Source organism: Actinomadura chokoriensis (assembly GCF_039529475.1).
Lineage (GTDB): Bacteria > Actinomycetota > Actinomycetes > Streptosporangiales > Streptosporangiaceae > Spirillospora > Spirillospora bangladeshensis.
The window spans coordinates 55,473-111,015 of record NZ_BAAAMW010000016.1; the positions used below are offsets into that span (position 1 = coordinate 55,473).

At 71.7% G+C, this 55,543-nt stretch carries 54 protein-coding genes (1 of these 54 running past the window's edge); 24 read left to right on the forward strand and 30 right to left on the reverse strand.

Annotation, left to right across the window (positions count from 1 at the left end; genetic code table 11):
- Positions 1–10: 10 nt before the first annotated feature.
- From ABFX46_RS28985 to ABFX46_RS28995, 3 genes are all read left to right on the forward strand, one after another.
- Positions 11–643, forward strand: a complete 633-nt coding sequence (locus tag ABFX46_RS28985; protein WP_346046960.1) for a TetR/AcrR family transcriptional regulator — start codon at positions 11–13, stop codon at positions 641–643.
- Positions 644–651: 8 nt separating this feature from the next.
- Positions 652–1,278 (forward strand): TetR/AcrR family transcriptional regulator, encoded by a 627-nt coding sequence (locus ABFX46_RS28990; RefSeq protein WP_346046961.1) that lies wholly within the window; start codon positions 652–654, stop codon positions 1,276–1,278.
- Between the two features lie 85 nt (positions 1,279–1,363).
- The gene (locus ABFX46_RS28995) at positions 1,364–1,873 is read left to right on the forward strand and encodes a flavin reductase family protein (RefSeq protein ID WP_346046962.1); all 510 of its coding nucleotides are present in this window, start codon (positions 1,364–1,366) and stop codon (positions 1,871–1,873) included.
- A gap of 9 nt (positions 1,874–1,882) precedes the next feature.
- On the opposite strand, the gene ABFX46_RS29000 is transcribed toward ABFX46_RS28995, so the two are convergent.
- Both ABFX46_RS29000 and ABFX46_RS29005 read right to left on the reverse strand, forming a co-directional pair.
- Positions 1,883–2,221: a HEAT repeat domain-containing protein gene (locus ABFX46_RS29000; protein ID WP_346046963.1), complete on the reverse strand. Its 339-nt coding sequence runs from the start codon at positions 2,219–2,221 to the stop codon at positions 1,883–1,885.
- Positions 2,222–2,251: 30 nt separating this feature from the next.
- Complete coding sequence (locus ABFX46_RS29005; RefSeq protein ID WP_346046965.1) at positions 2,252–3,121, reverse strand: helix-turn-helix domain-containing protein; 870 nt, start codon at positions 3,119–3,121, stop codon at positions 2,252–2,254.
- A gap of 414 nt (positions 3,122–3,535) precedes the next feature.
- Between ABFX46_RS29005 and ABFX46_RS29010 the strand changes: the two genes are divergently transcribed.
- Together ABFX46_RS29010 and ABFX46_RS29015 are read left to right on the forward strand one after the other, a co-directional pair.
- Positions 3,536–4,192, forward strand: coding sequence for a hypothetical protein (locus ABFX46_RS29010; RefSeq protein ID WP_346046967.1), 657 nt, complete (start codon positions 3,536–3,538; stop codon positions 4,190–4,192).
- A 165-nt stretch (positions 4,193–4,357) separates the two neighbouring features.
- Positions 4,358–4,618, forward strand: coding sequence for a DUF397 domain-containing protein (locus ABFX46_RS29015; protein ID WP_346046969.1), 261 nt, complete (start codon positions 4,358–4,360; stop codon positions 4,616–4,618).
- A gap of 89 nt (positions 4,619–4,707) precedes the next feature.
- On the opposite strand, the gene ABFX46_RS29020 is transcribed toward ABFX46_RS29015, so the two are convergent.
- Complete coding sequence (locus tag ABFX46_RS29020) at positions 4,708–5,352, reverse strand: lytic polysaccharide monooxygenase auxiliary activity family 9 protein (protein WP_346046971.1); 645 nt, start codon at positions 5,350–5,352, stop codon at positions 4,708–4,710.
- A gap of 114 nt (positions 5,353–5,466) precedes the next feature.
- Positions 5,467–5,901 (reverse strand): MarR family winged helix-turn-helix transcriptional regulator, encoded by a 435-nt coding sequence (locus tag ABFX46_RS29025; protein ID WP_346046973.1) that lies wholly within the window; start codon positions 5,899–5,901, stop codon positions 5,467–5,469.
- A 50-nt stretch (positions 5,902–5,951) separates the two neighbouring features.
- Between ABFX46_RS29025 and ABFX46_RS29030 the strand changes: the two genes are divergently transcribed.
- The 3 genes from ABFX46_RS29030 (at position 5,952) to ABFX46_RS29040 (ending at position 9,582) form a co-directional block, all read left to right on the forward strand.
- A complete protein-coding gene (locus tag ABFX46_RS29030; protein WP_346046975.1) occupies positions 5,952–7,085 on the forward strand; it encodes an ABC transporter substrate-binding protein in 1,134 nt (377 codons plus the stop codon).
- 92 nt (positions 7,086–7,177) lie between these two features.
- On the forward strand, positions 7,178–8,584 hold the full coding sequence (locus ABFX46_RS29035) for an APC family permease (protein ID WP_346046977.1): 1,407 nt from the start codon (positions 7,178–7,180) through the stop codon (positions 8,582–8,584).
- The gene (locus tag ABFX46_RS29040; RefSeq protein ID WP_346046979.1) at positions 8,581–9,582 is read left to right on the forward strand and encodes an acetamidase/formamidase family protein; all 1,002 of its coding nucleotides are present in this window, start codon (positions 8,581–8,583) and stop codon (positions 9,580–9,582) included. The genes ABFX46_RS29035 and ABFX46_RS29040 overlap by 4 nt, the downstream gene beginning before the upstream one ends.
- 48 nt (positions 9,583–9,630) lie before the next feature.
- On the opposite strand, the gene ABFX46_RS29045 is transcribed toward ABFX46_RS29040, so the two are convergent.
- Both ABFX46_RS29045 and ABFX46_RS29050 read right to left on the reverse strand, forming a co-directional pair.
- Entirely contained in the window at positions 9,631–10,332 is a 702-nt protein-coding gene (locus tag ABFX46_RS29045; RefSeq protein ID WP_346046980.1) for an ABC transporter ATP-binding protein, read from the reverse strand.
- On the reverse strand, positions 10,329–11,363 hold the full coding sequence (locus tag ABFX46_RS29050; RefSeq protein WP_346046982.1) for an FtsX-like permease family protein: 1,035 nt from the start codon (positions 11,361–11,363) through the stop codon (positions 10,329–10,331). Before ABFX46_RS29050 ends, ABFX46_RS29045 begins: the two co-directional genes overlap by 4 nt.
- 144 nt (positions 11,364–11,507) lie before the next feature.
- Here ABFX46_RS29050 and ABFX46_RS29055 point away from each other — a divergent pair, with 144 nt between their 5' ends.
- Both ABFX46_RS29055 and ABFX46_RS29060 read left to right on the forward strand, forming a co-directional pair.
- On the forward strand, positions 11,508–12,683 hold the full coding sequence (locus ABFX46_RS29055; RefSeq protein ID WP_346046984.1) for a sensor histidine kinase: 1,176 nt from the start codon (positions 11,508–11,510) through the stop codon (positions 12,681–12,683).
- Positions 12,680–13,315 carry a response regulator gene (locus ABFX46_RS29060; protein WP_346046986.1) on the forward strand — a complete coding sequence of 212 codons (636 nt, stop codon included), beginning with the start codon at positions 12,680–12,682 and terminating at the stop codon, positions 13,313–13,315. Before ABFX46_RS29055 ends, ABFX46_RS29060 begins: the two co-directional genes overlap by 4 nt.
- Here ABFX46_RS29060 and ABFX46_RS29065 read toward each other — a convergent pair.
- Complete coding sequence (locus ABFX46_RS29065) at positions 13,312–15,474, reverse strand: MMPL family transporter (protein ID WP_346046987.1); 2,163 nt, start codon at positions 15,472–15,474, stop codon at positions 13,312–13,314. The genes ABFX46_RS29060 and ABFX46_RS29065 overlap by 4 nt on opposite strands.
- A gap of 105 nt (positions 15,475–15,579) precedes the next feature.
- Between ABFX46_RS29065 and ABFX46_RS29070 the strand changes: the two genes are divergently transcribed.
- Positions 15,580–16,155, forward strand: a complete 576-nt coding sequence (locus ABFX46_RS29070; RefSeq protein WP_346046989.1) for a TetR/AcrR family transcriptional regulator — start codon at positions 15,580–15,582, stop codon at positions 16,153–16,155.
- Here ABFX46_RS29070 and ABFX46_RS29075 read toward each other — a convergent pair.
- From ABFX46_RS29075 to ABFX46_RS29095, 5 genes are read right to left on the reverse strand one after another with little or no spacing between them, the layout of a single operon-like run.
- Entirely contained in the window at positions 16,152–16,850 is a 699-nt protein-coding gene (locus tag ABFX46_RS29075) for a response regulator (RefSeq protein WP_346046991.1), read from the reverse strand. The genes ABFX46_RS29070 and ABFX46_RS29075 overlap by 4 nt on opposite strands.
- Positions 16,843–17,994, reverse strand: a complete 1,152-nt coding sequence (locus ABFX46_RS29080; RefSeq protein ID WP_346046993.1) for a sensor histidine kinase — start codon at positions 17,992–17,994, stop codon at positions 16,843–16,845. Before ABFX46_RS29080 ends, ABFX46_RS29075 begins: the two co-directional genes overlap by 8 nt.
- A gap of 43 nt (positions 17,995–18,037) precedes the next feature.
- Complete coding sequence (locus ABFX46_RS29085; RefSeq protein WP_346046994.1) at positions 18,038–18,778, reverse strand: ABC transporter permease; 741 nt, start codon at positions 18,776–18,778, stop codon at positions 18,038–18,040.
- Position 18,779: 1 nt separating this feature from the next.
- Positions 18,780–19,685 carry an ABC transporter ATP-binding protein gene (locus ABFX46_RS29090; protein ID WP_346046996.1) on the reverse strand — a complete coding sequence of 302 codons (906 nt, stop codon included), beginning with the start codon at positions 19,683–19,685 and terminating at the stop codon, positions 18,780–18,782.
- 58 nt (positions 19,686–19,743) lie between these two features.
- Positions 19,744–20,793 (reverse strand): tellurite resistance/C4-dicarboxylate transporter family protein, encoded by a 1,050-nt coding sequence (locus ABFX46_RS29095; RefSeq protein ID WP_346046998.1) that lies wholly within the window; start codon positions 20,791–20,793, stop codon positions 19,744–19,746.
- Positions 20,794–20,971: 178 nt separating this feature from the next.
- Here ABFX46_RS29095 and ABFX46_RS29100 point away from each other — a divergent pair, with 178 nt between their 5' ends.
- Entirely contained in the window at positions 20,972–21,061 is a 90-nt protein-coding gene (locus ABFX46_RS29100) for a helix-turn-helix domain-containing protein (RefSeq protein ID WP_346047000.1), read from the forward strand.
- A gap of 68 nt (positions 21,062–21,129) precedes the next feature.
- Positions 21,130–21,960 carry an RNA-guided endonuclease InsQ/TnpB family protein gene (locus ABFX46_RS29105; protein ID WP_346047002.1) on the forward strand — a complete coding sequence of 277 codons (831 nt, stop codon included), beginning with the start codon at positions 21,130–21,132 and terminating at the stop codon, positions 21,958–21,960.
- A 32-nt stretch (positions 21,961–21,992) separates the two neighbouring features.
- Here ABFX46_RS29105 and narI read toward each other — a convergent pair whose 3' ends face one another.
- From narI to ABFX46_RS29125, 4 genes are read right to left on the reverse strand one after another with little or no spacing between them, the layout of a single operon-like run.
- Positions 21,993–22,736, reverse strand: a complete 744-nt coding sequence (gene narI / locus ABFX46_RS29110; protein ID WP_346047004.1) for a respiratory nitrate reductase subunit gamma — start codon at positions 22,734–22,736, stop codon at positions 21,993–21,995.
- Positions 22,733–23,368, reverse strand: coding sequence for a nitrate reductase molybdenum cofactor assembly chaperone (gene narJ, locus ABFX46_RS29115; protein ID WP_346047006.1), 636 nt, complete (start codon positions 23,366–23,368; stop codon positions 22,733–22,735). Before narJ ends, narI begins: the two co-directional genes overlap by 4 nt.
- A gap of 53 nt (positions 23,369–23,421) precedes the next feature.
- Positions 23,422–25,050 carry a nitrate reductase subunit beta gene (gene narH / locus ABFX46_RS29120; protein ID WP_346047008.1) on the reverse strand — a complete coding sequence of 543 codons (1,629 nt, stop codon included), beginning with the start codon at positions 25,048–25,050 and terminating at the stop codon, positions 23,422–23,424.
- Positions 25,050–28,730, reverse strand: a complete 3,681-nt coding sequence (locus ABFX46_RS29125) for a nitrate reductase subunit alpha (protein ID WP_346047167.1) — start codon at positions 28,728–28,730, stop codon at positions 25,050–25,052. The genes narH and ABFX46_RS29125 overlap by 1 nt, the downstream gene beginning before the upstream one ends.
- Before the next feature lie 843 nt (positions 28,731–29,573).
- Here ABFX46_RS29125 and ABFX46_RS29130 point away from each other — a divergent pair.
- The gene (locus ABFX46_RS29130) at positions 29,574–30,083 is read left to right on the forward strand and encodes a GNAT family N-acetyltransferase (protein WP_346047010.1); all 510 of its coding nucleotides are present in this window, start codon (positions 29,574–29,576) and stop codon (positions 30,081–30,083) included.
- Positions 30,084–30,086: 3 nt separating this feature from the next.
- Here the strand turns inward: ABFX46_RS29130 and ABFX46_RS29135 are convergent, their stop codons facing one another.
- The 3 genes from ABFX46_RS29135 to ABFX46_RS29145 all read right to left on the reverse strand — a co-directional run bounded on the left by ABFX46_RS29135 (position 30,087) and on the right by ABFX46_RS29145 (position 34,100).
- Entirely contained in the window at positions 30,087–32,141 is a 2,055-nt protein-coding gene (locus ABFX46_RS29135; RefSeq protein ID WP_346047012.1) for an MMPL family transporter, read from the reverse strand.
- A gap of 93 nt (positions 32,142–32,234) precedes the next feature.
- The gene (locus ABFX46_RS29140) at positions 32,235–32,648 is read right to left on the reverse strand and encodes a hypothetical protein (protein WP_346047014.1); all 414 of its coding nucleotides are present in this window, start codon (positions 32,646–32,648) and stop codon (positions 32,235–32,237) included.
- 231 nt (positions 32,649–32,879) lie between these two features.
- Positions 32,880–34,100, reverse strand: coding sequence for a hypothetical protein (locus ABFX46_RS29145; RefSeq protein WP_346047015.1), 1,221 nt, complete (start codon positions 34,098–34,100; stop codon positions 32,880–32,882).
- A 208-nt stretch (positions 34,101–34,308) separates the two neighbouring features.
- On the opposite strand from ABFX46_RS29145, the gene ABFX46_RS29150 reads away from it, so the two are divergent.
- Positions 34,309–34,881 (forward strand): hemerythrin domain-containing protein, encoded by a 573-nt coding sequence (locus ABFX46_RS29150; protein ID WP_346047017.1) that lies wholly within the window; start codon positions 34,309–34,311, stop codon positions 34,879–34,881.
- A gap of 40 nt (positions 34,882–34,921) precedes the next feature.
- On the opposite strand, the gene dacB is transcribed toward ABFX46_RS29150, so the two are convergent.
- From dacB to ABFX46_RS29185, 7 genes are all read right to left on the reverse strand, one after another.
- Entirely contained in the window at positions 34,922–36,469 is a 1,548-nt protein-coding gene (dacB, locus tag ABFX46_RS29155) for a D-alanyl-D-alanine carboxypeptidase/D-alanyl-D-alanine endopeptidase (protein ID WP_346047019.1), read from the reverse strand.
- 89 nt (positions 36,470–36,558) lie between these two features.
- The gene (locus ABFX46_RS29160; protein WP_346047021.1) at positions 36,559–37,587 is read right to left on the reverse strand and encodes a cyclase family protein; all 1,029 of its coding nucleotides are present in this window, start codon (positions 37,585–37,587) and stop codon (positions 36,559–36,561) included.
- Positions 37,587–38,579, reverse strand: coding sequence for an LLM class flavin-dependent oxidoreductase (locus tag ABFX46_RS29165; RefSeq protein ID WP_346047022.1), 993 nt, complete (start codon positions 38,577–38,579; stop codon positions 37,587–37,589). Before ABFX46_RS29165 ends, ABFX46_RS29160 begins: the two co-directional genes overlap by 1 nt.
- Position 38,580: 1 nt before the next feature.
- Positions 38,581–39,681, reverse strand: coding sequence for an ABC transporter substrate-binding protein (locus ABFX46_RS29170; RefSeq protein WP_346047024.1), 1,101 nt, complete (start codon positions 39,679–39,681; stop codon positions 38,581–38,583).
- A 64-nt stretch (positions 39,682–39,745) separates the two neighbouring features.
- Positions 39,746–40,837: an ABC transporter substrate-binding protein gene (locus ABFX46_RS29175; RefSeq protein ID WP_346047026.1), complete on the reverse strand. Its 1,092-nt coding sequence runs from the start codon at positions 40,835–40,837 to the stop codon at positions 39,746–39,748.
- Positions 40,834–41,724 carry a cupin domain-containing protein gene (locus tag ABFX46_RS29180; RefSeq protein ID WP_346047028.1) on the reverse strand — a complete coding sequence of 297 codons (891 nt, stop codon included), beginning with the start codon at positions 41,722–41,724 and terminating at the stop codon, positions 40,834–40,836. Before ABFX46_RS29180 ends, ABFX46_RS29175 begins: the two co-directional genes overlap by 4 nt.
- A 33-nt stretch (positions 41,725–41,757) precedes the next feature.
- Positions 41,758–42,663, reverse strand: a complete 906-nt coding sequence (locus ABFX46_RS29185; protein ID WP_346047029.1) for a DUF6282 family protein — start codon at positions 42,661–42,663, stop codon at positions 41,758–41,760.
- Positions 42,664–42,965: 302 nt separating this feature from the next.
- Here ABFX46_RS29185 and ABFX46_RS29190 point away from each other — a divergent pair, with 302 nt between their 5' ends.
- From ABFX46_RS29190 to ABFX46_RS29205, 4 genes are read left to right on the forward strand one after another with little or no spacing between them, the layout of a single operon-like run.
- A complete protein-coding gene (locus tag ABFX46_RS29190; protein WP_346047031.1) occupies positions 42,966–43,739 on the forward strand; it encodes an IclR family transcriptional regulator in 774 nt (257 codons plus the stop codon).
- A gap of 30 nt (positions 43,740–43,769) precedes the next feature.
- Positions 43,770–44,570: an ABC transporter ATP-binding protein gene (locus ABFX46_RS29195; protein WP_346047033.1), complete on the forward strand. Its 801-nt coding sequence runs from the start codon at positions 43,770–43,772 to the stop codon at positions 44,568–44,570.
- Positions 44,571–44,578: 8 nt separating this feature from the next.
- The gene (locus tag ABFX46_RS29200) at positions 44,579–45,475 is read left to right on the forward strand and encodes an ABC transporter permease (protein ID WP_346047035.1); all 897 of its coding nucleotides are present in this window, start codon (positions 44,579–44,581) and stop codon (positions 45,473–45,475) included.
- Complete coding sequence (locus tag ABFX46_RS29205) at positions 45,465–46,244, forward strand: HpcH/HpaI aldolase family protein (protein WP_346047036.1); 780 nt, start codon at positions 45,465–45,467, stop codon at positions 46,242–46,244. Before ABFX46_RS29200 ends, ABFX46_RS29205 begins: the two co-directional genes overlap by 11 nt.
- Here ABFX46_RS29205 and ABFX46_RS29210 read toward each other — a convergent pair.
- Genes ABFX46_RS29210 through ABFX46_RS29225 form a run of 4 tightly spaced genes read right to left on the reverse strand, consistent with a single transcriptional unit; the run spans position 46,241 to position 48,843 of the window.
- A complete protein-coding gene (locus ABFX46_RS29210) occupies positions 46,241–47,527 on the reverse strand; it encodes a cytochrome P450 (protein ID WP_346047038.1) in 1,287 nt (428 codons plus the stop codon). The two genes, ABFX46_RS29205 and ABFX46_RS29210, sit on opposite strands and share 4 nt — an antisense overlap.
- Before the next feature lies 1 nt (position 47,528).
- Positions 47,529–47,729: a ferredoxin gene (locus tag ABFX46_RS29215; protein WP_346047040.1), complete on the reverse strand. Its 201-nt coding sequence runs from the start codon at positions 47,727–47,729 to the stop codon at positions 47,529–47,531.
- On the reverse strand, positions 47,726–48,355 hold the full coding sequence (locus ABFX46_RS29220; protein WP_346047042.1) for a TetR/AcrR family transcriptional regulator: 630 nt from the start codon (positions 48,353–48,355) through the stop codon (positions 47,726–47,728). The genes ABFX46_RS29215 and ABFX46_RS29220 overlap by 4 nt, the downstream gene beginning before the upstream one ends.
- Before the next feature lie 53 nt (positions 48,356–48,408).
- A complete protein-coding gene (locus ABFX46_RS29225; protein WP_346047044.1) occupies positions 48,409–48,843 on the reverse strand; it encodes a hypothetical protein in 435 nt (144 codons plus the stop codon).
- 220 nt (positions 48,844–49,063) lie between these two features.
- Between ABFX46_RS29225 and ABFX46_RS29230 the strand changes: the two genes are divergently transcribed.
- The 5 genes from ABFX46_RS29230 to ABFX46_RS29250 form a co-directional block, all read left to right on the forward strand.
- On the forward strand, positions 49,064–50,164 hold the full coding sequence (locus ABFX46_RS29230) for an acyltransferase family protein (protein WP_346047046.1): 1,101 nt from the start codon (positions 49,064–49,066) through the stop codon (positions 50,162–50,164).
- Positions 50,165–50,405: 241 nt separating this feature from the next.
- Positions 50,406–51,821 (forward strand): SDR family NAD(P)-dependent oxidoreductase, encoded by a 1,416-nt coding sequence (locus tag ABFX46_RS29235; RefSeq protein ID WP_346047048.1) that lies wholly within the window; start codon positions 50,406–50,408, stop codon positions 51,819–51,821.
- 104 nt (positions 51,822–51,925) lie between these two features.
- Positions 51,926–53,734: a CDP-glycerol glycerophosphotransferase family protein gene (locus ABFX46_RS29240; RefSeq protein WP_346047050.1), complete on the forward strand. Its 1,809-nt coding sequence runs from the start codon at positions 51,926–51,928 to the stop codon at positions 53,732–53,734.
- 37 nt (positions 53,735–53,771) lie between these two features.
- Positions 53,772–54,968 (forward strand): glycosyltransferase family 2 protein, encoded by a 1,197-nt coding sequence (locus tag ABFX46_RS29245; protein WP_346047052.1) that lies wholly within the window; start codon positions 53,772–53,774, stop codon positions 54,966–54,968.
- A gap of 120 nt (positions 54,969–55,088) precedes the next feature.
- Positions 55,089–55,543 carry the 5' portion of an acyltransferase gene (locus ABFX46_RS29250; protein ID WP_346047054.1) on the forward strand. It continues 169 nt past the right edge of the window, so 455 of the gene's 624 nt are visible here — the first part of the coding sequence; the start codon lies at positions 55,089–55,091; the stop codon falls past the right edge of the window.

Consider the following 55,543-nt stretch of genomic DNA (forward strand, 5'->3'; position numbering starts at 1 on the left):
GCGAGAGCAGATGCGCAAGACCGCGCGGCGCCACCAGCAGGGCGAGGAGTCGAGGCTGCGGATCCTGGAGGCGACCCTCGCGATCGCCGCCGAGCGCGGCTACGACGGCACCTCGATCGCTCTGGTCACGGAGGCCACCGGGCTGCCGGCCAGCTCGGTCTACTGGCACTTCCGCAACAAGGACGAACTGCTCGCCGAGACCCTGGAGTTCAGCTACCGGCGCTGGCGGGAGACCGCCCCCACCTGGCAGGACCGCGTCGGGATCGCCGACCCGGCCGAGGAGATCCGCGACCGGCTGCACCGCGCCTCGCGGGCCATCACCGAGCGCCCGGAGTTCTGGCGCCTCGGCCTCATGCTCGGGCTCGCCAACCGTCCGAAGGAGCCCGCCGCGCGGCGCCGCTACATCGAGGTCCGCGCCGAGACCCGCACCGCGATCCGGGACTGGTGGGAGCAGGTGCTCCCCGCCGGCGCCCCCGGCGCGGACCGGGTCGCCGACCGCCTGTCCCGGTTCCACCTCGCCGTGATGGACGGGCTCTACATCGGCGTCCATTCGGGCCGCGACTGGGACCTGGACCGCCTCGTCGACCTGATCGCCGACGGCGTCCACGCCCAGGCCCTGGCGTGGCTCGCCGACGCGGCATGATGAGGGCCATGCCGACGACCCCCCGCCCCGCCGACGACCGGGAGATCTCCCGCGACCGCATCCTCAAGGCCGCCGCCGAGATCGCCTCGGAGTGCGGCTACGAGGGCACCACGATCTCGCGGGTGACCAAGCGGTCCGGCCTGCCGGCCAGCTCGGTCTACTGGTTCTTCCGGGACAAGGACCACCTCATGGCCGAGGTCGTCCGGCACAGCTTCGAGCAGTGGATCGCCGCCCAGCCGCGCTGGGAGCGCGACCCGCGCGACGAGCGCCCGCTGGCCGAGGGCCTGCGCGCGATCCTGTCCCGCTCGGTGCGCACCCTGCGCGACGCGCCCGACTTCCTGCGCATCGGCCACATGCTGCTGCTGGAGTCCCGCGAGGTGGAGGCGGAGGCGCGCCGCTACTTCCTCGCCACCCGCGACTCCGTCTCGAACACCATCGCGGCCTGGTTCACCTCCCACTTCGACGCCGAACTGCGGGCCCGCCGCCCCGAACTCGCGATGGACCTGGCCCGCATCGTCGTGGCCAGCACCGACGGGCTCTTCCTGGCCCACCAGATCAACGACGACGACTGGGATCCCGACGACTTCGTCACGGTCGTCGTGACCGTCGTCGAGCAGGCGATCGCCGCCGCCTGAGCACGGATCCGGACCACGAGACGGTTGCCAGGCCGGACTTCTGATGGCAATCTCTGTAGCGATCACTACAGGGAGGAGTTCCGGCATGAGCCTGACAGCCAACGGGACGGACGTCATCGAGCCCGCCCGCTTCCGCCAGGTCCTCGGCCACTACCCGACGGGCGTCGTCGTGGTCACCGCGCTCGACCCGGCCGGCACGGCCATCGGCATGACGGTCGGCTCGTTCACCTCGGTCTCGCTCGACCCGCCGCTCGTGGCCTTCCTGCCCGACAAGGGCTCCAGCTCATGGCGCGCGCTGCGCGAGTCGGGCGAGCGGTTCTGCGTGAACGTCCTGTCCGCCGCGCAGGAGGACGTCTGCCGCGCCGTCGCGATGCGCAAGACGGACAAGTTCCACGACATCGGCTGGCACCCGTCCCCGGCCGGCAACCCGGTCATCGACGGCGCGGTCGCCTGGATCGACTGCGTCACCGAGCAGCTCCACGACGCCGGCGACCACCACATCGTCGTAGGCCGCGTCCAGAACCTGCAGGTGACCGAAGGCGAACCCCCACTCCTGTTCCACCAGGGCGCCTACGGCACCTTCACCCCGCACTGACATTCCGGGCTAGGCGATCCACCCGTCGGCGCGTGCCTGGTCGAGCACCTGCTCGGCCTCACGGCTGTCGAGCATCTCCAACCCGCGCACGGCCCAGAACCGCAGCGACTCGTCCGGGCTCTCCAACTGGCCGCGGAACACGTCCAGCGCCTTCGGTGACCGGGCCTCGGCCACCAGTTCCAGGAGCCAGCACCGGAGTTCCCGGTCCTGCTCGGCGGTGAACTCCCCGATCAGCTCCTCGACATACGCATCCGCGTGCTCTCGAAGGAAGTCGAACGCGCTCTCCCGAACCCGCGGATCCTTCTCCCGCATGGACTGCATGGCCAGATCAAACCGCCGCCGCGACATACCGCCGACCCTACGACCCTCCTCCGACGGTCAGGAGGTCCAGGCCCGCTCGGCGGTGCGCCGGATGAGGCGCACCGAGTCCGCGGGTGTGAGGCTCCCCTGCGCGAGCCAGTCGAAGACCCGCCGGTGCTCGTAGGTGACGGTCTCGTCCTGGACGAGGCTCAACGGATGGCTTTCGCTGTGCACGACGGCCGGGAAGGTCACCTCGAAAGAGGGCGCGAACTCCAGGAGCGTGAACGCATGGAGGGCCGCGCTGTGATCGGCGTCCAAAGGCAGGATCCGCAATTTCATATTGGGCAGGTCCGCAAGCTCCACGAGCCGCCCCAGTTGCCGGCGCATGATCGCGGCGTCACCGACCCGGTGCAGGAGTACGGCCTCGTCCAGGATCACCGACAGGTGCAGTGAGCGCGGTGCCCGGAGGAGTTCCTGGCGTCTCATGCGCACCTGGAGATCGCGTTCGATGACCGTCGGAGGCGCGGGGACGATCTCCGCCCAACCCGTGATCATGCAGCGCGCGTAATCCGCCGTCTGCAGCAGGCCCGGCACCACCTGCGCCTCATAGGCGAGCGCGATGTCGGCCTCGTCCTCCAGCGCGCAGTAGGCGGCCTGGTCGTTCGGGAGACCCGGGTAGTGGGTCCACCAGCCGGGTTCGGCCGCCTCGCGCGCCAGGGCGAGCAGCTCGGTCAGCGCGCGCTCTTCGGCCTGGTAGAGCCGGAGCATGCGCTTGATGTCGGATTCCCGCACCCCGATCCGCGCCGTTTCGATACGGGAGACCTTGGACGCGGACCAGCGCAGCCGCCGCCCCACCGTCTCCGTGCTGAGCCCGCTGTCCTCGCGCATGCGCCGGAGTGCCACACCGAGGCGTCGCCGGCGCACGGACGGAGCTTGAGATGTCGGCACGGCCCACTCTTCCAAGGGCGGCCAGGAATGGCGGCGGCCACCTGGCGACGGGATCTTGAATTGCTCGGCAACCGATCAGCTTGTCCCAACATGCAACCAACAGTGCATGTTGCACCGCAGATATTACCTCAAAACTCGAACAAGTCGCGTGAGAATTCCAAAACGGCGTGTCACCGCAGGGATAGATTCCCATGAGAGACCGGGTGCATCAAGCCGTGCATGGTGCACGGACGGCATGGAAGGGGCATATTGAGTGCAAGGGGAGTAGGTCGCCGAGGGTCCACCGCCCGAGGCGAAGCACAGCGTCGGTGCCCGTGATCGCGATGATGCGACATCGGGCCATGCCACCCTCGGCGGTGGCGGCCTCTGCATCGTGGACGACTCGTCCGCCGACTGGGGATGGGAGGACCAACCTTGCCCCTCTGCGGCCCCCTTCACCGGAGCATCCTGGCGCTCGACCTGGAGAGCTCGTCGACTCGCACCGATCTGGTCAAAGTCGAGCTGAGGAACCAGCTCTACCTGCTGCTGCACCGGGCGATGCGCGCGGCCGGCATCGACGAGCGGTCCTGCGAGCCCATCGAGGACCGCGGTGACGGGGTCCTCGTCCTCGTCCGGCCGACGGACGAGGTGCCGAGGTCGCGCCTGCTGGACCCGTTCATCCCCGTGCTGACGGGCCTGCTGATGGACTACAACGCCGCACTGCCCCTCGCCGACCGTCCGGCGCACCGGCTGCGGATGCGCGCGGTCGTCCACGCCGGCGATCTGCTCCGGGACGACCACGGGCCGTTCGGCGCGGAGATCGACGCGGCGTTCCGGCTGCTGGACTCCGACGCCGTGCGCTCGGCCCTGCGGAACACGAGCGGCCCTCTCGCCCTGGTCGTGTCCCAGCAGATCTACGAGGCGATCGTCGTCCATGGATATTCCGGCCTGTGCCCGCAGTCGTACCGGCGCGCGGTCGAAGTGAACGTCTGCGGGCTGACCCGCTACGGCTGGATCCACATACCCGATGCCGGTGAGGCCGCACAGCTCGCGCAGCTCGCTGACCTCCAGATTCTGGCCAAAACCCAATAATTGCCCATGATTCACTAAATAATCGACCATACGACCGAGGTGACATCGGACGCGCCCCCACGGGTCCGAGACCATTCACCGAACGTGGCCACGCTCTCACCCATGGCGACATAGGGTGGGGGCGTGGCGACGTTTAACCACGTCAGACGAGGTAAGGGATCCCCCATGATCATGGGTGCCGGCGAAACCGCTCCGCCGAAAGCGCATACTCACCACACCGGTCCACTTCCGGAGCGGGACGAGTGGCGCAAAAGCAGGTTCTGCGGGGCGAACACCGGCTGCCTCGAAGTGAGTCCGATGGGCGCCGGATTGACCGGTGTCCGCGACAGCGTCCTCGACCAGTCGAGCCCGGTCATCATTCTCGAACGGGACGTGCTGGCCGGCTTCCTCGGACGCATCAAAGCGGGGCAGCTCGACCTGAAATAGAACTGAACGCCCTTACTGGTGAGAATTTCAAAGCCCCGGAAGTCCGTATGATGCGGGCTTCCGGGGCTTTGCGCGGGAGCGGACCGCGGTCAGTGGAAGGTGACGTCGCTGCAGATGTAGTAGGACTGGTCCATGTGGGAGGCCTGCCAGATGGTGAAGACCACGTGGCGGCCGGTGCGGCCCGGGGCCGAGACGTTGCTGATCACGTAGTTGTTGCTCGGGGCGTAGCGGCCGGTCTGGCGGACCAGTTCCAGGTCGCTCCAGCGCAGCGGCTGGGTGAGGGCGTCGTAGCCCTGGCGGGTCACGTAGACGAGGAAGTAGTCGGCGCCGTGGCTGGCCTGGTCGTACAGGTTCACCGAGAAGGTGGTGCCGATGTCGGTCGTCTTCCAGGGGCCGACGGCGTCCATGGAGCGGTAGCGGCCGCCTTCGGTCTGGCCGCCGCTGCACAACTGGCCGTCGGGCAGCGCGGCCTGGTGGGCGCCGCCGACGCCGTTGCGGTAGAGGCCGTTCCAGTTCCACATGGCGTTGGGGTTGTCCTGCCACGCCTGCCAGCACATCGGCTCTTCCTGCTGCATGGCGGGGTTCTGGAAGTCGTCGCCCCAGCGGTCCCAGCAGCCGTAGTTGCGGGAGGCAGGGTCGATGACCGAGCCGTGGGCGGACGCGGTGCCCGTCCACACGACCGGCAGGAGCGCCGTCGTGAGGAGCAGGGTGAGGGCGCGGCGTGCTCGTCGCATCGCGCGTTCTCCGTTCCGGTAGCGGGGGATGCCGGACTGGAAGCGCTTCCAGGGGAAGGTTAACCCGAGGCGCGACGGCTCGTCATGCCGGCCGTGAAAGCTTTCACGGGTCGGTCAGCGGAGGGTCGTCCACAGGCGGGAGAGCAGGGCGGAGAGGTCGCGGACGGTCCGCTGGTCGGCCAGGGACCGTTCGTGGGCCTCGGCCAGGGCCTCCAGGCGTTGCAGCTTGTCGCGGCCCAGGTCGGAGACGTGGACGGAGACGCGGCGGCGGTCGCGGGTGGAGTGCGAGCGGTAGAGGTGCGCGGAGTCGACCAGGGCGTCCACGAGGCGGGTCAGGGTCGGGTGCGGGATCTCGACGACCGCCGCGAGCTCGCCCATCGACATGTCGTCGGCGCCGGCGAGGGCGCGCAGGACGCGCCACTGCTCGACGGTCGCGCCCTCCTCTTCGAGGACGGCGCCGAGGTCGCGGGCCAGGGCGCGCTGGGTGCGGGTGAGGAGGTCGACCAACTCGGTGCCGGTGGTGGGGGCCGTGCCCTGCTGTTCGACCACGTGCGCCTCCCCTGTTCGGCGGTCGGTCCACAGAGCATACTTGCCAGGTCATGAGCGATTCGGTGCTGCGGGACGGCACGGAGCTGCTGGTCGCCGGCCCGGACGCGGGGGTGCTGCGGCTGGGTCTGCTGCTGCCGCTGTCGGGGCCGCTCGGCCTGACCGGTCCGTCCGGGCTGAGCGCCGCCCGGCTGGCCGCGATCGAGGTCAACGCGGCGGGCGGAGCGGCGGGACGGGCCGTCGAGCTGGTGCCGGTGGACGCCGGCCGCCGCCCGGACGCGGTCGCCGCCGAGGCCCGCCTCCTCGCCGACGCCGGGCTCGTCGAGGCGTTCGTGGGGTTCCACACGAGCGACGTCCACCGGGCGCTGGAGGCGGCGCTCGCCGGACGGGTACCGTACGTGTTCACGCCGCCGCACGAGGGCGGCCCGCGCAAGGCCGGCGTGGTGCTGCTCGGCGACTCGCCGGCGCGGCAGCTCGGCCCCGCGCTGCACTGGCTGAGCGGACGGCAGCGGCTGCGCCGGTGGGCGCTGGTCGGCAACGACTACATCTGGCCGCGGGCGGTGCACCGGACGGCGGCGCGGCTGGTCCGGTCATTGGGCGCCGAGGTGGTGCTGGACCGGCTCGTCCCGTTCCCGCTGGCGGCCGGGGACGATCCGGAGGCGGGCTTCGAGGAGCTGGTGGCCGCGCTGGTGCGGGCGGGCACCGAGGCGATCCTGCTCAGCCTGGTCGGACGCGACCTGGCGATGTTCAACCGGGTGTTCGCGGCGTCGCGGCCGGCGGCGGGGGTCGTCCGGCTGTCGGGGGCGCTGGAGGAGAACGTGCTGCTGGCCGCGGGCGGCGACGAGACCGGGGAGCTGTACGCGGCGATGCGGTCGTTCGCCGGGCAGGGGGACGAGCGCCGGATCGCGCTGGCCGAGCGCTACCGGACGGCGTTCGGCGCGGCCGCCCCCGTCCTCGACGCCTACGCGGAGGGCTGCTACGACGGCGTCCACCTGGCGGCGGCGCTGGCGGTCGCGGGCATGCTGAGCGCGCGGCGCGGCCAGCCGGGGGCGGCCCGGCTGCTGGAGGGCGCGGACGACCGCGGAACCCGGCTCGCCTGGGCGGCGGCACCGCTCGGCCCGCCGCGCGCCGACTCCTACCTGGCCAGGGCGGACGGCCTGGACCTCACCGTCATCGCCCGGCTGTAAAATTCTTCCACTCGGAATCTTTTCATTTGAAAGGAAAGCCCTTAGGGTCGCTGACGGCGCGGCGGCCGGGCCCCGCGCGCGGAGGAGGGACCATGGGCGTCGACTCGGCGAAACCGCAGGGCATCGAGCAGTACGGGTACAAGCAGGAGCTGAAGCGCTCGCTCGGCTTCCGGGACCTGGTGGTCTACGGCCTGATCTTCATGGTGCCGATCGCACCGTTCGGCATCTTCGGCAGCGTGTTCCAGGGCGCGGGCGGCATGGTCGCGCTCGCCTACGCCATCGGCATGCTGGTCATGCTGTTCACCGCCGCCTCGTACGCGCAGATGGCGCGGGCGTTCCCGATGGCCGGCTCGGTCTACACCTACGCGGGGCGCGGGATCGCGGCGCCGGTCGGGTTCCTGTCCGGCTGGATGATCCTGCTCGACTACGTCCTCGTGCCGGGCCTGCTGTACCTGATCGCGAGCGTGGCGATGAACTCGCTGGTGCCGTCGGTCCCGGTGTGGCTGTGGCTCGTCGCGTTCGTCGTGCTGAACACGGTGGTCAACTTCTTCGGCATCGAGATGACCGCGCGGATCAACCGCGTCATGCTGCTCGCCGAACTCGCCGTCCTGGCCGTCTTCCTGGTGGTGGGCGTCGTCGCGCTCGCGCAGGGCAAGGGCCACGGCGGCGGCTTCACCCCGATCTTCAACGAGGCGACGTTCTCGTGGGGGCTGGTGTTCGGCGCGGTATCGATCGCCGTGCTGAGCTTCCTCGGCTTCGACGGGATCTCGACGCTGGCGGAGGAGAACCGCGAGTCCGCCCGCGCCATCGGACGGTCGATGGTCGCCGCGCTCGTCCTGGTCGGGCTGCTGTTCATCGTCCAGACCTGGGTGGCGTCGCTGCTGGTGCCCGACGCGGACAAGCTGGTCGAGGACGGTGATCCCGACGGCACCGCCTTCTACGACGCCGCGCGGGTCGCGGGCGGCGCCTGGCTCGCGAAGCTGACCGCGCTGGCCACCGCGATCGCGTGGGGCTTCGCCAACTCGCTGGTCGCGCAGGCGGCGACGTCCCGGCTGCTGTACGCGATGGCGCGGGACCGGCAGCTGCCGGGCTTCCTCGCCAAGGTGCATCCCACGCGGCGGGTCCCGGTCAACGCGACGCTGCTGGTCGCGGCCGTCTCGCTCGCCCTCGGCCTCTACATGGCCGAGCGCGACGACGGCATCACCCTGCTCAGCTCGCTGATCAACTTCGGTGCGATGACGGCGTTCCTGGTGCTGCACGTCTCCGTCGTCGTCCACTACGTGGTCCGGTCGGGCAGCCGGGACTGGTGGCGGCACCTGATCGCGCCGGCGATCGGCTTCCTCATCCTCGGGTACGTGGTGATCAACGCGAAGGTCGCCGCGCAGAAGCTCGCGTTCGTGTGGCTGGCCATCGGGGTGGCCGTACTGATCGCCCTGCTCGCCATGCACCGCCGCCCGGCCCTGGCCGGCATCGAAGAGACCGACGAGGAGGACGAATGAACGTGGTCGCACTGGACACCGAGCCCGCCTACGCCTTCGGCGGACGGGAGGCCGCGCTCACGGTCGCACCGGGCACCGTCGTCGAGCTGACCACCGAGGACTGCTTCGGCGGCGCGGTCAAGGGAGTGGACGACCTGCCCAGCCAGGTGTGCACCTTCCCCTACCTCAACCCGGTGACCGGCCCGATCGCCGTTGAGGGCGCCGAGCCGGGCGACGCGGTCGCGGTGCACTTCGTGGACATCCGCCCCGTCCGGGACTGGGCGGTCTCCACCACGTTCCCGCACTTCGGCGCGCTGACCACGACGCATGCGACGGCGATGCTGCACCCGGCGCTGGAGGAGCGGGTCTGGCTGTACGACGTCGACGCCGAACGCGGCGTCTGCCGCTTCAACGCCCGCAGCGGCGACCTCTCCATCGAGCTGCCGCTCGACCCCATGCACGGCACGGTCGGCGTGGCGCCCGCCGCCAACGAGGTGATCATGAGCATCACCCCGGGCGCGCACGGCGGCAACATGGACACCCCGGAGATGCGGGCCGGCACGACCGCCTACTTCCCGGTCAACGTCCCCGGCGGCCTGATCTCCCTCGGCGACGGCCACTGCCGCCAGGGCGAGGGCGAAGTCTGCGGGACGGCCGTCGAGGCGGCGATGAGCACCGTCATCGCCGTCGACCTCATCAAGGGCGCCGCTCCCCCGTGGCCCCGCCTGGAGAACGACGCGCACCTGATGTCGACCGGCTCCGCCCGCCCCCTGGAGGACGCCTTCCGGATCAGCCAGCACGACCTGATCACCTGGACGTCCTCCCTGCTCGGCCTGGACGAGCTGGACACCTACCAGCTCGTCAGCCAGGCGGGCCTGGCCCCGGCGGGCAACGTCGTCGACACGAACTACACGATGCTCGCCAAGCTCCCCAAGACCGTCCTGCGGGGAGCGCCCGCCTACGACGGCGTCCATGCCCGTCTCCGCGAGACCGCCGCGGCGTACCTCGCGCAGCGCTGAGGCTGCCCGAAGAACTCGGTGTCGTCGTCGCCGGCGGCGGCCGGGGAGCTACGGGAGACCGCCCCCTGAGACCGGCGCCGGGGCGGTGGCCGGGGCGAGGCGGCCGTCGGTCATCTCGTAGACGCGGTCCGCGGCGGCCAGTTGGGCGCGGTCGTGGGTGACCATGACGGTCGCCACGCGGGCGTCGCGGGTGAGGTCGGCCAAGAGCTTCACGATCTGCTCGCCCCGGTGGTGGTCGAGGGCGCTCGTGGGCTCGTCCACCAGGAGGACCTGCGGGTCGTTCATCAACGCGCGGGCGATGTTCACGCGTTGGCGTTCCCCACCCGAGAGCTGGTGCGGGCGCTTGTGCTCCATGCCGGCCAGGCCGACGGCGGCGAGCAGGTCGCGGGCGCGGCCGGCGGCGTTCCGGCGTCCCGACATGTGCGCCATCACCGTGAGCTGGTCGAGGGCGGTCAGGGACGGCAGCAGGTTCGGCTGCTGGAACACGATGCCGATGTGGTCGCGGCGCAGGCGGGTGCGTTCGGACGGGCCGAGGCCGGTCACGTCCCGGCCCGCGATCTCGACGGTGCCCGAGACCGGCGGGATCAGCGTCGCCGCGACGGCGAGCAGGCTCGACTTCCCGGAGCCGGACGGGCCGGCGACCGCCGCGAACTCGCCCGGCCCGACGCGCAGGGTGACGCGGTCGAGGGCGGTCAGCGTCCGGTCGCCGTCGGGGTAGGTCAGGACGGCGTCGGCCAGGTACAGGCTCATCGTGCGGCTCCCAGGGCGGTGAGGGGGTCGACGGAAGTGATCTTGCGGATGGCGAGCGCGGCCCCGGCGGCGCCGAGGACGATCATGACGGCGACCGGGGCGGCCGTGGTGGCGGTCGACACGACGAACGGCACCGCGCCGCCGAGGGCGAGCCCCGCGGCCGCGCCGATCGCGCCGCCGAGGCCCGCGCCGGCGAGCAGGACGAGGACCGCCTGCGCGAGCGCGTCGCGCAGCAGGTAGCCGGTGCTCGCGCCGAGCGCCTTGAGGACGGCGACGTCCGCGCGGCGCTGGATCGTCCAGACGGTGAAGAACGCGCCGATGACCAGCGCCGAGATCGCGAACAGGAACCCGCGCATGAGCTGCAGCGACCCGTTCTCCGCCGAGTACGACGGGATCTTGGACACGGCGTCGCCCGGGGTCAGGGCGGTCGTCCCGAGGCGCCGGTCGGCGGCGCCGAGGTCCGGGTCGCCGGTGGTGTGCAGCAGCAGGACGGACGAGCCCTGCGGGTCGGCGGCCTTCCAGTCGTCCATCCGCAGCCAGGCGACCGGGCTGTGGCTGTAGGACGCTTCGCCGCCGATGCCCGCGACGGTGAAGGAGCGTCCGGCGATCTCCGCCGTCGCGCCCGGCTGGAGCCCGGTCTCCCGGGCGAGGTCGCGGGAGAGGGTGACCTGGCCCGGTGGAGGCGAATCCTTGCCCGCGTCGACGCCGAAGAGGGCGACCGGAGTGCCCTCCCCCAGCCGGTTCATGCCGATGCCGAGCGGTTCGGCCCGCACGCCCGGAACGTCCTGCCAGCCCTGGAGCGTCCGCTGGTCGATGCGGCTGGTCGTGAACGAGTCGCCGCTCAGCACGACCCGGTCGGCGGGCAGGTTCGCGATGGCGGAGCCGCTGTCGCGGGCCAGCCCCTCGGTGAGCCCGGACAGCATCGTCACGAGCAGGGTGATGAGCAGGACGACCGCTCCCATCAGCGCGAACCGCCCCTTGGCGAAGCGCAGGTCCCGTAGCGCCACGAACACGGTGAATCCCCCGTCCACGTCGGTTCCAGTGCCTCCAGCCTCGCGGGAGGGAGAAGGGCGCACATCGTGCGGCGGCACCGCGCGGCCGCCTCCTTCCGGACGGCCGGTATCCACCTTTCGATCGATGTGACCTGGGGATTCGTCGCTTACGCTGGGTGAGACATGAGGAACGATCCGTTCTCCCCGGCGATGCGGCTGCTCGCCTGGGCCATGCACGGCACCTTCCTGGTCCTGCTCGCCATCGCGCTGGCCCGCAGCCTGCGGGACGGCCCGGTCCTGGCGGGCGGGCTCCTGCTGGGCGCCCTGTACGCGGCCGGGGTCGTCCACGGCACGCGGCACCGCCCCCGGCCGGGGCCGGCGCGGGCGTGGCTCGCGCTGCTCACCGCCGGGTGGGCGGCGCTGGCGCTCGCGTCCCCCGCCTACGTGTGGCTGGCCTTCCCGCTGTTCTTCCTGTACGTCCACCTGCTGCGGCTCGCCTGGGCGCTGCCCGGCGTGGTGCTGCTGACGGCCGCCGCGATCGGCGCGGTCGCCTGGCACGGCGACGGGATCACGCTCGCGGAGGTCCTCGGGCCGAGCGTCGGCGCGGCCGTCGCCACCCTGATGGCCCTCGCCTACCAGGCGCTCTACCGGGAGAGCGAGGAGCGCCGCCTGCTCATCGACGACCTGGTGCGCACCCGCGAGCGGCTCGTCCGGGCGGAGTCGGACGCGGCGCGGCTCACCGAGCGGGAGCGGCTCGCGCGGGAGATCCACGACACGCTCGCGCAGGGCATGTCGAGCATCATCCTGCTGCTCCGCGCCGCGCGGCGCGACCTCGACGGCGACCGGGACACCGCCCGGGACGCCGTCCGGGGGCGGCTGGCGGAGGCCGAGCAGGCGGCGGCGGAGAACCTGGAGGAGGCGCGCAACTTCGTGCGGGAACTGGCGCCGCCCGTCCTGGAGCGGTCGTCGCTCACCGACGCGCTCCGCCGGATCACCGAGTCGGCGGCGGCCCGCTCCACGTCCCGGATCAGGTTCGAGGCGACGGGCACGCCGCTGCCGCTGCCCACCGACCACGAGGTGGCGCTCGTCCGCATCGCGCAGAGCGCGCTCGGCAACGCCGCGCAGCACTCCGGCGCCGCCAACGTCGGCGTCACGCTGACCTACCTCGACGACGCGGTGGTCCTGGACGTCTACGACGACGGCCGAGGCTTCGACCCGGCGGCGCCGGCGACCGGCTACGGGCTGCGCGCGATGCGGGAGCGGGCCCGCGCGCTCGGCGGGACGCTCACCGTCGAGTCCGCGGTGGACGAGGGCACGGCCGTCGTGGCGTCCCTCCCGGTGCCCGGGGAGGCGGGATGACCCCGATCCGGATCCTGCTCGTCGACGACCACCCGGTCGTCCGGTCCGGCATCCGGGCCATGCTGGCCGACCAGCCCGGCTTCGAACTGGTCGGCGAGGCGGCGACGGGCGAGGAGGGCGTCGAGGCGGCCCGCCGCCTGAAACCGGCCGTGGTCCTGATGGACCTGCGGCTCGGCGCGGGCATCCACGGCAGCGAGGCGACCCGGCGGATCACCGCCGCCCCGGACGCCCCGCGCGTCCTCGTGCTGACCACCTTCGACACCGACTCCGACATCCTCGCCGCCGTCGAGGCGGGCGCCACCGGCTACCTGCTCAAGGACGCGCCGCCGGACCGGCTGTTCGCCGCGATCCGGTCGGCCGCGGCCGGGGACAGCGCGCTCGCGCCGAGCGTGGCGTCCCGCCTCCTCGGCCGCATGCGGACCCCGGCCGCCGCGCTGACCCCGCGCGAGCTGGACGTCCTCGGCCTCGTCGCCGAGGGCCTGTCGAACCGGCAGATCAGCCGCCGGCTGTTCCTCAGCGAGACGACGATCAAGACGCATCTGGTGCACATCTACGCCAAGCTCGGCGTCGACTCCCGCACCGCCGCCGTCGCCGCCGCGACCCGCCGGGGGCTGATCCGCCCGCCCGACTAGCCGCGGACGGGCTCGGCCGCCGTCTCGGCGGCCGCGGGCGCGGGGCGGCGCGGCCAGAGCGCGCGGTCGCCGAGGAGCCGCACGATCGCCGGGACCAGCAGCGGCCGGACGACGAACGTGTCGAGCAGGATCCCGATCGCCATCGCCATGCCGAACTGGTACAGCTCGCGGATCGGCTGCGTCATCAGCACCGCGAACGTCCCGGCGAGGATCAGCCCGGCCGAGGACACCACGCCGCCCGTCCGGGTGATCGCCGCGCGCAGCGCCTCCACCGGGGCCCGGCGCTCGGACTCCTGCCGGTACCGGCTCATGATGAAGATGTTGTAGTCGACGCCCAGCGACACCAGGAAGATGAACACGTAGGCGGTGACCCGGTTGCCGATGCCCGCGTCGCCGCCGAGCCAGACGGTGATCGCGACCGTCAGGCCGAGCGTCGCGAGGAACGACAGCAGCAGGGTGGCGAGCAGGTAGACCGGTGCCAGCACCGACCGGAGCAGCCAGCCCAGCACCAGCCCGACGATCAGCAGGACCAGCGGGACGAGGACGAGCATGTCCCGGTCGAGCGCCGACTTGATGTCGGCGGTCTCGGCGGTGGGCCCGGCGACGAGCACGCGCGCGTCCGCGATCCCGGCGTCCCGCGCCGCCGCGGCGGCCGAGGAGCGCAGCGGGCCGACGGCGTCCATCGCGGCGGACGAGTACGGGTTGTCCTTGAGCACGACGGTGATCCGGGCGGCGCCGGCGGCCATGTCGCGGCGCGGGTCGAACGCCGTCCGCGCGGCCTGCGGCGCGACCGCGGACCGGACGGCCTCCACCTGCGCGGGCGCGAGGTTCCGGCCCCGCACGAGGAGGGTGGACGGCGCGATCTCCCCCGGCCCGAGATCCCGGTCGATCATGGTCTGCCCGGCGGCCGAGTCGGTGCCGACCCGGAACCCGCTGACGAAGTCGAAGCTCTCCTTGTACCCGGTCATGCCGAGGGCGAGCACGGCCAGGAGGACGAGCGTCCCCGCGAGGACGCGGCGCGGTGCGGCCACGACCAGGTCGGCGGCGCGCCGCCACACGGCGCCGCCCGTCGCGCGCCGGGCCATCGCCGCCTCGGAGAACGGCCAGAACACCGCCCGCCCGCACAGCAGGACGGCGGCCGGGATGAAGGTGAACGCGACCACCGCCATCACCGCGACGCCGAGCGCGAGGTACGGCCCGAACCCGCGCAGCGCCGGGGACGCGCAGGCCAGCAGCGCGAACATGGCGAGCACGATCGTGGACGCGCTGGCGAGCACCGACTCGGCCGTCCCGCGCAGCGCCTCCCGCATCGCCGCGAACCGGTCGCCCGCGTCGACCAGCGCCTCGCGGTACCGGCTGGTGATGATCAGCGCGTAGTCGGTGCCGACCCCGAACAGCAGCACGGTCATGATCGAGGCGGTCTGCCCGCTGATCGTGACGGCGCCCGCGTCGGCGAGGACCGCGCCGACCGACTCGGTGACGCGCATGGCCACGCCGACCGCGAGCAGCGGCACCAGCGCCAGCAGCGGCGACCGGTACACCACCAGCAGGATCACCAGGACGAGCAGCACGGTGCCGAGCAGCAGCACCTTGTCGCCGCTGGAGAAGACCTTGACGGTGTCGACGATGATCCCGGCGGGGCCCGTGACCGCGACGGTCGCCGCGGGGGCGGCGTCCTTGACGGCCGTCCGGAGATCGGCGACGGCGTCCTTGAAGGCATCGCTGGTCGCATCGCCCGTCACGGGGACGATCACGACCCGCGTCTTCCCGTCCGCCGAGGTCAGCCCCTCCCCGCCGGGGACGCAGTCGGTGCCGGGTTTCGTCCCGTCCTGGCCGCACACCGGGGACACCGGCATGCCGGTCCCCTGCCGCACCGCGCCCGCGGCGCGGGTCACGGCCGCGGTGGCCGCCGGGCCGTCCTCGGCCTTCACGACCACGACGGCCGGCAGCGCATCGCTCCCCGGGAACGCGCGCTCGAGTTCGCGCTGCGCCACCGACGAGTCGCTCGCCGCCGGGGCGCTGTTCGCCGACGAGTTGTCCTCCACCGACTTCAGGTCGGGCGCCACCCCGGCCAGGACACCGGTCAGGACGATCCAGAAGACGACCGTGAGAGCCGCCGAGCGTTTGGAGGCGAGCATCGCCCGCAGCAGAGCCGACATGGGTAACCTTCGTTTTTAGGAACAGGGTGTCGCCATAACTGCGGGCTACCATATCGGTGCCCCCGCGAGGGGGCGTCCGGGGGTCGGGAAAGCGGGAGGAACGGCGTGCCGAAGATCAACGCGCCGACCGTCCGGGAGCACCGCAGCCGGATGGAGGCGGCGCTGGTCGACGCGGCCGAGGAGATCCTCCGCGAGGGCGCCGGCCTGACCGTCGGCGCCGTGGCGCGCCGCGTGGGCATCGCCCGCTCCAGCGTCTACAAGTACGTCGGCAGCGTGGACGAGCTGATCGAGGCCGTCGTCGCCCGCGACTTCCCGCGCTGGGTCGCCGCCGTCCGCCGCGAGGTGGACGCGGCGCACACCCCCCAGGAGCGCGTCCTCGCCTACGCCCGCGCCAACATCGCCGAAGGCGCGAGCGGAGACCACCGCTGGCGCGTCGGCCTGGCCCGAGCATCGCTGTCCCCGGAAGCCCTGCACCGCGTCATGGCAATGCACGGCGAACTAGAGGCCCTGCTAGCCGGGGCCGTCCAAGAGATGGACGCCCGCCACCCCGATCTACTTCAATCCGCCGTGCAGTCCCTGGTGGACACCGCGATCCGCGCCATCGACAACGGCAAGCCCCCCACCGCCGTCACCGACTTCACCCTCACCGCCATCACGGCCGTGACCGGCGCCTCCCGCTAGGGGAGGATTCGGCGGTCGTAGGCGGTGGCCACGGCCGCGGCTCGGTCCTTGACGTCCAGTTTCGCGTAGATGTGGGTCAGATGGGTCTTGACCGTGGCCTCGCTGATGAAGAGCTCGGCGGCGATCTCCCGGTTGGCGGTGCCGCGGGCCACCAGGCGCAGGACCTCCAGTTCGCGCGTGCTCAGGTCGATGCCGCGCGGTTCGCGGACGCGGGAGACCAGGCGGGACGCGATGGCCGGGGACAGGACGGTGCGGCCCTCGGCGGCGGCGCGGACCGCCTCGAAGAGGTCGTCGCGCGGCGCGTCCTTCAGGAGGTAGCCGGTGGCGCCGGCCTCGATCGCCGGGATCGTGTCGGTGTCGGTGTCGTAGGTGGTGAGGACGAGCACCTTGCACGGAAGCCCGCGGCGCGTCAGTTCGGTGATGGCCTCCACGCCGCCTCCGCCGGGCATCCGCAGATCCATGAGGACGACGTCGGGGCCGAGTTCGGCGGCCAGCACGACGGCTGCGCGGCCGTCGGCGGCCTCGCCCACGACCCGGAAGCCGGTGGTCGCGGCGAACATGCCGCGCAGCCCGTCCCGGACGACGGGGTGGTCGTCGACGATCAGCACGGTGATGTCGGCGGTGTTCTCGGCGGTGTTCTCGGCGGTGTTCTCGGCGGTGTTCTCGGCTGCGCTGCCGGCGGTGTTCTCAGGCATGGCGGATCAACGGTACGCGGGCGGACACGGCCGTGCCCCGTCCCGGCTCCGACTCGACCTCCAGCGAACCGGCGACCCGTTCGGCGCGTTCGCGCATGCCGGTCAGGCCGAAGCCGGAGGAGGGGCCGGTGAAGCCGCGGCCGTCGTCGCGGACGTCAAGGGTCACTTCGTCGTCCATGTAGGAGAGGGTCACGCCGATGCGGTCGGCGTGCGCGTGGCGGGTGGCGTTGGCGAGCGCCTCCTGGGCGATGCGCAGGAGGGTCGCCTCCAGTTCGCCGTGCAGGGGTTCCACCGTTCCGGTGACGGTGAGGTCGACGCCGTCGCCGGTGATCTTCTTGAGCGCCTCGGGCAGCGTGTCGTCCTCCAGGTGGGTGGGGGCGAGGGCCCGCACGGAGCGGCGGGCCTCGCGCAGGCTCTCGCGGGCGAGGCCGGTGGCGCGGCGGACGTGCTCGCTGTCCTCGGCGGCCTGGAGCTGGGTGATGATGCCCGTCAGTCCCTGGGCGATCGTGTCGTGGATCTCGGCGGCCAGCCGGCGCCGCTCGTCGCTGACCCCGGCCTCGCGCGCCTGGACGAGGAGCTGCGCCTGCAGGCCCGCGTTCTCGGCGAGGGCCTGCTCCAGGCGGGTGTTGGTCCGTTCGAGTTCGGCGATGGTCTCGGCCTGGACGCGGGTCCGCTCGGCCTCCCGGTCGGAGAGGGCGCCGAAGACGAGGATGAGCCCGGTGTTCAGGACGAGGAGGCCGCCGAACCCGGCCGCCTGCCCGGGGCTCGCCGGTGGCAGCCCGCCCGACTGCGCGCCCGCCATCGTGACCGCCGTGACGAACGCCCCGGTCATGGCCCAGCGGCGGGTCAGGAAGTGCTGGGAGTCGAAGTACCCGAGGACGGCGTAGACGGAGAAGAAGGGGTTCAGCCACGACATGGCGAACGCGAGGGCGGTCCGCGTCCAGAAGTAGACGGGCCCGGGGATCTTCCGTCCGGCGTGCAGGATCTGGAGGGCCAGCGCGGTGACCAGGAGGGCCGCCGCCGCCCGCTCCTCCGCCACCGACATGATCTCCCGGATGAGCAGCGCCAGGAAGGTCGCGAGCGGGAGCAGGGCGAACGGCCCCCAGCGGTAGAACCGCTCCCATTGCTCCTGAATTGTCGGCATTCTGCCAGTTTCCCCCACTCCAGCGGAGTCCCAGCGCGGTTCCCTACTCCCAGCGGAACCAGCGCACGGCGGCGGCGATCAGGACGGCGGCCCAGGCGGCGGTGACGCCGAGGTGCGTCCAGTCCGGCCACGCGCCCTCGGCGGCCTGGTTGAGGGCCTGGGACGCGGCCCCGAACGGAAAGTACTCCACGATCCGCTGCAGCACATCGGGCATGGCCTGGACCGGCACCCAGACCCCCGCGAGGAACATCGCCGGGAAGAAGACGACCGAGCCGACCACGGTGGTGGCCTTGGTGGTCGGCGTGACCGCCGTGACCGCCGCGCCCAGCGCGAGCGCGCCGAGCGCGCCGAGCAGGAGCGCCAGCAGGTATCCGGGCACCTGGCCGGGCAGCGCCACGCCGAAGGCGACCCGGCCGACGGCGATGACCAGCAGCGCCGACCCGAGCGCGGCGGCGAAGTGCAGGACGATCTGCGCCGCCAGCAGCGACGCGGGCCGGACGGGCGTGGTCGACATCCGGCGCAGGATGCCGCGCTCGCGGTAGCCGGACAGGACGGGCGGCAGCGCCTGGATCCCCGCCATGATCAGCGCGAGCAGCACGTTGACCGGGACGTACAGGTCGATGACCCGGAGGCCGCCGAGGGAGGGGTCCGGGTCCCGGAACGACGGGATCAGCCCGAGGATCGTCAGCAGCACGGTCGGGAACGCGACGATCCAGAACAGGCTGAACGGCTCGCGGGAGAAGAGCCGGAATTCGGCCTTGAGGACGGCGGTGGACGCGGACACGTCAGTTCTCCTGCTCTGCGGTGAGTTCGAGGAAGGCGTCGTCCAGCGTGGCGTCGGTGATGCGCAGCTGGTGGGCGGTGACCTGGCTCCGGGCCAGCAGCGAGATGACCGCGTTGACGGTCGCGTCGGTGCCGTGGACGGTGAGGCGGCCGTCGCGCCGCTCGATGGTCGCGGCCTCCGGCAGGTCGGCCAGGTCGCCGGCGTCGAGGGGCCGGGACGGGGTGAACGACAGCACGGTGCCGCCGGCGCTGCGCCGGATCAGCCCGGCGGGGGTGTCGAGCGCGGCGACACGGCCCTGCTTGAACACCGCGATCCGGTCGCAGAGCCGCTGCGCCTCCTCCATGAAGTGGGTGACGAGCACGACGGTGACGCCGGAGCCGCGGACGTCCTCGATCAGCGTCCAGGTGTCGCGGCGGGCGCGCGGGTCGAGGCCGGTGGTCAGCTCGTCCAGGACGACGATCCGGGGGCGGCCGATCAGCGCGAGGGCGATGAACAGGCGCTGCTTCTGCCCGCCGGACAGCTTGCCGAACCGCGTCCCGAGCTTCCCGGTGATCCCGAGCCGCTCGGCGAGCTCCCGCCAGTCGGCGGGCTCCGGATAGAAGGCGCTGTAGAGCTCCAGCGCCTCCCGGACGGTCAGCTTCTCCTGGAGTTCGCTCTCCTGGAGCTGCACGCCGAGGATCCCGGTGAGCTCCGCGCGGTCGGTGCGCGGGTCGAGGCCGGCGACGCGCACGGCTCCCCCGTCCGGCTCGCGCAGACCCTCCAGGCACTCGACGGTCGTCGTCTTCCCCGCCCCGTTGGAGCCGAGGATCCCGAAGATCTCCCCCTCCTCGACGGCGAAGGTGACGCCGTCCACGACCGGACGGCCGCCGTAGACCTTCCGCAGGCCGTTGACTTCGATGATGGGCATGCTTCGAGCATCGCGGCGCCCGTCCCGGCGCACATCGCCCGAGCCGCTCGACCCGGCATCAGCCGATCGGCTGATGCCGGGGCCGTACCAGCGTCCGCGCCAGGTGGACGAGCATGGCGGCGAAGGCGAGCGCCCACACGGTCAGCGCCACCCACGTCTCGTACGTGCCGATGCCCTCGACGACGGGAAGGCTGTCGGCGACGCCGAGGTACTGGCCCGCGACCCCGTACATGCCGAGGGGGAACACGACGCTCCACCAGGTCGCCTCGTAGCGGAGCGGGATGCGGTGGACGACGTGCCGCCACCACCCGGCCGCGACCAGCGGGACGATGAGCCAGCTGCCGAACGCCCAGAACACCACGGACACGCCGGCGACGAGGCCGCGGGTGGCGTTCACCATCGGCGCGTCGGCCATCTCCACGATCCGCGCGCCCGCCACCACGGTGATGGCGGTGGCGCCCATCGCGACCCAGTAGGGCGGGGTCAGGTCCGTCGGGCGCAGCGGGTACAGCAGCAGCCGCGCGGCGACGAAGATCCCGGCGGCGGCGTACAGGATCGCGCCGACCGCCCAGGAGCAGACGGCGAGCAGCGCCAGTTCCCGGCGCCACATCTCCGACTGCGGTTCCAGGACGGCCGACAGCACCGCGACCGATTGGCTGGCGACGACCCAGATGAACCACGTCCCGTTCGCCCCGGCCACGACGGGACGGTCCTCGCGGCCGAGCACCGCCGTCCACGGCACGACGTAGCCGAGCACGAACCAGCTGAGCCCGCCGACGACGAGCAGCCCGAGCGCGACGCCGTGCTGCCCGGTCAGCGCGATCCGCGTCCCGAGGACGTCGGTGCCGGCGACGAAGGTGAAGAACCCGAACCCGCGCCGCGGGTCGGTGAAGTCGGCGCGCAACTCGGCGGGAAAGGCGACCGCCCGCCACACCGTCGCCGCGACGAGAACGGCGTACGACACGATGGCCACCCACATCATCACGTCCGACAGCAGCGTCAGCCCGTTCGTGTGCACGCCGAGCGACACGATGCAGGTCCCCATGACCAGCGCGAAGTACCCCGGATTAAGCGTCGCGACGGCCTGTTCGACTGCGACAGGACGCATGCCCGCACGCTCGCTGCTCACCAATCCTCCGAAGGGTGCCTCCGGCTCTTCGGCCGGGTGGAGTCCGTAGTCTGCCAGGAGCGGCCAAGGCGAACCGATGCGGTCCGGCGTCGAAGTTCTCCATCACCTGATCCGCATTCTCCGTACATGTACGTTCACACTCTGCAATGTGCTGACCATGCGAACGGCGTACAAGTGCCGGGCCTACCCGGACTCCGAGCAGGCGGCGATCTTCAGCCGCACGTTCGGCTGCGTCCGCCTGGTATAGAACGCGGCTCCCGCCAGTCCGCCCACTACACCCGCTCGGCCTTCCGATTCAAGAACGGGCACCTGTGGATGGCCAAGACCACCGCACCACTGACGCTGGTGTGGTCTTTCGACGAGGTGGACCTGGCCGCATTGAACCCGACGATGGTGGTGGTCTCGCGGGAACCGGACGGCCGCTGGTACGTGACCTTGGCCGTCGACCGCGACCCACTCGAGCCGATGCCGTCGACCGGGCACCAGATCGGCATCGATCTGGGAGTAAAGGACTTCGCGGTGACCAGTGACGGAGACCGCATTGCCAACCCCCGCCATCTGGAGCGCAAGGCGGCGAACCTGGCCCGCTATCAGCGGCGCATGACCCGTAAGCAACTCGGCTCGGCCAATCGGCGCAAGGCCAGGGCCAAGGTCGCCCGCTCCCACCGCAAGGTCCGCAATGCCCGGGCCGACTTCCTGCACCGCACCAGCACCGGCCTCGTCCGCCGAGCGGATGTGATCGTGATCGAGGATCTCACGGTCGCCGGCATGGTTCGCAACCGCCGACTGGCCCGCGCGATCTCCGACTGCGGGTGGGGCGAGTTCCGGCGCCAACTGGAGTACAAGGCCCACCGCGCCGGGCGTACCCTGATCGTGATCGACCGGTGGTACCCCTCGTCCAAGACCTGCTCGGCCTGCGGGTACCTCCTGGCCGAACTGAGCCTTTCCACCCGGCGTTGGACGTGTCCGGGCTGCCGCACCCGGCACGACCGGGACCACAACGCGGCCGAGAACATCCTTGCGGCTGGTCGAGCCGTAGCCGCGGGCAGCGCCCCCGGCGAGGTCTGTGGAGCTGATGTCAGACGGCAAGGGCCCTCCCTTCCGCAGTCGGCCGGGAAGCAGAAACCCCTATGGCGCGAGCCGTAGGAATCCCCTTCGCAGAGGGGGAGGGAGTCAAATCAGTACGGTACGCCGATCTTGCGCCACTTCCTGCCGCCGGTTCCCGGTTCGGGCGGGGGTGCGGCGCGGCGGTTCCGGTAGACGACGTAGGGCCGCCACAGGTACCAGAGCGGGTAGCTCCACGCGTGGACGAGCCGGCTGAACGGCCACACCGCGAGGATCGCCCAGGCGGCGGTCGCGTGCACCTGGTACATCGCGGGCGCGGCGGCGATCGCCCGGTAGTCCGGGGAGCCGGTGAACAGGCTGCGGAACCACGGGGACACGGTGTGCCGGTAGTCGTAGCCGTCCCCGAACTGCTGGACGCCGAGGGTCAGGTAGATGCCGAGCACGCTGATGATGCCGAGCAGGATCAGCGCCAGGTAGTCGACCGCGCTGGTGGTGGCGCGCACCCGCGGGACGCCCATCCGGCGGAAGATCAGGATGCCGGCGCCGATGAGGACGCCGATCGCCGCGACCGACCCGGCGATGCCGGAGAACAGGGTGTAGGCGCGTTCCGGAATGCCCATCCACTCGGTGACCGACTTCGGGATGAGGATGCCGATGACGTGCCCGGCGATGGCGGCGAACGTGGCGTAGTGGAACAGCGGCGCGCCCCATTTGAGGAGCCGGCGCTCCTGCAGCTGGGTGGAGCGGCTCGTCCAGCCGAACTGGTCGTAGCGCCAGCGCCAGACGTGCCCGACCACGAACACGATCAGCGCGGCGTAGGGCAGGATGATCCACCACCACAGGTCCCAGTTCGTCATCGGCGTCCTCCCGCCCCGGTTCCGTCCATGTACTCCGGTGGGGCGAACGGTTCGAGGCCCACCTCCTCGTCCGGCGGTCCCTTCTCCCACGCGTGGCGGACCAGCGCGAGGTCGCGGCGGGTCAGCCGCGGCAGTCCCGCGCACACCGCCCCGATCAGGTCGGCGTAGGGGGTGCCCGCCTCGCGCAGCGCCTTGCGCAGCAGCTCCAGGTCGGCGCGGTGCCGCCGCAGCAGCGTCTCGCCGGCGGGGGTGAGCGCCGCGAAGTCGAGGACGAGCGGCAGGTAGTCGGGCAGGTCCTCGTCGGACGGCTGGAACCCGGCGACCCGGTAGGCGGTCTTGAACGCGAGCATCGCCATGCCGCGCTTGCGGGTGTCGCCGTACCGGTAGTAGGTGAGGTACAGCGCGCAGCGGCGCCGCAGGTCGAACGTCTCGACGTAGTGCTGCGCGACCTCGCCGGACGGGGTGGCGCGCAGCCAGCCGAGGAACCGCGCGAACGCCTCCCGGGACGCCTTCGGCGCGGTGCCGGACGCGGCGGCGTCGAGCCGGTCGAGCCCCTCGAACAGCGCCGCCGTCGGGTATTGCAGCAGCACCGACGCGAGCTTGTACGGGCTGCCCGCCAGGCTCTTCGCCATGCTTCTCGCCGGGCTTTTCGCAGTGCCGCCCGCAGTGCTGCCGGCCGTGGGGGTCATGTCGGGTCCCCTTCCGGGAAGAGGTGGGGCGCGTCGCCGCGGCCGTCCCAGCCGAGCAGGTTGAAGTGCGTCCTGCCGTCGTCGCCGCGGAACGTGCCGGCGCCGCCGCGGACCTCGCCCGGATGGAAGTCCTCCACGCTCGGCGGCCCGCTGCCGCCCATGCCGGGGCCGCCGTCGGTGTCGAGGCTGCAGAACAGCTGCTCATGCTGGGCCATGAGCCGTCCGGCGTCCTCGGCGTGCGCCTTCGGGATGACGTAGCGCTCCTCGTACTTGGCGATGGCGAGCAGCCGGTACAGGTCGTCCAGTTCCTCCGGGGTGGAGCCGACCGACGCGGGCAGGTCCTCGCCGAGGTCGAGGCCGAGCTGCCCGGCGCGCTGCACGGCGCGGACGGCGGCGAGCTTGCGCAGGACGTCCCGGACGGTCGACGCCTTCCCCGCCGTGAACAGGTTCGCGAGGTACTCGATTGGGATGCGCAGCTCGTCGATCGTGGCGAAGACGCGGTCGGGGTCGTCGGCGTCGTATCCGGCGGAGTGCGCGACGTCCGCGACCGGGGACAGCGGCGGGATGTACCAGACCATCGGCAGCGTCCGGTACTCCGGATGCAGCGGCAGCGCGACCCGGTGCCGGACGGCCAGCGAGTAGACCGGCGAGCGCTTCGCCGCCTCGATCCAGTCGGCGGGAATGCCGGCTTCCGCGGCCTCCCGCTGCACGTCCGGGTCGAAGGGGTCGAGGAACACCGAAAGCTGCGCCTCGTACAGGTCCTGCTCGTCGGGCGTCGCGGCGGCCTCGGTCACCTTGTCGGCGTCGTACAGGAACAGGCCCAGGTAGCGGAGCCGGCCGACGCACGTCTCGGAGCAGATGGTCGGCTGCCCGGCCTCGATGCGCGGGAAGCAGAGCGTGCACTTCTCCGCCTTGCCGGTGCGGTGGTTGAAGTACACCTTCTTGTACGGGCAGCCGGACACGCAGAACCGCCAGCCCCGGCAGCGGTCCTGGTCGACGAGGACGATGCCGTCCTCCGACCGCTTGTACATCGCGCCGGACGGGCACGACGCGACGCACGACGGGTTGAGGCAGTGCTCGCAGATGCGCGGCAGGTAGAACATGAACACCTGCTCGAACTCCATCTTGACCCGGTCCTCGATCCCGGCGAGGTCGGGGTCGCCGACCGCGTGCTCGGGCGCGCCCGCGAGGTCGTCGTCCCAGTTGCTGCCCCACTTCAGGTTCATGTCGCGGCCGGTGAGCGCCGAGATGGAGTGCGCGCTGGGGTTCGTCGTGCCGAGCGGGGCGTGGATCACCGTCTGGTAGTCGTAGGTCCAGGGGTCGCCGTAGTCGTCGATGGACGGCAGGTTCGGGTTGTAGAAGATCGCGAGCAGCTTGCTCAGCCGGCCGCCGGCCTTGAGCTGGAGGCGGCCCCTGCGGTCGAGCGTCCAGCCGCCCTTCCACTGCTCCTGGTCCTCGTAGCGGCGCGGGTAGCCGAGGCCGGGCTTGGTCTCGACGTTGTTGAAGTACACGTACTCGGTGCCCGGACGGTTGGTCCAGGTCTGCTTGCAGGTGACCGAGCAGGTATGGCAGCCGATGCACTTGTCGAGGTTCATCACCATCGCCACCTGCGCCATCGGCCGCATCAGAACCGCACCTCCTGGGAGCGCCTGCGGATCACGCCGACCTCGTCCCGCTGGCTGCCGGTCGGGCCGTAGTAGTTGAACCCGTAGCTGAACTGGCCGTAGCCGCCGATCAGGTGCGTCGGCTTGATCACCAGGCGGGTCAGCGAGTTGTCGGAGCCGCCGTGCCAGCCGGACAGCTCCGACTTCGGCGTCATCAGGTGCCGGTCCATCGCGTGGTACATGAAGACCGTCCCGCGCGGCATCCGGTGCGTGACCACCGCGCGGCAAGCCACCACTCCGTTGCGGTTGTAGGCCTCGATCCAGTCGTTGTCGCGGACGCCGATCTCCGCCGCGTCGACCGGGCTCATCCAGATCACCGGGCCGCCGCGGAACAGCCGCAGCATGTGCAGGTTGTCCTGGTACTCCGAGTGGATCGACCATTTCGAATGCGGGGTGAGGTACCGGACGGTGACCTCCGGCCGCCCCTCCTCCCGGAGGCCCAGTTCACCGGAGTGGTGCCGGACGTAGCTCAGCGGCGGGCGGTAGGTCGGCAGCGCCTCGCCGTACTCGTGGATCCAGTCGTGGTCGAGGAAGAAGTGCATCCGCCCGGTGAGCGTGTGCCAGGGTTTCTTGCGCTCGACGTTGACGGTGAACGGGGAGTATCTCCGTCCGCCCGATTCGATGCCGGACCATTCCGGGCTTGCGATGACGGCGCGGGGCTGCGCCACGGTGTCGCCGAACGAGATGTGCTCCCCGGAGCGCTCCTCGCCGAGGTCGGCGAGTCCGACGCCGGTCCTCTTCTCCAGGTCCTTCCAGCCGAGCATGGCGACGCGGCCGTTCGTGGTGCCCGACAGCGCCAGGATCGCCTCGGCCAGATGCACGTCCAGGGAGAGGGACGGGCGGCCGTCGGCGACACCGCCGCGCACGACCCCGTTGGCCTGGCGCAGGTAGTCGACCGCCTCGGTCGGCACCCACGAGACGCCCTTGGTGGACGTCCCCTTGTCGACCAGCGGGCCGAGCGCGGCCATCTTCGCCGCGACCGCCGTGTAGTCGCGCTCGATGGTGACGAGCTTCGGCATCGTCACGCCGGGGACCGGCTCGCACTCCCCCGCCTTCCAGTCGAGGACCCTGCCGCCCGGCTGGGCGGTCTCGTCCGGGCTGTCGTGCATCAGCGGCACCGGGAGGACGTCGGTGCGGGTGCCGAGATGCTCGCGGGCGAGCTTGGAGAAGTCCTCGGCGATGAGCCGGAACGCGTCGAAGTCGGTCCGCGACTCCCACGGCGGCGCGATCGCCGGGTTGAACGAGTGCACGAACGGGTGCATGTCCGTGCTGGACAGGTCGTGCTTCTCGTACCAGGTCGCCGCCGGCAGGACGATGTCGGCGTACGTGCACGAACTCGTCATACGGAAGTCGATGGTGGTGAGCAGGTCGAGCTTGCCGCGCGGCGCCTCGTCCCGCCAGGCCACCTCGGCCGGGCGCAGGCCCGGCGGCGACTCCTCGGCCCGGACGGCGTCGTCGGTGCCGAGCAGGTGCCGCATGAAGTACTCCATGCCCTTGCCCGAGGAGCCGAGGACGTTCGCCCGCCAGATCGTCATGACCCGCGGCCAGTTCTCGGGCGCATCCGGGTCCTCGGCGGCGAACCGGAGCCGGCCGGACTTCAACTCGTCCACGACGTGGTCGGCGACGGGACGCCCCGCGCGCTCGGCCTCGTCGGCGAGGTCGAGCGGGTTCCGGTCGAAGCCCGGATGGGACGGCGTCCAGCCGAGGCGGGACGCCTGCGCCAGGCAGTCGGCGAACATCCGCCCCTGGAACAGGCCGCGGCCGAGCGGACCGACCATCTCGCCGGGCCCGAACGTCTCGTACCGCCACTGGTCGGTGTGCAGGTAGAAGAACGAGGTGCCGGTCATGTGCCGGGTGGGGCGCTGCCAGTCCAGCGCGAACGCGGTCTGCTGCCAGCCGGTCAGCGGACGCACCTTCTCCTGGCCGACGTAGTGCGCCCAGCCGCCGCCGTTCACGCCCTGGCAGCCGCACAGCATCGTCAGCGTGAAGAACGCCCGGTAGATCTGGTCGGAGTGGTACCAGTGGTTCGTCCCGCCGCCCATGCAGATCATCGACCGGCCGCGCGACAGCTCGGCGTTGCGGGCGAACTCCCGCGCCACCCTGACCGCGGCCGCCGCCGGGACGGACGTGATCCCCTCCTGCCACGCGGGCGTGTTCGGGTGCGCGGCGTCGTCGTACCCGGACGGCCAGTCGCCGGGCAGCCCGTCGCGCGGCACCGCGTACTGCGCCATGAGCAGGTCGAACACCGTCGTGACGAGCCGTCCGCCGACCCGCATCACCGGCACGCCCCGCCGGACGACCGCACCGCCCTCGGTCTCGCCGATGTCGAACCGCGGCAGATCGACCGCCACCGCATCGGTGTGCCGCCCATAGAGGGTCAGCAGCGGATCGATGTCGCCCAGCTCCAGGTTCCACTTCCCCTGCCCGGACTCGGTGTAGCGGAAGCCGAGCGACCCATTGGGCGCCACCGGCTCACCGGCACGCGCGTCGAACAGAACCGGTTTGTGCGCCGCGCCCTCCCCGTCGTCCCCCAGTTCGGCCGCAGTGAGAAACCGTCCCGGCCGCACCGCCTCCCCGTGCTCTTCCAACGTCACGAGGAACGGCAGATCGGTGTAGCTCTTGACGTACTCGTCGAAGTAAGGCACGCGCCGATCGCGGAAGAACTCGGTGAGCACGACGTGGCCCATCGCCATCGCCAGCGCGCCGTCCGTACCGGGCGCCGCCGCGAGCCAGTCGTCCGCGAACTTCGTATGGTCAGAAAAATCTGGAGAAACAACGACGACCTTCTGCCCCCGATACCGGGCCTCGGTCATGAAGTGCGCATCCGGCGTCCGGGTAATGGGCAGGTTGGTGCCCCAGATGACCAGATAAGACGAGTTCCACCAGTCACCGGATTCCGGGACATCGGTCTGGTCTCCGTACACCTGCGGCGACGCGATCGGCAGGTCGGCGTACCAGTCGTAGAACGACAGGATCGTCCCGCCGATCATCGAAAGAAACCGGGTACCCGCCGCATACGAGACCATCGACATGGCGGGAATCGGGGTGAACCCGACCACCCGATCAGGCCCGTACTCCTTGACGGTATGCACATGCGCGGCGGCGATCAGCTCGGTGACCTCCGGCCACGACGACCGGACGAACCCGCCTTTCCCCCGCGCGCTCTTGTACGCGGCCGTCGCCTCCGGGTCACCCGTGATCTCCGCCCACGCGGCCACCGGATCACCGTGCCGCCGCCGCGCCTTCCGCCACAGCGTCAGCAGCGGACTCCGCACATATGGATACCGCACCCGCGACGGCGAATAGGTGTACCAGGAGAACGACGCCCCGCGCGGACAACCGCGCGGCTCGTACTCCGGCGAGTCGGGCCCCACCGACGGATAGTCGGTCTGCTGGGTCTCCCACGTGATGATGCCGTCCTTGACGTACACCTTCCACGAACACGACCCTGTGCAGTTCACCCCGTGCGTGGACCGCACTTCCTTATCGTGCCGCCACCGCTCCCGATAGAACTCCTCAGCCCCTCGCCCGCCGTCCCGATTCAACATGCGGTAGTCATCGGACGGCGTCCCGGGCACAAAGAACTGCGCCTTCCGCAGCAGCCCTTCGACGGGCTCCCCCTGAGGCAGCAGCGGCGCCATCAGCCTGCGAGGACGATCTCCGTCATGCGCCGCCGCCTGCCTCACCGATGACATGCCACCACCTAGCCTCGCCGAACCGGACCACGTGCGCGGGCACAACTACCCGAGCCCGCCCCCTCCCCAACCGACGAGCCCCCGGATATACCAAATCCCGATGCAAAAATGCCCCGTCTCGCACTCTCGGCTCCCCGCATGCGGCGGCACGGCCTGGAGCGCTGGAGCCACTCCGCCCCGGGACGGCTATCGCTACAGCGCAGATTCCCACTGCTCAGCACTCAGCGGGCGTTTGATCCCGAGATATGGCGATGGGTGACGATCCCTGCGTGCCTGCGACCTTGCTCGGAGAGCAACGCAGGAGGCGGTTGAGAGAGGCGGGGCACGAGCGGCACTTCCCGAGCCACGTTTATGGCTATTCTTCTGTCTCATCCCAAAATGAGCGTCCACGTCTGGTTTCACAGATGGCTACAGCGGTCCGGCTTGTATGACCTGACGGCCCGCGGCGGGAGTAGCTGGCGGCGTCATCGCGCTGGCGACTGACCGCGCTCCGCCGACGACCGGTGGCGGACGCCGACGACCGGTGCGGACGCTGGGGCTGACCGTCCCGGGGCTCGTCTGGGTGCTCCTCCCCGCCCGCCGCATTGGTGGCAGCGCTGTCCTGGCTGGTCAGAGTCGTCACTGGCTGGTCGGAGTCGTCACTGGCCGGCTGTTCGTCCGCACGCGGTTGTTCTGGGCCGTCCCGAGGGCCGGGATCTGGAGGATCTCTGCGGGGATCCTTGGCCTGGTGCTCGCCATTAGCCCGGACCGTAGCGTTGCCGCGCTTTCGTCATTTAGCGTCGATGGACGATGAGTGACACGGAAACAGGCGTTCGGGCGATGCGTGCCGAGGACGGCGAGCAGGTGCTCGCCATCTATCAGGCGGGGCTCGATACCGGAGACGCCAGCTTCGAGACCGACGCGCCCTCGTGGGAGGTGTTCGATGCGGCCAAGTTGCCTGGGCACCGGTTCGTCGCCACTGGTGACCATGGAGAAGTGCTCGGGTGGATCGCCGCCTCGGCGGTGTCGGAGCGGTGTTGTTATGCCGGGGTCGTCGAGCACAGCGTCTATGTGTCGGCCGAGGCGCGTGGGCGGGGTGTCGGCGCGGCGCTGCTGGGGGCGTTCATCGCCTCTGCCGAGGCGGGTGGGATCTGGACGATCCAGACCGGCATCTTCCCCGAGAACACCGCGAGCCTGCGGTTGCACCGTGCGGCCGGGTTCCGCACCGTGGGGACGCGCGTCCGGCTCGGGCGCCATCATGGGCGCTGGCGGGACGTCGTGATGCTGGAGCGGCGCAGCACCGCCGCGGGCGTCGATTGAGCTTCAGCGGGAGAGGGCGCCCGGCCACCAGGCGCGAGGGCCGGCGTCTCTGACCAGGGCGGGCACGAGGACGGACCGTACGAGCAGCGTGTCCATCAGGACGCCGAACGCCACGATGAAGGCGATCTGGACGAGGAACGCCAGCGGGATGACGACCAGCGCGGCGAAGGTCGCGGCGAGGACCACGCCCGCCGAGGTGATGACGCCGCCGGTCGCGGTGAGGCCGCGCAGGACGCCCTCGCGCGGGCCGTGCCGCAGCGACTCCTCGCGGGCGCGGGTCATCAGGAAGATGTTGTAGTCGACGCCGAGGGCGACGAGGAACACGAACCCGTACAAGGGCACCGACGGGTCGGTGGCGGTGAAGTCGAGCAGGTGCTGGAAGACCAGTGCGGCGACGCCGAGGGTCGCCAGGTAGTTGAGGCCGACGGTGGCGACGAGGAGCAGCGGCATCGCCAGTGAGCGGAGCAGCATCACCAGGATCACCACGATGATGCCGAGCACGACCGGGATGATGATGTTGCGGTCGTGCCGGGCGGCGGCGAGGGTGTCGGCCTGCTGGGCCGTGTAGCCGCCGACCAGCGCGTCGGCGCCGGGGATCGCGTGCAGGCCGGTGCGGAGGCGGTCGACGGTCAGCCGGGCCGCGTCGGTGTCGGCGGCGGCCTTCAGGGTGACGTCGACCAGGGCACGTCCGTCGACGACGAGCGGCGCGCCGGCCCGGGTGCGGGGTCGCACGTCCGCCACGCCCTGGGTGCGGCTCGCGACGTCCACGACCTGGGGCAGCGCCGGCGCGTTGGCGAGCACGACCGCGGGATTGCCCGCGCCGCCCGGAAAGTGCGCGTTGAGGACGTTCTGCGCCGTCACCGACGGGGTCTCCCCGACGAACGTCTCGCTCAGCGGCACCCCCTCCGTGCGGAGCGTGGGCATGAACGCGGCGAAGGCGATCAGGACGATGAGGGAACCCGCCCAGAGGCGGCGCGGGTGGCGGTCCAGCAGGCTCGCGATCCGCTCCCAGATCCGGTGCCTGGACGCCCCGGCGCGGTCCGGGTGCGGCCGGGCCGGCCAGTAGACCGACCGTCCCAGCAGGACCAGGACGGCGGGCAGGAAGGTGAGCGCGCTCAGCAGCGCGCAAGCGATGCCGATGGCCCCGACAGGCCCGAGCGCGCGGTTGTTGGACAGGTCGCTGAGGAGGAGGGCGATCAGTCCCATCGCCACGGTGCCGCCGCTGGCGGCGATGGCGCCGGCGGAGCGGCGCCACGCGGCCCACAGCGCCGTGCCCCGCGAGCCCCCGCCGGCGAGCTCCTCGCGGAACCGGGCCGACAGCAGCAGCGCGTAGTCGGTGCAGGCGCCGATGACGAGGATGGACAGGATGCCCTGCACCTGGCCGTCCACCGTGACCGTCCCGCGTTTTGCCAGGTAGTAGACGATGGCGCTGGCCAGCCCCAGCGCGAACACCGACCCGAAGATGATCACGAACGGGAGCAGCAGGCTCCGGTAGACCAGCAGCAGGATCAGCAGGACGACGGCGACGGCCACGCCGATGAGCAGGGTGTCGATGCCGGAGAAGGCGTCGGCGAGGTCGGCCTGGGTCGCGGCCGGGCCGGCGACGAACGCACCGGCCCCGGGCACCTGGCCGGCGGCCTCGCGGATGCGGTCCACCGTCGCGGTGCTGTGCTCGCCGACATCGGACCTGACCTGCACCACTCCGGTCATCGCCGTCCCGTCCTGCGACGGCACGATCGGGGACGGCGGCCCCGTCACATACGGGACGCCCTGCAGCGAGGCGAGCGCGCGCTGCGCCGCCGCACGCTGCTCGGCCGAGATGTCACCGCCCCGCGCCGTCCACACCACGATGGCCGGGATCGTCTGGTTCGACTCGAAGGCCGCCTCCTGTTCGAGGACGCGCGTCGATTCGGCGCTCTGCGGCAGGAACGACGACTGCTCGTTGGAGGCGACGTCGCCGAGTTTCCCCGCGTACGGGCCGAGCGTCCCGCCGATGGCCAGCCAGGCCAGCAGCAGCGCGACGGGCAGGGCCCAGCGGACGGCTCGCGATACGGACATGACCTTCCCGGCGACATGGAGTGAGCATGCCTCGCAGACCTTCCCCGTTCGGCGCCGCGAAACATGATCGCCGCCGCGGGCGGCGGGGGCCGGTCAGGCGGGGGCGGGGAGGGTCGGCCACACGAAGGCGTGCGTGTACCAGGCGGCGGCGCCGCGGCCGTGCCGCCTGCCGTAGGTGACGGCGATCGCGGCGAGGTGGGAGCCGGGGCGCCCCGGCCGGTCGGCGGCCGCGTCGTGGAGTTCGCCCAGCAGCAGCCGGGACGGCTGGTGCAGTTCCAGCCGCAGGACGAGGGGGCCGCGGCAGCGGGTGGCGGTCCGCGCGACGAGGTCCTGGACCAGCGGCGCCACGCGGTCGGTCAGGCTGCCCGCGGCCGGGCCCAGCCCCCACGACTGCAGCGCGCCCCGGATGATGCCCCGGACGTTGCCCACCGCGATCCGGCCGACCGGCAGCTGCCAGCGGCCGGCGAGCAGCGGCTCCGGGGTGGTGGGCGCGGGAACGGTGCTCATGTGCCTCTCCGATCACGAACATGCTCCGGCCCGACGGGCCCTCCCGGCCGGCGAGCGCCGGCACCGGAGCACGGTCGTTGCCTCGTGTGCCCGGTCTTCCAGCGCTCATGCACCGTACGCCACCTGTTCCCCGCACCGGCCCCGGTCAGTCCTTACTCGGCGGATCGTGCTCCGGAACCGCCGCGGGGCGTAGGCCCCGGCCGCGGGGCGAAGGCCCCCGGGCCGCCGTCCTCAGGGACGGGCCGCGGGCTTGTCGCGGAGCCGCTCGACGGGGTGCGGGCCCTCGGTCTCCAGCCGGTACTCGTCGCCGAACTTGTCGCGGTGCTCGTCGATGACCCGCTCCTGCGCGCCCCGCTCGGCGTTGATCTTGTCCTGGTACTCCTCGAACCGCTGGTGCGCCTCCTGCACGTACCCGGTGCCGAGCGTCGTCCAGTCGATCTGGGTGGACAGCAGCTCGCGGATCAGCTGCTTGTTCGGCTCGAACGTGACCGGCTCGGGCAGCTCCGGCGCCAGCACCGACTCGGGGTCGCGGCCGTCGTGGCGGCGCATCAGGTCGCAGGCGATGCGCAGGTGCTCCAGCTCCATGTTCAGGTGCAGCTCCCAGATGCCCTTGACACGCGGGTCCGTCTCGGTCTGCATGAACGAGTAGTACAGGTAGCACTCGTTGTACTCGTGGTTGACGAGGCGCTCCCACCAGGTCTCACCCGGGTCGACGAGCGACTCGTAGTGCGTGACGTGTTCCTCCTCCACCAGGCCGATCTCCTGGTAGAGCTGGCGGGCGATCGGCTCCATGTAGAGCGGGCCCATGTTCATGTAGAAGTTCATCGTCTGCTGCTCGGCCGACATGATGGTCAGCGCGTGCAGCTTGGAGATCGGCGCGGCGGCGTTGCGGTCGTAGGGCTGGCGGACGTTGTCGACCGGGTCGCGGTGCTGCTGGTAGCCGGGCCGTCCCGGCATCACCTCGGTGAGCTGGTCGACGATCTTCTCGGCCTTGCGGTGCTCGATGATCTCGTACAGGTTGGCGTACCGGTAGAGGTGGTCGAAGTCCTCCAGCAGCCCGAAGTTGTAGGACTGCTTGAGGTAGGGGTCGGGCTCCTGCCGCGCCACCCACCCGGTCAGGTCGACGGCGACCTGCTCGTAGGCCAGGGTCGTCTCCAGCACCGACGCCTGCCCGGGCAGCAGCCAGTTGACGACCTTCTGCTGCTGCGCCTCGATGTAGCGGACGCTCGCCAGCTGCTGCTTGACCTCAGGGTCGGGACAGACCCGGGCGAAGTGGTGGCTGAACATGATCGCCTCCACCTCGATCCCGTTCATCGTGATGATGCGGCACCGGGTGTAGGGATCGGAATGGTCGGGGTCGACCGGCGCGACGTCCAGCTGCGCCCAGTTGCGCAACTGGTCCTCCAGCGGGATGCCGCGGTGTTCGAGCGGGTTGAAGGCCACCAGGCTCACCCTTTCCTCTCGGTTCGTGGACGTTCCGGAGTGCGCCCCTACCCGGACAGTCCGGTTCCGCACGGGATCCGGGCCGTGCTTCCGGATCCCAGACGTGTTCTTTGCCCGTGCCTCCCCGCGCGTCGGCTTACCTGGGGCCGCTTCGGGTACCCACACGTCCAGCCGTCGCCGGGACGGCACGTCACCGAGGGACCGAGGACGAGCACTGATGCAGACCACACCCGCAGGCGCCGAGAAGACCGAGGACGTCGTCGACCTGCTGCGCGCGCAGCACGGCCGGATCAGGGACCTGTTCGACGAGGTGATGCACTCCGAGGGGGAGGAGCGCGAGCGGTCCTTCCGGGAGCTCGTGAAGCTGCTGGCGATCCACGAGACGGCCGAGGAGGAGATCGTCCATCCGATGGCCCGGCGGCTCCCCGGCGGCGACGGCATCGTGGACGACCGGCTGGCCGAGGAGCGCGAGGCCAAGGAGCTGCTGTCCGAACTGGACGGCATGGACCTCGACGACCCGCGCTTCATGAAGTCGCTCGACAAGCTGCGCATGGACGTGCTGACCCACGCCCGCGCCGAGGAGCGCTACGAGTTCGACCGGCTGAAGGTCGAGTTCAGCCCGGCGCAGCTCAAGGGCTTCGCCGCCGCCGTCCGCGCCGCCGAGGCGAGCGCGCCGACGCATCCGCACGCCGGGGCTGAGACGGCGAAGAAGAACATGCTGGCCGGGCCGATGCTCGCGATGGTCGACCGCGTCCGCGACATGATCCGCGACGCCCGCGACAAGCACTGACCCGCACAACAGGCACCGACGCGCGGCGGGAACCGGGCGGTCAGCAGCTCTTGGTCCAGGAGCACTCCAGTTGCGGGCCCGTCTGGGTCGTGCGCCGCATGCGCGGCACGGCGGAGGACGTCCCGCCGGCGAGGCGGACCGCGATCCGGTCCTCGATGTCCTTGGGCGCGCCGCCCGTGTAGCCGTTGAGGATCACCGAGAAGACGAGCCGGTGCCCGGACGCGTCCGCGACGTAGCCCGACAGGGCCGTGGCGCCGGTCAGTGTGCCCGTCTTGGCGTGGACGTTCCCGGCCGCCGGGGTGCCGCCCATCCGCGAGGTCAGCGTGCCGCCGACCATGCGGTCCGGGTCGCCCGCGACGGGCAGCGCCCGGTACCAGCCGGGGAACCAACGCGCCTTCCGCACGTGCCGCAGAGCGGTGCTCACGTCGCCGGCGGTGGTGCGGTCGAGCCGCGACAGCCCCGACCCGTCGGCCATCTCCAGCCGGTCGGACGGGACGCCGAGCGACCGGGCGTACCGCTCGATCACCGGGAGCCCGGCGTCCCAGCTGCCCTCACCGCCGGCCTTCCGCCCGATCGCCTTGACCAGGGTCTCGGCGATCATGTTGTTGCTCAGCTTCAGGAACGGGACCATCAGCTCCGACAGCGGCATCGACGCGCGGGTGGCGATCCGGGCGGCGCGCGCCGGCGTCCTGCCGCGCTCGGTCGTGCCCTCGACCCGGACGCCGTGGGCCTCCAGCGCCTTCCGGAAGACGTCCGCCGCGTACATCGTCGGCTTCCCGACCGTGCGCAGCGTGCTGAAGGTCGAGCCGCTCACCGGATACGAGCCGCTCACCACGATGGTGTCGCTCCCGGCGGCCCGGTCGATCGACAGCGTGGACGGCGTCCCGGCCCGTCCCGTCACCGCCCGGTTGTCGATCTCGACGGCGTCGGTCGCGGGGACGAGCCCGACCCGCACCGGCCCGCCCTCCTCGCCGGGCCCGATCGACACGTTGACGGAGCCGGTGTCGAAGTCGTCGTTCGGCGCGACGTTGAGCGCGGAGATCGGCGCGGCGTAGTAGTACTGCAGGTCGGCCGGGTCCCAGTGGGACGGTGTCCGGACGTCGTCGAACCACGTGTCGTCCGCGACGAGGTCGCCCTCCACGCGGCGGACGCCCTTCGCGGCGACCTGCGCGGCCAGCCGGTCGTACTCGGCGGCCCGCATCGTCGGGTCGCCGGTGCCCTTCAGGTACAGATCGCCTCTGACGGACGGACCGACCGTCGTCCCGGGGGCCGGCGCGGCGTACACGCTCGTGCGGAACCGGTACCCGGTGCCGAGCAGCGACAGCGCCGCGCTGGAGGTGTAGATCTTCAGGTTCGAGGCGGGCAGCACCGGCGTGGCCGCGCCGCGCGAGTAGCGGACGGCGCCCGTCCGCGCGTCCCGCACGACCACGCCGACGGAGGCGCCGTCGAGCCGCGCGTCGGCGAGGATGGCGTCGAGGTCGCCGCGCAGGTCACCCGGCGCGGCCGCCCGCGCGGGCACCGCCGGCGCGCCGAACACCACCGCACCGGCGACCAGGACGGCCCCCACCCGCACCACTTGATCATGCATGGACCGAGCGTAAACCCATCACGTCGACACGGTCAGGAGTTCGAGTAAGCCGGGAATGGACCCCGGCCGGCGCGCACCGCCGCGTCCGCCTACTTGATCGCCATGGCGTTGGGCGGCGACCCGACGCCGCCGATGAGGTTCAGCGGCTTCGCGGTCAGCATGAACTCGTAGCGGCGGTCGTCATGGCAGTCCGCGGCGAGCGCTTCCAGGTTCCACAGCTCGCCGAGGAAGAGGCCGAGCAGCGCGATCAGCGGGCGGTGCATCATCCCGTTGTGGACCACGCCGCGTTCGGGCGGCGGCTCGTCCGGGTCGACCAGGCCGGAGTCCGGGTTGACCGGATGGGACTCCACGCCCAGGTCGTCGGAGGCGACCATGGCGAACCGGTGGTCCCAGAGCCACCCGATCATCTCGTGCGACTGGATCAGCCCGGGGTGCCTGATCCTGGACTTGAACGAGCGCCGGTCCTCCTCGGTGACGTCGTTGAGCCAGTACGAGGCCCAGCCGACCCGGAGCAGGAGCACGTCCCCCGGCCGGAACTCGACGCCCTGCGCCGCCGCCGCGGCGTCCAGGTCGGCCGGCGTGATCATGTAGTTGCCGGCCGGGTCGAGCGGCGTGCCGCGGTCGGCGAAGTACCGGGCGAGGTCGAGCAGGACGCCCCGCGCCACGATCCCGCGCTGCGCGACCGCCTGGATGCCGAGCGCCGGGGTCTCCTCGGCGATCTCCTCGTCCGGCACGCCCCCGTAGAACCCGTACTTCGGGTGCCGGATGTGCCGCAGCCCGTCGATCTGGGACGTCGACTGGAGATAGAACGAGTCCAGCCAGTCGTCGCGGTGGTGGGGATTGTTGGCGAAGATGTTGTGCACGGTCGCCGGACGCGTCCCGGCCGGCGGCGGGACGAAGGCGTTCAGCGGGTAGTCGAGGTTGAACACCGAGCCGCGGCGGACGAGGCCGACCGCCTCCCGCACCTGGCGCGGGCCGATGAAGTTGAGCGTGCCCAGCTCGTCGCCGGCGCCGAAGACGCCCCACGACGAGCCGGGCGGAGCGTCCTCGCGTGCCAGCAGCTCCCGGTACGTCGGAATACCGTCCTGCGCGTCCACCTGTCCGTTTCCCCTTTCCATCAACGCACCCGGTCCTTGCCCAGTTCAGGCAGCACGGCGTCCCCTACCAGCCGGAGCGTCCGCCGGGCCGCCTCCGGAGGGGTCCCGTACGGCGCGACCCGGAGCTGGACGGACGTGACGCCGAACGACGCGTAGCGCCGGAGCGCCGCCGCGACGCCGGCGGGCGAGCCGACCAGCGGGAAGCGGGGCGCCTCCGGCCCGTCCGCGCCCATCCACGCGCGCCGGGCGGTGTAGTAGTCCCGGACGGGCGCGAAGTACCGGGCCGCCGCCTCCCGCGCCCGGCCGGCGTCCTCGTCCACCAGGCACAGGCGGGTGACCGCCACGTCGCCCGGTTCGCCCGCCCGCGCGTCCCAGTAGTCGGCGGCCCGCGCGGCCAGCAGCCCGTCGCCGTAGTTGGTGGCCGCGTAGTAGCCGTCGCCGAGGACCGCGGCCCGGACCGCGGCCGCGCGGGTCCGCCCGCCGAGGAGCATCGGCGGCCCGCCCGGCCGCGCGGGCGGCGGGGCGACCGGCGCGGCGCCCGCCCCCGCCGCCCCGGGCGCGGCCGACCAGGTCTCGCGCAGGAAGGCGACGAGGTCGGCGAACCACTCCGCCGGCTTCCGGCCGGCCGTGCCGCCGCCCACCCGCCCGGCCAGGTCGGCGTTGCCGAGGGCGAGGCCGAGGGTCAGCCGGCCGCCGCACAGCTGGTCGACGAGCGCCGCCTCGTAGGCGAGCCGCCGCGGCTCGTACGCGCGGGCGAGCAGCACCGCCGTGCCGAGCGGCAGGTCCGTCCGCCCGGCGAGGTGGCCGAGGACGGTCAGCACGGCCGGCAGGTGGAACACCTCGGGCCGGACGTGGTAGCTCTCGCCCGCCCACGCCGACGTCAGCCCGTTCGCGCGCGCCGTCTCCAGCAGCTCCGCGGCGCGGTCGAGCTGGGGGCGGGTCGCGGCCGCCGAGCCCAGGTCGACCGCGACACCGAGCCGGACGCCGTCCGCCGGCGCGGGATTCGCCGCCATGTCAGGACGTCTTCTTCGCAGCGGCGCGGACGTCGTCGTAGGAGAACTTGTTGATCTCTGGCATGAGGTCATTGGTGAAGATGTCGGCGGCCGGGAACTCCTTGTCGATCAGCCCGGCGGTGGCGGCGAACGTGATGGTGGCGGTGACCCCGGCCGGGTCGATCTCGCCCCAGCGCTCACCTTCCCCCGGCGCGACGTTCATGCCGTCCAGCCGGACCTTCAGCACCTTGACCTGCTCGTCCAGTGCCTGTTCGGAGTCCGCCGCGGCCCCGGTCCCCTTGGTCTCGGGGTGCAGCTTCCACAGGTCGCGCACCGCGGCCTCGGGGTCGGCCTGGGCGAAGACCACGCCCTCGGCGAACGCCCGGCCGAGCCTGACCATGAGGTCCCGCTCGTCCTTCAGGTCGCCCTTCCGCACCGCGAGCCCGCCGCCGAACAGGTTCTCGGTGCCGGGCACCGGCAGCGGCTGGAGCTTCACGCCCTTGTTCTCGACGATCTGGTACTGGGTGTCCCACAGCGCCAGCGCGTCGACCTTGCCGCTCTTGATCGCGTCGAGCTGCTCCGCGCCGGCGCCGATCGGCACCAGCTTGATCGAGTTCGGGTCGAGGCCCTGCATCTTGAGCGCGGTGCGGGCGAAGGTGGCGCCCGAGCTGGCCACGGCCGTGACGCCGACGCGCTTGCCCTCCAGATCGGCGACCGAGGCGATCCCCGACCCCTGCGGGACCTTGAGGCTGTAGATCCAGCGCGTCCAGTACTGCGCGAAGTAGGTCAGGTCGGCGCCCTTGGTGCGCCCGATCGCCACGGGTTCCGGCGTCATCAGCCCGACGTCCACCTTGCCGGAGACCACCTGCTGGGCGACCTGGGTGCCGGACGGGAACAGCAGCACCTCGACGTCCAGGTTCTCCTTGGCGAAGTAGCCCCTGGCCTCCGAGACGGCGAGGGTGGCGTAGCCGGCGTTCCAGCTCGGCGAGCCGATCGCGAGCTTGATCGTGTCGCGCCCGCCGGGCGACGTGCCGCCGGAGGGGTCGCCGCATCCGGCCAGTCCGAGGGCCGCCAGGGCCAGCGCCATGACCGGCGCCAGCCGGGCGAGTCCGATGGATTTCATGAAATCCCCCTTGGTGCGGATTTCCGGGGTGGGTGGAGGGAGGCGGGGGACGGGGGCACACCGGCTATTTCGCGGCCTTCGCCGCGGCACGGACATCGGCGTGGGAGAACTCGTTGATCTCGGGGATGAGGTCGTTGGTGAAGATCTCGGTGGCCGGGAACGTCTTCTTGATCAGCCCTGCCTCCTTCATGAACGACACCGTGGCCGCGACGGCCTTCTCGTCCATCTCGCCCCACCGGTCGTGCCCGGGTTCGACGCCCTGGCCGTCCAGCCGGACCTTGAGCACCTTGGCCTGATCGGCGAGCAGGGTCTGCTCGGGTGCGGACGCCGGGCCCCGGGCCTCCGGGTGCAGCTTCCACAGGTCTCGCACCGCGGCCTCGGGGTTCGCTTGGGCGAACACCATGGCCTTGGCCATCGCCCTGCCGAACCGGGTCAGCGCGTCACGCCTGTCCTTCAGGTCGCCGGCCTTGACCGCGAATCCCCCGCCGAACAGGTTCGCCGTCGAGGCGACCGGCAGCGGGGTGAGGCCGATGCCGGCGTTCTCGATGATCTGGTACTGGGTGTCCCAGAGGCCGAGCGCGTCCACCTTTCCGCTCTTGATCGCGTTCAGCTGCTCGGCTCCCCCGCCGATCGGGATGAACTTCACCGATTCGGGGTCCTGGCCCTCCATCCTCATGGCGGTGCGCACGAACGTCGCGCCGGAACTGGCGACGGCGGTGACGCCGACCCGCTTGCCGGGCAGGTCCGCGATGCTCCGCACGGCGGACCCCGCGGGCACCTGGATGTTGGAGATCCACTTGGGGTAGTAGCCGGCGAAGTAGACCAGCGCGGTCCCCTTCTCCCGCCCGATGCCCACGGGCTCGGCCGTCACCAGTGCGAGGTCGGACTGCCCGGCGATGACCTGCTGCGCGGCCTGGGTGCCGGAGGCGAACAGCGAGACCCTGACGTCCACCTTCTCCTGCGCGAAGTAGGTGCGGGCCTCCGCGACCGCCAGGGTGGAGAAGCCGGCGTTCCAGGTCGGGGTCGCGATCGCCACCTTGAGCACGTCCCGGCCGTCGGCCGTCGTCTCCGGGCCGGACGACCCGCAGGAGACGGCGGTGAAGGCCGCGAGGACGACCGCGGCCAGGACCGCCGCCGGCTTGATCCGCGGGTTCATGCCCCGTCCTCCCCGGACGGGCCCGGGACGGGGTACTCGTCGGCGTTCAGGACGAGTCCCGGCCGCGCGGAGAAGTCGGCGCGCGGCGGGCAGAAGATGTCGATCAGCTGGTTGCGGCCGGGCCCGACCGCCTGCGTCGTGTGCACCGCCGTCGGCGGGATCACGGCGACCGACGGGCTGCCGCACTCGCGGTGGTCGTCGGGGAGCCAGTCGCTCATCCGGCGCGTCCACGGCGTGCGGATGTGGTGGACGAAGTCGCCCTCGACCGCCAGCGAGCACTGCTCGAAGTCGTCGTGCTGGTGGGGGGAGAGCGCCTCGGGGTCCCGGACGCCGATCCGCGGGTTCAGGAAGTTCACCATGAACGTGCTGCACCGGAAGATGCGCCCGAACCGGCCCGGGTCCACGGGCGCCTCCGACAGCGGGTAGGCGCGGATGCGGTGGCCGCCCGGCGGGTCCGGCCAGGGCCGCCACGGCGCGACCCGGGTGTTGGGCCGCTCGTAGCCGTCCTGGTTCAGGCTCCGCCGCGCGAGCTCCTCGTCGGACGCCACGGTGAACAGGCGCACGACGTCGCAGTCGGCGTCCGCCACGACCGAGGACGAGCCGGGCGGCATGACGATCACGGCCTGGCCCGACACCGTCCGCTTGTCGTCCGGGGTGCGCACGGTCACCGCGCACCCCTCGTGCGGCAGGACGACGACGTACTCGTCGGCCTGGTCGTCGCGGGCCAACTCGTCACCCTCGACGGCGGAGGAGTAGGCGACGACGAAGTTCTGCCCGCGGGCGAGCCAGGTCCGGGTCCCGGCCGCGGAGCGCGTGCTCGGCTCCAGGCCGGGGAATTCGACGTACGCGGCCGGCACGCTCGGCTGGTTCTGCTGCTGCGCTTGCACTGGGGGCTCCTGTTCTGCGGTCGTCCGCCCGGTTCAGTCGTCCAGGCCGAGCAGGTACGCCGGGTTGTCGCAGGCGATCCGGCGCAGCGCCGACTCGCTCAGGCCGAGGTCGAGCAGCGCCGACCCGACCCGGATGAACGCGTCCACGGGCAGCGGGCGGCCGGCCTGCCCGAGGTCGGAGGCGAGGACGGTGTGCTCGGGGCCGATGGTCTCGATCCAGGTGAGCAGGTCCCGGGGATCCCACTTGCGGTAGCCCTCCGGGTCGTACATGCCGACCTCGTGCTCGACGTAGGCGCCGCCGCGCACCAGTTCCAGGCACTGCTCCGGCTCGGCGCCGATGACGAAGTTCGGATGGTTGATCACCTTGCGGGCGATGCCGCGGCGCCCGCCCTCCTCGAAGAGCTGGGCGATGGTCTCCGGCGGGAGGTGGCCGCCGGACAGCATCGCGCCGCTCTCGGCGATGAGGTCGAGCACCTCCAGCGCCTCGGGCAGGAGCGCGCCGTCGTCGCCGAGCACCTCCACCCGCCCGGACGGGACGTCGACGGTCGCGGTGGGGAAGCCGCCGCCCTCGGGGTGGCAGTCGATGTGCCGGCCGGAGGAGAGGGTCGGGAACCAGACGGCCTTCCCGCCCATCCGCAGGCTCATCGCGACGGCGTACGGGTTGATGCCGCCGACCTGGCTGTTGAGGGCGATGCCGCCGAACACCCGGGTCGGGCTCTCGGCCAGCCGGTCGCCCATCGCCAGCAGGTCCATCACGGTGCTGTGGTGGTGCGACTTGACGAGGATCGCCCGCATCTCCAGCCGCTCGCCGTCGAAGGCGGCGTCCGCGTGGTCGAAGCGGCGGGGGAAGGGGCTCGGCCCGGAGTGGCAGTGAATGTCGACCGCGCCGCGCAGCACGGTCGTGATCGCGCCGGCTCCTGTCGCGCTGGGTCCTGTCATCTACGACCTCCTTGATGTTCGCGATGCAGACTAAGTGACCACTTTGTGAACGTCAATGGTCGACCTGCGAATTCTTGCCCGAGGGGCTCTCCCATCCGCGCCAACAGAGGGAAGCGGCTACAGAACAAGCCTTCTACGGGCAGTATCAAGGCAGTCGCAAGCGATCCACCGACGCACCCAGGCCGCGAAGCTCGTGTCTTGCGTGATCCAGATCACTTTGCTACCATGCGTCCTCACACATATTTTGAACATCAAGTTCAGATAGCGAGCATGGCCGGAGGGTGCGGCCGAGGGGGACGCAGATGACGGAGCAGGGCCAGTCGGATATCCAGGCCGTGAGCCGGATGGCCCAGATACTCGGACTGTTCGGGCCGGAGGATCCGGAGCTCTCGGTGTCGGAGGCGACCGAGCGGCTGAACCTCAACCGCACGACGGTGCACCGGTACCTCACCTCCATGACCGCCGCCGGGCTCCTGGAGCGCGGCAGCCGCCCCGCGAGCTACACGCCCGGCCGGCTGATCATCCAGCTCGGCGCGTTCGCGATCGGGCAGCGGCGCATCATCCAGCTCGCGCCCGCCCACCTGCGCGACCTGGCCCAGCGGACGGAGGTCTCCGCGGTGCTGTCGCTGTGGGGGCCGTCCGGCCCGGTGGTGTCGCTGGTCGAGGAGGACTCCGCGCACGGCACGATCGTCACGGTGCGGGTCGGCTCGCAGCTGTCCCTCGACACCGCGCAGGCCATCGCCTTCCTGGCGTTCCTGCCCGACCAGCTCCAAGTCGACCGGCTGCTGGCGTCCCTGCCGTCCGCCCAGCGCAGCGGGCTGGTCGAGCGGATCGCCACCGCCCGCGAGACCGGGCTCAGCATCTACCCGGCGAACCGGCGCGGCATCAGCGTCATCTCGGCGCCCGTGTTCGCCGACTCCGGGGTGTGCGCCACCATCGCCGCGATCGGCACCGACCGGATGCTGCCGACGGCCCCCGACGGCCGGCCGGCACTCGCCGTCAAGGAGACCGCCGCCGCCCTCACCAAGGAGATGGGCGGAACCTCGCCCGATGCCCAGAGCGACCCCAGCGATTAGCGATTAGCGATTAGCGATTAGGACGTGAGCATGCCAACCCCATCGCGCCCGCCGACCGTCACCGACATCGCCGTCGAACTCCGGAACATCACCATGCGCTACCGGGCCAAGCGCGGCCGGGCCGTCCTGGCGCTGGAGGACGTCGACCTCAGCATCGCCGAGGGCCAGTTCGTGTCGATCGTCGGCCCGAGCGGCTGCGGCAAGAGCACCCTCCTCAAGATCATCATGGGGCTGACCCGGCAGACCGCCGGCGAGGTGGTGTTCGGCCCGTCCCGCAGCCACGCGAACATGCTGGGGATGGTCTTCCAGCAGCCCCTCCTGCTGCCGTGGCGCACCGTCGCGAAGAACATGCTGATCTCCCATGACCTGCAGCCCCGGCTGCCGCGCGCGGAACTCGACGAGCGCGTCGCCGAGCAGCTCGACATGCTGGGGCTGCGCGACTTCGCCGACCAGTACCCGAGCGAGCTGTCGGGGGGCATGCAGCAGCGGGTCGGCATCGGCCGGGCGCTGCTGCACGACCCCCGCATCCTGCTGATGGACGAGCCGTTCGGCGCGCTGGACGCGATGACCCGCGACCAGATGGGGCTGGACCTGCTCGACATCTGGGAACGGGACCGCAAGACCGTCCTCTTCGTCACCCACAGCATCCCCGAGGCCGTGCTCCTGTCCGACCGCGTCGTCGTCATGACCCCGCGGCCCGGCCGCATCGCCGAGGTCATCGACGTGGACCTGGCCCGCCCGCGGCGCCTGGAGGACATCAACACACCGGAGTTCGGCGCCATCGCCTCCCGCATCCGGGTCCTCCTCAACTCCGAGCACAGCGCGCACTAGGGGTGATCATGAAGCTTGGCAACACGCGGACCGCGTCCGGCGTCGCGACCGACGACCGAGGCGGCGGCAGCGGCGGCGGCGGGACCCGCGAGCCCGCGCCCCGGCCGGCGGCGCGGACGGCGCCCCGGCGGCAGGTCCCCGGATTCGTGCTCAGCTGGGGGCTGTTCCTCATCCTCCTCGGCCTGTGGCAGCTGATCGTCCGCGCCTTCGACGTGTCGATCGTGCTCGTGCCGGCCCCGTCCAACGTCTTCCGCTCGCTGGTGGACGGGCTGGAGAGCGGGTTCCTGCTGGAGCACATGTGGGTCACCATGAAGGAGATCCTCATCGGCTTCGGCCTGGCGATCGGCATGGCGCTGGCGTCGGCGGGGCTGATCATCCAGTTCCGCATCGTGGACAAGGCGCTGCTGCCGATCCTCGTGCTGATCCAGACCATCCCCAAGGTCGCCATGGCGCCGCTGCTGCTGATGTGGTTCGGCATCGGCATGACGTCCAAGGTGCTGACGATCGCGCTGATCGCCTACTTCCCCCTGCTCGTCAACACCATCCTCGGGCTGCGCTCGGCCGAGCCCGAGCAGATCGACATGCTGCGGTCGTTCGGCGCCGGCGAGTTCCAGATCATGCGCAGGCTGCGGCTCCCCTCGGCGCTCCCGCACATCTTCGCGGGGCTCGACGTCGCGGTGATCCTCTCGGTCACCGGCGCCGTCGTCGCCGAGTTCGTCGGCGCCACCGCCGGCCTCGGCTACACGATCCAGGCCACCAACTTCAACATGGACGTGGCCCGGACGTTCGCCGTCGTGGTGCTGCTGTCGATCATCGGCATGACCCTGCACGCGGTCGTCGTGACGGCCAACCGGTGGCTGGTGTTCTGGGCGCCCTCCGGGAAGGAGCACGCACGTGACCTCTGACCTCCCCGACCTGTTCGCGGACGGACGCGGCGTCCCGCTGGGAAGCTGGATCAAGATGACCGGCTCGGAGAGCGTCGAGATCGCCGCCTCCGCGGGCTTCGACTTCATCGTCGTCGACCTCGAGCACTCCATGCTGGGCATGTCCGACGCCTACCGGCACATCGTCGTGGCGTCGGGCCTCGGGCTGGTCCCGCTCGTGCGCGTCCCCTCCCACGACCACGGGATCGTGCAGCGCGTCCTGGACGCGGGCGCCGCCGGGATCCTCGTCCCGCACGTCGACACGGCCGAGCAGGCCGAGGCGGTCGCGCGGATGGTGCGGTTCCCCGGCGCGGGCATCCGCGGTTCCGGGGCGACGAGCCGCGCCGGCGGCTGGGGGCTGCGCCCCCGCCGGGACTACCTCCGCTTCGGCAACGAGCGGGCGCTGTGCATCCCGCAACTGGAGAGCGAGGAGGCCCTGCGCAACGCTCCGGCCATCCTCGCCGTCGCGGGCGTGGACGCCGTCCTCATCGGCGCGGCGGACCTCGCCCTGTCGATGGGGGTCACCGCGGGCGACCCCCGGCTCGCCGAGCTGATCCGGTCGGGGCTGAGCACGGCCGAGGCCGCGGGCCTGCCCTGCGGCACGGCGGTGGGCGGCGCGGCCGCGGCGACCGGCGCTATCGCCCAGGGCTTCGGCTTCGTGGTGGCCGCCAACGACACCACCCTCCTCGCGAAGGCCGCGACGGCGCTCGTCCAGCAGATCAAGGAGGCCCCTGCTCCGGCCCGGACCTAGACCTCCCTCCCCGCAGTGATCCGGAGGGGGAGGGTGCGGGGGCCGCGCACTTGGCCGGCGGCCCAGGTCACTGCGGACGGGTCCTCCAAGGTGAAGGACGGGATGCGCTCCAGCCAGACTTCCAGGGCGACGCGGAGTTCCATGCGGGCGAGGTGGGAGCCGACGCAGCGGTGGATGCCGAGGCCGAAGGCGGCGTGCCGGTTGACCTCCCGGTCGATGGCGACCTCGTCCGCCCGGTCGAACTGCGCGGGATCGCGGTTGGCGGCCGGGAAGGACAGCAGCACCCAGTCGTCGGCCTTCATGTCGACGCCGCGCCAGTGCATGTCCTCCTTCACCAGCCGTGCCATCGTGACCGGGGCGTAGGCGCGGAGGAACTCCTCCATCGCGGTCGGCAGCAGCGACGGTTCGGCGACGAGGCGCTCGCGGTCGGCCGGCGTCCTCGCCAGGTGCCACAGCGAGGCGCCGATCGCACTCCAGGTGGTGTCGATGCCGGCGATCAGCAGGAGCGCCATCGTCCCGGACACGTGGGACGCGTCGAGCTTCCGCCCGTACAGCTCGGCCTCGATCAGGTACGTGGTGAGGTCGTCGCGCGGGTTGTCGACGTGGTCGCGGATCTGCTCCAGCAGGTACTCGAACAGCGTGTCCATGCGGGCGATGCGCTCGTCCGGCGGCAGGTTGACGCCTTCGAGGGTGTTCTCGACGAACTCGCGGAACCGGGGGCCGTCCTCGGGCGGGAAGCCGAGCATGTCGGCGATGACCCGCATCGGGATGTGCTGGGCGTACTCGTGCGCGGCGTCCACGACGTCGCGGCCCTCGAAGGAGTCGACGAGACCGTGGCAGAACGCCCGCGTCCCCTCCTCCAGCTTCTGGACGGAGGACTTCTTGAACGCGGGCAGCAGCAGTTTGCGCGCGTCGTGGTGGAACGGCGGGTCGGACGAGATCGGCGGCGTGACGCCGACCGGCGCGACGTCCCGCGGCGGCCGGTAGTTGCTCATCACCACCGACCGGGAGGTGAAGCGCTCGGTGTCGTAGGCGATCGCGGCGACGTCCTCGTACCGGGTCGGCAGCCAGCCGCCGCCGAACCGCTCGGTCCGCGCGACGGGGCAGCGGGACCGCAGGTCGTCCTGGATCGGGTACGGGTCGGCGGCCCATTCCGGTTCCAGGTGGGAGAAGTCGGTCGCCCAGTCCGACACCGGGCCGGTGACGACCTCGTTGCGCGTGCCGAGCGGGGTGGTGTCGCGGGTGCCGGAGAAGCGGTCGTCGGCGCGGTCGTCGGCGGCCATGTCATGCCTCCTTGAGGACGTCGATGGCGCGTTCCGGGCAGTTCGCCGCCGCGAGGCGCGCGTCCTGCTCCCGGTCCGCGGGCACGGCGCCGCCGCCGAGGACGGTGCCGTAGCCCTCGTCGTCCTCGCCGAAGAGGTCGGGTGCCAGGTCGTAGCAGCGGCCGTGCCCCTGGCAGCGTTCGGAGTCGATCCGCACCTTCATGGCGTTCCTTCCGTCCGGCCTTCCGGGTGGGCCTCGGCGCCGGGCGGTGCGAGCGCGGCGACGATGCGGGCCAGCAGCGCGGACCACTCCCCGTCCTCGACCGCGTGCAGGTCCGGCGTGACGAGCGCGCTGCCCATGCCGAGCAGGAGGCAGAGGTGGGCGAGCGCGTTCGGGGACAGGGCGGGGTCGATCTCGTCCCCGGCCTGGGCGATGCGCACCAGGTCGGCGAGCAGGCCGGCGCGCTCGTGGACGTAGCCGTTCATCGGCCGGGCGACGTCGCGGTCCCGGCGGGCGGCGGCGAGCGCCGCCACGACGAGGTCGCCGCGCGCGTCGCGGCGCTGCGGGAGGGAGCGGCCGGCGGCGAGCAACAGCTCGGTGACCGGCCGGTCCGGGTCGGCGGCGAACAGCTCGTCCAGCTCCCGCCGCCCGTGCGCGCGCAGCGCCGCGACCAGCAGGTCCGCCTTCGAGCCGAAGTGCGCGTAGAGCGCGCCGTTGCTGACGCCCGCCGCCCGCGCGATGTCGGCGACGCGCGTCCCGTCGTACCCGTGCCGGGCGAACGCCTCGGCCGCGGCGCGCAGCAGCCGCTCACGGGTCTCCGCGGCGGTGACGCCCGCGATGCGTCCCATGAGGGAATTAAAAGACCGTTCATTTGATGGGGTCAACCCCCATCCGGCGCGCCTCAGCCCACCGAGGCGCCGGTCGCGCGCGCTTCGGTCCGCTCCCTCCGGTGGACGGTGAAGAAGCCGATGAGGGCACCGACCGCGGCGACCGCCTCACCGGTGAAGCTGATCGTCTTGTCGGCGTACCACTGCGGGTCGTACATGCGCGGGATCGGGCCGAGCTGCCCGAAGTCGACGAAGTAGTAGAGCAGGACGGCGCCGGCGGCGCTCGCCGCGACGATGAACGCGATGGCGTAGGTCCACCTCCGCGCCCACACCAGCACGAGGACGGCCGCCACCGCCGCCGCGATGGCCTGCCCGTAGAAGAGGTCGTCCCCGGGGATGACGTCGTCGGGGGTGTTCGGCCCGGGGGCCATGTCCGGCGCGAACCGCCAGTGCACGATGGCGTCGGCCGCGAGTCCGGCGGCCACGATCAGACGAAGAACGATGCCCATACCCATTGCACGTGGATACCCGGCTGCCGGATCAACCCTCCGGAACATTTCCGCGGGCCGATCCCGGACGGGGAGGGCTCCGGCGGGTGCCGAACAGGGCCGTGCGGGGGGCAGGCGGGGGCCGTGCGGGGCCGGCGGGCGGGAGTCGGCACTTCGAGGACCTTGGAGTGATTAGTCCGGTATGCTCCACGAGCCTCCTCTCAGGATCAGAGTTCACTTCATGACACAGACACCTGAGGCGTCGGTCGTGGCCGAGGCGACGGTGGAACGATCCGCCGCCCGCCCGCCGGAGACGCATCGGACGCCGACCGCCGCCGCTCCCCCGAGCACCGCCCCGAAGAAGCGCGACCCGCACCTGGACAACGCCAAGTTCCTGGCGATCCTGCTCGTCGCCGGGGGGCACAGCCTGTCCGGGCTGCGCGACGTCCCGCTGGCCGCGGCGATCTGGAACTTCATCTACATGTTCCACATGCCGGTGTTCGTCATGGTCAGCGGCTACCTGTCCAAGCGGTTCACGCTGACCGACGACAAGGTCTCCCGGCTGGTCGGCTCGACGCTCGTGCCGTACCTGATCTTCCAGTGCGCCTACAGCCTGTTCGCCTGGGGGGTCGACGGACGCAAGTTCCAGTTCGACGTGCTGGACCCCTACTACCTGACCTGGTTCCTGATCGCGCTGTTCGTGTGGCGGCTGCTCACCCCGGTGTGCCGGCGGCTCAGGTACCCGGTGGCGACGGTCGTGCTCGTCAGCCTGCTCGTCTATATGACGGACATCGGCAGCACGCTCGACGTCTACCGGATCCTCGGGCTGCTGCCGTTCTACGTCATCGGGCTCACGCTGTCGCCGGAGGTGCTGCAGATCGTCCGGCGGCCGGCCGCGCGGATCGCGGGCGCCGCCGTCCTCGCCGCCGGCTTCGGTGTCGCGTTCGTCACCCACGACCACATGAACGCGCGCTGGCTGAACTGGGACGTCTCGAACGCCGACCTCGGCGTGGACGAGCTGACCGGCACGCTGATGCGGATGGCGCTGCTGCTCACCGCGACGGTGCTGCTCCTCGCGTTCCTCGCCGTCGTCCCGTCCCGGCACACCTGGTACAGCGACCTCGGCGCCGCGACGATCTACGGCTACCTGCTGCACGGGTTCGTCACCCGGCTCTTCACCTTCGAGGGCTGGCACAAGCTCGCCTGGTTCGACACGGTGCCGGGCATCCTGTCGGCGCTGCTCGCGGGCTTCATCGTCGTCACCCTGCTGAGCACCGCGCCGGTGCGCGCGATGACCCGCTGGGCGGTCGAGCCCAACCTCAAACCGCTGTTCGGCCGGTGACGGACCGGCGGGTACGCCCGCCCGGCGGCGGCCGGGTTACGGCGGGTCGGCAGATCGCTGAATTCGCCACAAAATCCGACAGACCAGGTACAGTAAGGCGGCAGTTCTCCCCGGCGGATCATCTGACCCTGCGATCGCGGCGCCGCCCGCTCGCCCTCGACACCCCACGGGTCACCGCAGCATGTACGGTCACGGCGGCCGGTCCGGCCGCCCTCAAGATCAAAGGACGGTCGCATTGGTCATGGCCCCGCATGGCGAACATCGCGTCGTCGCCGTCATCCTGGCGGGTGGCAGCGGGCAGCGCATGGGGCTCAGCACGCCCAAGCAGCTTCTGAAGATCGCCGGGAAGACGATCCTCGAGCACACGCTCGGCGTCTTCGAGGCCGCGCCCGAAGTCGACGAGATCATCGTCCTGATGAACCCCGGCTTCCTCCAGGACGCGGCCGAGTGCGTGAAGAAGGCGGGCTGCACGAAGGTCACGGCCGTGCTCCCCGGCGGGACGTCCAGGAACGCGACGACGCAGCTCGCGCTCGACGCCCTCGCCGACCACCCCGCCGAGACGACCAGCGTGCTGTTCCACGACGCGGTGCGGCCGCTGCTCTCGCAGCGCATCATCCGCGACTGCGTGACCGCCCTCCGCGAGCACCGGGCCGTGGACGTCGCCATCCCGTCCGCCGACACGATCATCCAGGTCGACGAGGACGTCATCGTCGACGTGCCGCGCCGCGCGAACCTGCGCCGCGGGCAGACCCCGCAGGGCTTCCGGCTCGCCACCATCCGCGCCGCCTACGAGAACGCCTGGCGGGACGAGAACTTCGAGGCCACCGACGACTGCACGGTCGTGCTCCGCTACCAGCCGGACACGCCGATCTACGTCGTCCCCGGTGACGAGCACAACATGAAGGTCACCGAGCCCGTCGACATGTTCGTCGCGGACAAGCTGTTCCAGCTCGCGTCCTCCGACGCCCCCGACCTCACCGAGGAGCAGTACGCCGAGGCCCTCGCCGGCAAGACGGTGGTCGTGTTCGGCGCCAGCCAGGGCATCGGCGCCGCCATCGCCGAGATCGCCCAGGGGTTCGGCGCCCGCGTCTTCGGCCACAGCCGCGGCACCACCCGCACCCACGTGGAGCGGCCCGACGACGTCGCCGCCGCGCTCGCGCAGGCGTACTCGGCGACCGGGCGCGTCGACTTCGTCGTCAACACCGCGGGCGTGCTGCGCATCGGCCGGCTCGACGCGATCGACCCGGACGCGATCGAGGAGGCGCTGCGGGTCAACTACCTCGCGCCGATCCACATAGCGCGCGCGTCGTTCCCGTACCTCGCCAAGACCGGCGGGCAGCTGCTGCTCTACACCTCCAGCTCCTACACCCGGGGCCGCGCGGACTACAGCCTGTACTCGTCGGCGAAGGCGGCCACGGTCAACCTCACGCAGGCCCTCGCGGACGAGTGGTCCGGCGACGGGGTGCGGATCAACTGCATCAACCCCGAGCGGACCAGCACCCCGATGCGCACCGCCGCGTTCGGCCAGGAGCCCCCGCACACCCTGCTCAGCGCCGACCAGGTCGCGCGGACGTCGCTGAACGTCCTGCTGTCCGACCTGACCGGGCAGGTCATCGACGTGCGCCGCGAGGACCCGCTGAGCCGCCGCTCCGGCTGACGCGCAACTCCCCGGCGCCCGCCCCAGGCCCCGCGGGCGCCGGTGACCCTCCCCCATCCCCTCGTCGCCCCCCAAGGGCCCTGCCGACCAGACGGAGGTGTGCCGTGCGACGTCTCGTCCGCCGGTCCCGGAAACTCATGCGGTACTCGTCGGTGCTGCTGCTCCCCGGCTCGCTCGCGCTGCTGCTCGCGGCGGCCGCGGCCGGCGCGCCCGGCTGGTTCCTCGCCGCCGCCGCGCTCTGCTACGCGGCCGAGCCGGCCGTCGAGCGGCTGATGCCGGACGCGGCCAGGCCGCTGCGCTGGGGCCAGCTCGGCGCCGGCGCCCGGGTGCTGGTCCGGCAGGGGGCGTTCGTGCTGCTGCTCGTCCGGGCCGGCGACGTCGACTCCGCGGTGGTCTGGACGGCGGCCCTCGGCTTCCTCGCGCTCGACTGGATCCGCGCCGCGGTGCTCGCGGGCTCGGTCGCCGCGCGGCGCATCAACCGGGTGCCCTACCTCACCCGCAACCTCGGCAAGGGCGAACCGGCGTCCCCCGCCGAGTGCCCCGCCTGGCAGTCGCGCCTGGTCGCCGTCCTGGAGAACTACGCCGACCTGCTCCCGCTGCTGGCCGGCACCGTCGGCCTCCTCGCCGGCCTCCCGGCGCTGCTGGCCGCCGGGCTCCTCGCCACCGCCCTCGTCGCGGCGGTCGCCCAGGCCGGGCAGTCGGCCCGGCTGCGCCGGATGCGCGCGCTCCTCAACGGCAACCGCGTGGGGCGCGACGTGCAGCGCCGCGTGAACGGCTACAAGCCCGAGGTCGTCCTGTACTTCACCGGGCCCGCCACCACCGTGTACCAGGCCAACATGTGGCTGAGCGCCCTGGAGCAGCTCGACCGCAAGGCCATGGTCCTCGTCCGCTCCCCCGAGGTCGTCGCGGCGATCGCGCCCACCACGCTCCCGATCGTGTGCATCAGCAAGGCCGAGGACGTCATGAACTTCGACCTCCCCACGGTGAAGGTCGCGCTCTACCCCGGCAACACCGGCAAGAACCTGCACCTGCTCCGCGAGGAGCACATCAAGCACGTGTTCGTCGGGCACGGCGACAGCGACAAGGGCCCGAGCTCCAACCCGGTCAGCAAGATCTTCGACGAGGTCTGGGTCGCCGGCCCGGCCGGCCGCGACCGGTACCACAACTCCGACGCCGGAGTCCGCGACGAGGCCATCGTCGAGGTCGGCCGCCCGCAGCTCGGCGAGATCACCACCGAGCCGTCCGGCGGGCCGGTGCCGACCGTCCTGTACGCCCCCACCTGGGAGGGCTGGGACAACGAGCACGGCTACAGCTCGCTGCTCGGCATGGGCGAGAAGATCGTCCGGACCCTGCTGGAGCAGGGCGACCGGCTCCGCGTGATCTACCGCCCGCACCCCTACACGGGCCGCCGGCTCCCGGTGGCGGCCGCGGCGCACAACCGGCTGATCAAGATGATCGAGGACGCGAACCGGACCGGCGGCGGCGCCCACCAGGTGGTCACCGGCGCGGACGCCTCCCTCTACGAGTGCTTCAACCGGTCCGACATGCTGATCACCGACATCTCCAGCGTGATCTCCGACTACATCCCGAGCCTGAAGCCGTACGTGGTGACCAACCCCGAGGGCATGGACGAGGCGGTGTTCCGGGCGGAGTTCCCGTCCGCGTCCGCCGCGTACCTGCTCGGCCCGGACTGCGCCGAGCTGCCCGACATCCTCGCCGTCGCCGCGACGCCCGGCCAGGACCCGCTGGCCGGCGAGCGCCGCACGCTCCGCGACTACCTGCTCGGCCCCGAGCACCCGGACGCGATGACCCGCTTCGCCGCCGCCGTCGACGCGCTCGCCGAGGCCGGCCCCCGCGCGACGATGTACGCGAACTCGGGAAGGACGATCCGGACGGCCCACGAACCCGCATAGAGTTGGTCCTCATCTGCAGCTCGACGGTAGAGGGGCCATGCCGCAACTCCTGGTCAGCGTGATCATCCCGGTCTTCGACTGCCGGGACACGGTGAGCGAGGCGCTCGAATCGGTCTTCACCCAGACCATGCCCGCCGAGCGGATCGAGACCATCGTCGTGGACGACGGCTCGACCGACGGCAGCGCCGAACTGCTGGACGAACTGGCCCGCGCCCACGACCGGCTGACAGTGCTCCACCAGCCGAACTCGGGCGGCGCGGGCGCCCCGCGCAACCGGGGCCTGGAGCGGGCGTCCGGGAAGTACGTCTTCTTCCTGGACGCCGACGACCGGCTCGGCCCCGAGGCCCTCGAACGCATGGTCGCGATGGCCGAGCGCAACGGCACCGACATCGTCCTCGGCAAGCAGCTCGGCCTCGGCGGCCGCAAGACCCCCAAGGTGTTCGGCGAGAACGTCGAGCGCACCCACGTGCTCGAACCCGGCTCCGAGCTGTTCCGGCGCATGTCGATGGCGGCGCTGCAGCTGTTCCGCCGCTCCCTGATCGAGGACGCGGGGCTGCGCTTCACCGAGGGCGTCCTGTCGCACGAAGACCAGCTGTTCACCGCCGGCGCCCACCTGCGCGCCCGCGCCGTGTCCATCCTGGCCGACTACGACTGCTACCACTGGATGGCCCGCTCGGACGGGACGAGCAGCACCCAGCTCGGCGGCGCCCACGCGTCCGACGTCTACGCGATCACCGCCCGCGCGATGGACCAGGCCGCGGAGTACGCCGAACCGGGCGAGATCCGCGACCAACTGCACCGGCGCTACCTCGACCAGGAGGTGTTCGGACGGCTGGAACGCCTGTACCTGGACGCCCCCGACGACGAACGCGAGATCACGTACACCGCCTGCCGTGAGCTCCTGGACGAATGGCTCAGCCCGGGACTGGCACGGCAACTCGATCCGCTCCGCCGTAGGGTCGCCCACTGCGTGCTCAACGACCTCGCCGACGAACTCGAAGCCGTTCTCCGCTTTCACCGCGATGCCGGGCCCCCGCGCCTCCGGTCGCAGGATGGACGGTGCTTTCTGAGGGCTCCGTACTTCCGGGACGCGACGATCGGCATCCCGGACGACGGCCACCGGATTCGGACGACACCGCGGGCCCGCTCCCGCCGCTCCGGCCGTCCTTGTGCCGGGCCCGGTGCCGGCCGCGGGCGTCATGCTCCGGCACTCCCGCGGAGATCGACGGGGTGAACGAGCCCGTCGGGCGCGCCTTCCGCGACGGCCTCCGGCGGCGACGGCCGCGGAAGCCGGGATAATGCTCGCGCCGCACCGGAACCGCCAGGCTCACCGCCCCCGCCAGGAAGGCAACGAATGACGCACCGCATCCTCCCCAGCGCCCAGGTGGACCCCTCCGCCGAACTCGGCGACGGGACGACCGTGTGGGACCTCGCCCAGATCCGCGAGGACGCCCGGCTCGGCTCCGGCTGCATCGTCGGGCGGGGGGCCTACGTCGGCTCCGGGGTGCAGATCGGCGACAACGTCAAGCTGCAGAACCACGCCCTCGTCTACGAGCCCGCCGTGCTGGAGGACGGCGTGTTCGTCGGGCCCGCCGTCGTCCTCACCAACGACCGCGCGCCCCGCTCGGTATCCCCCGACGGGACGCTGAAGCGCGCCTCCGACTGGGAGGCCGTCGGCGTCCACGTCGCCGAGGGCGCGTCCCTCGGCGCCCGCAGCGTGTGCGTCGCACCGGTGCGCGTCGGCCGCTGGGCGATGGTCGCGGCGGGCGCGGTTGTGACCCGCGACGTCCCCGACTTCGCACTGGTCGC

Coding starts and splice junctions, on each gene's coding strand:
- ABFX46_RS28985 (WP_346046960.1), top strand. CDS start 11: ATGCGCAAGACCGCGCGGCGCCACCAGCAGGGCGAGGAGTCGAGGCTG.
- ABFX46_RS28990 (WP_346046961.1), top strand. CDS start 652: ATGCCGACGACCCCCCGCCCCGCCGACGACCGGGAGATCTCCCGCGAC.
- ABFX46_RS28995 (WP_346046962.1), top strand. CDS start 1,364: ATGAGCCTGACAGCCAACGGGACGGACGTCATCGAGCCCGCCCGCTTC.
- ABFX46_RS29000 (WP_346046963.1), bottom strand. CDS start 2,221: ATGTCGCGGCGGCGGTTTGATCTGGCCATGCAGTCCATGCGGGAGAAG.
- ABFX46_RS29015 (WP_346046969.1), top strand. CDS start 4,358: ATGATCATGGGTGCCGGCGAAACCGCTCCGCCGAAAGCGCATACTCAC.
- ABFX46_RS29020 (WP_346046971.1), bottom strand. CDS start 5,352: ATGCGACGAGCACGCCGCGCCCTCACCCTGCTCCTCACGACGGCGCTC.
- ABFX46_RS29030 (WP_346046975.1), top strand. CDS start 5,952: ATGAGCGATTCGGTGCTGCGGGACGGCACGGAGCTGCTGGTCGCCGGC.
- ABFX46_RS29035 (WP_346046977.1), top strand. CDS start 7,178: ATGGGCGTCGACTCGGCGAAACCGCAGGGCATCGAGCAGTACGGGTAC.
- ABFX46_RS29040 (WP_346046979.1), top strand. CDS start 8,581: ATGAACGTGGTCGCACTGGACACCGAGCCCGCCTACGCCTTCGGCGGA.
- ABFX46_RS29045 (WP_346046980.1), bottom strand. CDS start 10,332: ATGAGCCTGTACCTGGCCGACGCCGTCCTGACCTACCCCGACGGCGAC.
- ABFX46_RS29055 (WP_346046984.1), top strand. CDS start 11,508: ATGAGGAACGATCCGTTCTCCCCGGCGATGCGGCTGCTCGCCTGGGCC.
- ABFX46_RS29060 (WP_346046986.1), top strand. CDS start 12,680: ATGACCCCGATCCGGATCCTGCTCGTCGACGACCACCCGGTCGTCCGG.
- ABFX46_RS29065 (WP_346046987.1), bottom strand. CDS start 15,474: ATGTCGGCTCTGCTGCGGGCGATGCTCGCCTCCAAACGCTCGGCGGCT.
- ABFX46_RS29075 (WP_346046991.1), bottom strand. CDS start 16,850: ATGCCTGAGAACACCGCCGGCAGCGCAGCCGAGAACACCGCCGAGAAC.
- ABFX46_RS29080 (WP_346046993.1), bottom strand. CDS start 17,994: ATGCCGACAATTCAGGAGCAATGGGAGCGGTTCTACCGCTGGGGGCCG.
- ABFX46_RS29090 (WP_346046996.1), bottom strand. CDS start 19,685: ATGCCCATCATCGAAGTCAACGGCCTGCGGAAGGTCTACGGCGGCCGT.
- ABFX46_RS29095 (WP_346046998.1), bottom strand. CDS start 20,793: ATGCGTCCTGTCGCAGTCGAACAGGCCGTCGCGACGCTTAATCCGGGG.
- ABFX46_RS29100 (WP_346047000.1), top strand. CDS start 20,972: ATGCGAACGGCGTACAAGTGCCGGGCCTACCCGGACTCCGAGCAGGCG.
- ABFX46_RS29105 (WP_346047002.1), top strand. CDS start 21,130: ATGGCCAAGACCACCGCACCACTGACGCTGGTGTGGTCTTTCGACGAG.
- narI (WP_346047004.1), bottom strand. CDS start 22,736: ATGACGAACTGGGACCTGTGGTGGTGGATCATCCTGCCCTACGCCGCG.
- narJ (WP_346047006.1), bottom strand. CDS start 23,368: ATGGCGAAGAGCCTGGCGGGCAGCCCGTACAAGCTCGCGTCGGTGCTG.
- narH (WP_346047008.1), bottom strand. CDS start 25,050: ATGCGGCCGATGGCGCAGGTGGCGATGGTGATGAACCTCGACAAGTGC.
- ABFX46_RS29125 (WP_346047167.1), bottom strand. CDS start 28,730: ATGGCGCCGCTGCTGCCTCAGGGGGAGCCCGTCGAAGGGCTGCTGCGG.
- ABFX46_RS29130 (WP_346047010.1), top strand. CDS start 29,574: ATGAGTGACACGGAAACAGGCGTTCGGGCGATGCGTGCCGAGGACGGC.
- ABFX46_RS29135 (WP_346047012.1), bottom strand. CDS start 32,141: ATGTCCGTATCGCGAGCCGTCCGCTGGGCCCTGCCCGTCGCGCTGCTG.
- ABFX46_RS29140 (WP_346047014.1), bottom strand. CDS start 32,648: ATGAGCACCGTTCCCGCGCCCACCACCCCGGAGCCGCTGCTCGCCGGC.
- ABFX46_RS29150 (WP_346047017.1), top strand. CDS start 34,309: ATGCAGACCACACCCGCAGGCGCCGAGAAGACCGAGGACGTCGTCGAC.
- dacB (WP_346047019.1), bottom strand. CDS start 36,469: ATGCATGATCAAGTGGTGCGGGTGGGGGCCGTCCTGGTCGCCGGTGCG.
- ABFX46_RS29160 (WP_346047021.1), bottom strand. CDS start 37,587: ATGGAAAGGGGAAACGGACAGGTGGACGCGCAGGACGGTATTCCGACG.
- ABFX46_RS29165 (WP_346047022.1), bottom strand. CDS start 38,579: ATGGCGGCGAATCCCGCGCCGGCGGACGGCGTCCGGCTCGGTGTCGCG.
- ABFX46_RS29170 (WP_346047024.1), bottom strand. CDS start 39,681: ATGAAATCCATCGGACTCGCCCGGCTGGCGCCGGTCATGGCGCTGGCC.
- ABFX46_RS29175 (WP_346047026.1), bottom strand. CDS start 40,837: ATGAACCCGCGGATCAAGCCGGCGGCGGTCCTGGCCGCGGTCGTCCTC.
- ABFX46_RS29185 (WP_346047029.1), bottom strand. CDS start 42,663: ATGACAGGACCCAGCGCGACAGGAGCCGGCGCGATCACGACCGTGCTG.
- ABFX46_RS29190 (WP_346047031.1), top strand. CDS start 42,966: ATGACGGAGCAGGGCCAGTCGGATATCCAGGCCGTGAGCCGGATGGCC.
- ABFX46_RS29195 (WP_346047033.1), top strand. CDS start 43,770: ATGCCAACCCCATCGCGCCCGCCGACCGTCACCGACATCGCCGTCGAA.
- ABFX46_RS29200 (WP_346047035.1), top strand. CDS start 44,579: ATGAAGCTTGGCAACACGCGGACCGCGTCCGGCGTCGCGACCGACGAC.
- ABFX46_RS29210 (WP_346047038.1), bottom strand. CDS start 47,527: ATGGCCGCCGACGACCGCGCCGACGACCGCTTCTCCGGCACCCGCGAC.
- ABFX46_RS29215 (WP_346047040.1), bottom strand. CDS start 47,729: ATGAAGGTGCGGATCGACTCCGAACGCTGCCAGGGGCACGGCCGCTGC.
- ABFX46_RS29220 (WP_346047042.1), bottom strand. CDS start 48,355: ATGGGACGCATCGCGGGCGTCACCGCCGCGGAGACCCGTGAGCGGCTG.
- ABFX46_RS29225 (WP_346047044.1), bottom strand. CDS start 48,843: ATGGGCATCGTTCTTCGTCTGATCGTGGCCGCCGGACTCGCGGCCGAC.
- ABFX46_RS29230 (WP_346047046.1), top strand. CDS start 49,064: ATGACACAGACACCTGAGGCGTCGGTCGTGGCCGAGGCGACGGTGGAA.
- ABFX46_RS29235 (WP_346047048.1), top strand. CDS start 50,406: ATGGCCCCGCATGGCGAACATCGCGTCGTCGCCGTCATCCTGGCGGGT.
- ABFX46_RS29245 (WP_346047052.1), top strand. CDS start 53,772: ATGCCGCAACTCCTGGTCAGCGTGATCATCCCGGTCTTCGACTGCCGG.